Raw genomic sequence first — 56,520 nt, 5'->3', positions numbered from 1 at the left:
ATGACCGCGTCGCCCACCGACACCCTTCAGGAAATCGCGCTACGTCTGGCGAGCCGCAAGATCGGCGCGATCGTCATCCTCGAGAACAACAAACTCGCCGGCATCATCTCGGAACGCGACCTCATTCGCCTCATCGCCGAGCACGGGCCGAAGGCGCTCGCCATGACCGCGAACGACGGCATGACGCGCGACGTCATCTCATGCACGCGCGACTGCACGATCGACGGCGTCATGGAGACGATGACGAAAGGCCGTTTCCGCCATGTGCCTGTGATCGAAGACGGCGAGCTCGTCGGCATCATCTCGATCGGCGACGTCGTCAAACATCATATCGCTGAGGTCCAGCTCGAAGTCACCGCCATGCGCGATTACTTGGCGACGGGCTGAAGGTCCTGCTGGATGGCGACGCGCTTGTCCTCCGTACGCGTCCGCTTTGGTTCGCAGACCTCGATCTCGCGCATCAGGTCGTCGAGTTGACGTTCGACGGCCTGCATGCCGAGTTCAATGGCTTCTTCCGCTCGATGGAAATCGAATAGCCCGACATCCTGTAATCGCGGCGACAGCATCGCGTCGGGCGGATCGCCTGCGAGACGCGAACGTGCGATCCTGTCCTGCACGATATTGAGCGCGTCGACCATGACGGTCGAAATTCCCGGCGCGCCGTCGCCTTTTCCGAGGATCTGCCGCTGCAGGAGCCCGCGGACGCCTTTCTTGCCGACCGTTTCGGCTGCCGCGGCGTTCCGCAATTCTTCGTCAGCCTCCGAGAACATCGCTTCGGGTGAGGAGATGACACTGCCGCGGCCCAGGATGTCGAAATTCAGATTGACGGCGATGACATAGCGCGCGCCCAGCGCCCGGCAGACGGAAACGGGGATCGGGTTGACGAGCGCGCCGTCGAATAGCCACCGCCCGTTGACCTTCACCGGCTTGAACACGCCTGGCAGCGCATAAGAGGCGCGCACCGCGTCGACTAGCCGTCCGCGGGATAGCCAGTGCTCATGCCCGGTGCCGATCTCGGTCGCGACCGCAGTGAAGCGCGTCTCGAGATCTTCGATGTTGCGGTCGCCAAGCTGCTGCTCGAGCCGGCTGCACAGCCGCTGCCCGCTGATGAGGCCCGTGCCGGCGAAATTGAAATCCAGATATCCGAAGATGCGCTTCGGCGTCAGCTCGCGCGCCCAGCGCTCCAGTTGATCGAGATGGCCCGCAGCATAACAGCCGCCGACGACGGCTCCGATCGACGTTCCGGCAATGACGTCGGGCCGGATGCCATGGCGTTCGAGCGCCTTCAAAACGCCGATGTGCGCCCATCCGCGCGCGGCGCCCCCACCCAGTGCTAATCCGATCCTCACGCTCGTCCTGCCAAGCATGATTGGCACTCCCGATACGCACCCTCTGCCGGCGATGGTTTTTGCCGGCACATCCGCTGCGACGTTATCGCCAGCCGATTAAGGTCCCGCTACCAAGAGGTAAGCAAGTTATGAACGCGAGCATGGCAAACGGGATGCCGGACAGCCGATACGTGATGAGAGCGTCAGGTTCAGGCGGTCGGAGTTTTTGGTGCGGGGAGGGGGGCGAACTCCAGAGCGGCGGCGTCTGTGCCATCCGGCTTTACGACGCGCCGGTAGAAACACGACCGCTCGCCCGTATGGCAAGCAACCCCATCGCCCTGCACCTCGGCGGAAACCCAGACGACGTCCTGATCGCAATCCGTCCGCAGCTCTATGACTTTGAGAAGGTTGCCGCTTTCCTCGCCCTTCTTCCACAGCTTGCCGCGCGAGCGACTCCAGAAATGTGCGATGCCGCTGGCAATGGTCTCATTGAGAGCCATCTGATTCATGTAGGCGAACATTAGCACGTCGCCCGACCGGTGATCGGTTACGACCGCCGGAATGAGCCCCTCGGCGCTGAACTTCGGCTTGAATGAATGGGTCGTCTCTATCGTCTCGGTCATGCCGCTTTAGTTCTCCGGCGCCATCTCGTCATCACAATGCACCTGAGCGAAAAGCGCATATGTGATGACCGCGACGCCACATAGGGAAAGTCCGTTTTTCGCTCGACGGCCCACTGACGCAGCTGGCGAACGGCCGCATCTCGCATTCGATACCGGCTCGGCTTATATACGGCGACCGGAACGTTTGGACGAGGGCCGGTCGCGGCCTAAAGATCCGAAAGACGGATCCTGAGAACCGGAAGACGCGAAGATCGCTATGGCCAATCTCGATGAGATCTACAACACGCGCATCCTGGAGCTCGCGGGCGGGATCTCCCATACCGATCGCCTGACCGATCCTGACGGCAGCGCCACGGGACACTCCAAGCTCTGCGGCTCGACCGTGACGGTCGACGTCAAGCTCGAAGACGGGCATGTGAGCGAGTTCGGCCAGTCGGTGAAGGCTTGCCTGCTGGGTCAGGCCTCGGCTTCGGTCATGGGGCGGGAGATCGTCGGCTCGACGCCCGATGAGCTTCGCCGCATCGGCCGGGAAATGCGCGCAATGTTGAAGGAGGGTGGTCCGCCTCCCGCCGGGCGCTGGGCGGATCTCGCCGTTCTTGAGCCGGTCCGCAACTACAAGGCCCGACATGCATCGACACTCCTGGTGTTCGACGCGGTCGAAAAGGCGCTCGAGGACGCCGAGGTGCGAGCGAGCGCCGACGTCCGGGCAGAACGCTAACCTTGACCGCAATTTTTCCTCTAAATTTCTGACCGACGCCCGTACGCCCAATCGACGGACGCGAGCCGGCGTGCTGTATATTCTGCGACTGCACCCCGGATCGATGCGGCGAGCCATTTCGACAACTCGGCGGAATCTTTCTTCCCTCGGCTTGCTGGAAGGGCTTTCGGTTTGAGAAAAACTGGGAGTAGAAGACGCATCGAACGGTCGGTTCGTTAGTCACAAAAACGAAGAAAGAAACCGGCGCGTCTCCAAGCATGGGCTGGCGTGCAACGGCTGGAAAAAATAGACCTTAGAGCACAACGGGAGATCCAGATGTCAGCGCAGGATAACGATAGTGGCGCGCGCGCAGAGGGTGCTGCCTCATCGACCAGCGCACTGAAATGGATCGTTATCGCGATCCTGGCGTTGGTGGCGATCTATGGCTGGCAACAGAAGACGTCGGCTGAGGCTCAGGTGTCGGCGCTCCAGGGCGAAGTAGCCTCGCTGCAAAAGGCTGTCGACGACGCCGCCGATGTCAGAAAGTCGTCGCAGGACGAGATCGACCGCCTGAAGGCCGCCGTCAGCGATGCCCAGCGCCAGGCCGACGAAAGCAAGGCTGACGTTTCAACGGCAATGGGCAAGGTTTCCGAACTCGACAACAAGGTCACGGCTGTGACCAAGGAAAACGACGACCTGAAGGCCAAGCTCCAGGGCGCCGCCGAGGAAATGAAAGCCAAGCTCGCCACGGCCGACGACGCGACGAACAAGGTCAAGGCCGAGCTGGAAGCCGCAAATAAGGCGAAAGCCGACGCCGAATCCGCAGCCGCTGCGCTTCGCGGCGAGATCGACAGCCTTAAGGGTCAGATCGCAACGCTTCAGAAGGATCTTGAGACCGCCAAGGCTGCTGCCCAACCGGCGACGCCTACCGCACCGGCCCCCGCGGCTCCTGCAACCCCGACGCCGTAAGGCGAGGCGCGGGCCATCAGAGCGTCGCACTTGCATAGCGCTGTGGAAACGCGCTCTGCTTCGGGCATGAGTTCGAGGCTTGCCAAAACGCTGCTGAAAGCGCCGATCCACATCTACCGCTACACCTTCAAATGGCTGGTTGGCGGCCAGTGCCGCCATTGGCCGACATGCTCGGAATACGGGCTGCAGGCGATCGAGCTGAACGGCGCCTGGCGCGGCTTCTGGCTGACGCTGTCGCGGTTCGTCCGCTGCGGACCGGCTGGCACCCACGGTGTCGACCCCGTGCCGGACATCCGCGACGTCAAACACACCTTCCAGCCCTGGCGCTATGGTCGCTGGCGGTAGACTTCGCTTTCGATCATGCCGCAGCAGCTTGACTTGGACGCGCCCACACCCCATTAGCGCAATCGAAAATCGTCTTACGCCGCGTCCGTATGCGGCGAGTGAGCAAAGGAGGCCACGATGACAGACGTCACCATTACGTTCCCGGACGGCAAACAGCGCCAGGTAGCAGCGGGAACCACGGGCCTCGAAATCGCCAAGTCGATCTCTCCCTCGCTCGCGAAACGTACCGTCGCCATGCAGCTCAATGGCGCGCTGGCCGACCTTGCCGATCCGATCAATCAGGATGCGTCGATCAACTTCGTCTCGCGCACCGATCCGGCAGCCTTGGAGCTGATCCGGCACGACGCCGCGCACGTTCTCGCTGAAGCCGTGCAGTCGATCTGGCCCGGCACTCAGGTGACCATCGGCCCGGTGATCGACAACGGCTTCTATTACGACTTCGCCAAGCAGCAGCCGTTCGAGCCGGAAGACATTCCGAAGATCGAAAAGCGCATGGGCGAGATCATCGCCAAGAACGCGCCTTTCACCAAGGAAGTCTGGTCGCGCAACAAGGCGAAGGAGTTCTTCAAGGACAAGGGCGAGTACTTCAAGGTCGAGCTTGTCGACGCGATCCCGGAAGACCAGGACGTCAAGATCTACAAGCAGGGCGAGTGGCTCGATCTCTGCCGCGGCCCGCATATGACCTCGACGGGCCAAGTCGGCAAGGCATTCAAGCTGATGAAGTTCGCTGGTGCCTATTGGCGTGGCGATTCAACCAAGCCGGTCCTTCAGCGCATCTACGGCACCGCGTTCGCGACCGAGGATGAACTGAAGGCCTATCTGCATCAGCTCGAAGAAGCCGAGAAGCGCGATCACCGCAAGCTCGGCCGCGAGATGGATCTCTTCCACTTCCAGGAAGAAGCGCCGGGCTCCGTCTTCTGGCATCCGAAAGGCTGGACCCTGTTCCAGACCTTGATCGCCTACATGCGTCGTCAGCAGGCGCGCGCAGGCTATACCGAGGTCAACACTCCGGACATGATGGAGAAGCACTTCTGGGAGCTTTCGGGGCACTGGGAGAACTACGGCGAGAACATGTTTACGACCGTGCTTCCCGATGAGCGCGTGTTCTGCTGCAAGCCGATGAACTGTCCCGGCCACGTACAGATCTACAAGAACGGTCTGAAGAGCTATCGCGATCTGCCGTTGCGCATCGCCGAGTTCGGCAAGGTACATCGCTACGAGCCGTCTGGCGCGTTGCACGGCATGCTGCGCGTGCGCCACTTCACGCAGGACGACGCCCACATCTTCCTGACTGAGCATCAGATCATGGAGGAATGCCTCAAAATCAACGATCTGCTGCTCTCGATCTACAAGGACTTCGGCTTCGAGAACATCGTCATTAAGCTGTCGCTGCGCCCCGACAAACGCGTCGGCTCCGATGAGCTTTGGGATAAAGCCGAGAAGGCGCTGAGCGACGTGCTAGATGAAGTGAAGCGCCGCTCGAACGATCAGATCAAGACAGAGATCCAGCCGGGCGAGGGCGCGTTCTACGGACCGAAGCTCGAATACGTGCTGCGTGACGCCATCGGCCGCGACTGGCAGTGTGGCACCACGCAGGTCGACTTCAACCTCGCGGGCCGCCTCGGCGCGTTCTACATCGACGAGAAGTCGGAGAAGAAAACGCCGGTGATGATCCACCGCGCGATCTTCGGCTCGCTCGAACGCTTCACTGGCATCTTGATCGAGAACTTCGCCGGACATTTCCCGCTATGGCTCGCGCCGCTGCAGGTCGTCGTCGCGCCGATTGTTTCCGACGCGAATGATTACGCGGTCGAAGTCGCAGAGAAGGCGAAGGCGCTGGGCCTGCGCGTCGAAACGGACCTTCGCAATGAGAAGATCAACCTCAAAGTCCGCGAGCATTCGCTGACCAAGGTTCCGGTCATCCTCGTCGTCGGCAAACGCGAGGCGGAAGAGAAGAAGGTTTCCGTACGCCGCCTCGGTTCGCAAGATCAGACCGTGCTTGGCCTCGATGAGGCGCTAACGGCGTTGGCAAAGGAAGCGGTTCCACCGGATATGCGGTAACGGAATAATTCGCATCGCCATTCGGACATAAGTCGGAATGGCGATGCGTTGACTCGGTTGCCCTAACGTCGTGGCCGCGGAACCCGCCATCCTGGCCACTCACTATTCGGGCAAAGCGCCAGCTTAGTTGGAATACAGCGTTCGGACATTGCTCACCGAATTGCCATGAAACCATCCGCTCTCCGTTCGCGTTGCACGGTCGATGTTGCAACAAACGGAGTACCCCCAAAATGGCTACGTCATCCGCATCTCAGTACGGATCAGGCAGCGTTGAAGATCTAAAGAGCAAAGCGAAACAAGCTTACGATGACGCGTCCGATCGTGCTCAGGAAATGGCCGGTCAGGCCAAGCAGCAAGCCAGCGAAGTCGCCGGCAACGTGAAGGGTGCAATCGACAAGTCGGTCAAGGAACAGCCTGTGACGACGTTGTTGGCGGCTGCAGCAGTCGGTTTTGTCATCGGCGCGCTGTGGAAGTCGTAACGACGAACACCGTCGTCAAACAACCGACAGCTAAGCAATTCATCCGCCGAGAGATCAATTTAAAAGCGATCGCTCGGCGGATTTATTTGCGCGGGGCGATCGGCTGCGATCGCAAATCCGCTTTTCGTGCTTGAGCTTCTTTTCGCAACTCGCCGCTGTAAAGATCGATCGCCGCCGCGCCGACCTCATGAATATAGGCGCGCACGAGCCGCCCGGAGATCGTGCCCTTCAGCCATTGAAACAGCGATTTCGATAAACGCTCGCGCATTTCATATGTTGCGGCTGTCGCCGGATTGACCATGCGCGCCACGCGCCACACCGACCAGGCGCGCCCGGCAACGTCATAAATTCCGCGCCAGCGATAGACTTGCGCGAACTGCGCCACAGTCAGTCGATTGCCGAGCGGGATCGTTCCCTCGAACACAGGCCGCAACCTTGCGCTCACCTGTTCGACGAGAGTCAACGCTTCCGGCACCGTAAAGTGCAGCATAGGGTCTTTGTCGGCTGGGTGATAAACCTTAGCAACGATCTCGACCGTCTCTAGGCCGGTATTCAGAAGGTCGTTCCAGGTCGAGATTGTTCGCGAGTTAGAGTCGTTCGCAAACACTTCGACCGCCGACATTGCGTCACTACGAAGATCCGAGGCGACATCCGCAGTCTCAGGCGGCAACACCTCTTGAAACTCAGAAACGTCCGCGGTGCGGGCCGGCGGCCGACCCAGCGTTCGGCGCTCGAATACGAAGGCCAGCGCCGTGCAGATGAGCGTCGCAACGGCCCAGTGAATAAGATAGCCGTGCTGCCAAAGCCAAAGACTGCCCAGCGGAATCAAGGCGATCGTCGGCAGCAGAAGCCCCATGGCAACGACAAAGAGGCGTAATGGCGTTAGGGCGTCGTTCATTCCGCGCTCCGTTGAGGCACAACCTCAAAAAACGCTCTCGTCGCCCATGCAGTTCCGAAAAGCCGTGGTGAGCCAGCGCGGTTAATTCCAGCGGCGGTTGGACCACATCCATTGCTCAGGCAGTTCGCGCACCCATTCCTCGAACTGGCGCGTCATCTCGGCGGTTGCCCATTTGACGTCATCGCTATGATTGGACGTTCGCGGAATGCGCAGCTCTTTCAGCTCGATCTCGAAGCGGCTGTCGTTGCCGACGCGCATGCAGCGAGACATCCAGATGCGAGCGCCGACGCGCCGGGCGATCATCGCCGGAATGGTGACGGTCCGGGCGTCGTGCCCGAAGAAGGGAACCGGCAGACCGGTCCGGTCCCAAAGATCGCACACGACCCCGAGCCGCCCGCCGTTGCGGACGTAATCCATGATCACCCGCGCCGTCTTCTGGCTCTCGCCGTGATCGCCTTCGACTTTGCCGCGGCCGAATAGTCCGCCCGGATAGAGGTCGCGCCGCTGATAGCGGATGTAGCGGTCGATATAAGGATTGTTTACGGAGCGATAGACGCATGCCGGATTGGCGCCTGCGAGCGTCAGTGGCCAAATCGCCAGCTCCCAGTTGCCCATGTGCAGCGATGCGCCGACGATCGGCCCGAGCTTGCTCGCATAGCGATTGAAAACATCTGGGTTCTTGATCGTCAGGCGCGACGGTTCGGCGATGATCTGGTCGATCCGCATCGTCTCGGCCATGACGCGGCCGAGATTTTCCCAGTGACGCAGGGCGATCGTCAGTCGCTCTTCGTCCGACTTTTCGGGAAAGGCGATCTTCAGATTATCGAGGGCGCGCTTGTGCCGTTTTGGATTGATCTTCGGCGCCAGCCGCCGCCAACACCACGCCGAAATATGCGTCGCCGTGTCGAGCGGCACCGAGCGGACAATGCCGACGATGAAGCGAAGCAGGCCGTATTCCAGCCTGAACTGTAGATCGCGCAGTGGCGAAATTTCCGTCGAGGACAGTTCCCGGTTCCTTATCCTGATGGCGAATGCCGCAGCGAAATGCCCCTGCGCTCCGCTGGCCGTCAAGCCTCGGTGGTCACATTTCCCCGCCGCTCATCAGAGCAGGCCGCGAAGCGGCCGGGAGGATGCCTTCGCGCATCACCTGCGTCCGCAGGGTCGAACTTGAAGCCAGCGCAAAGAGACCGAGCCCACGGGCAAGGTTCACGCCCGGAATGTGGCTGCTTAGCAGCGAGCGATTCAACAGGTCGATCGCGAAGATCCGGGTTCCGATGTCAGCTTTCCGCGCACTGTCGTACCGGCTGAGCGCGGCGTCGCTGCCGATATCCTCGCCCCGGGTTTTAGCCTCTCCCGCAATCTCGGCGAGAGTTGCCGCGTCTCGGCAGCTGAGGTTGAGGCCCTGGGCGCCGATCGGCGGAATGACGTGGGCGGCTTCGCCCGCGACCACGACCCGGTTTTTCGCCAGTATCCGTGCGTTCTGGCCGGAAAGCGGAAAAGCTTGTCTTGGCGTCAAGCCGGAGATGGAGCCCAGCAGCCCTTTAAGCGCCTGTCCCAGTTCGTGCTCAAATGCCGAATCATCAAGCGCCAGCAAGCGCTTCGCTTCTTCCGGTTCCTCGATCCAGACGAGGTTCGATGTTTTGCCCGGCCCCGGCACGACCGTGAGAGGGCCGACAGGTCGATGCAACTCGGTTGAGATGCCGTAATGGTCACGCTGGTGATGGAATGTCGCTACAATTGCAGATTGCGGGTACGTCCATGACGCAACGTCAATGCCCGCCGCTGTGCGGGCTGCCGACCGGCGGCCGTCGGCGGCGACGACCAACCGCGCCGTGACGGTCGCGTCATCGCCATACGTCAGCGTGACGTTCTCAGCACCGATGTCGATCCGGCTGACGGCTACTGGAAGGCGCGTTGTCGACCCTTGGCAGACCGCCTCCAGCCCCTCCGTCAGCGGCACGTTGGGGATGTTGTAGCCAAAGGCTTCAAATCCGGCCTCGCGCGCCTCGAAAAGCACCTCCGGCGCCCGCAGGAGGTTCTTGCTTCCATCTACAATCCGGATGCCGGTGATAGGCTCGGACTGAGCCTGCAGCCGCGCCCAAATATCGAGCTTTTTCAGAAGCTCGACAGATCCGCCAAATAGCGCCGATGTCCGCCGGTCGAGCGGGTTGGATGGTGGCCCGATAACCACCGTACGGAGGCCGGATATCGCACATGCTGCGCCTGCGACCAGTCCAGCAGGGCCCGCTCCGATGACAGCAATGTCAAAAATGTCTTTTCCAGCCATGCTTTAGGTCCCAAAAGTGTGGTTATTGAAGCACAGAAACGGTGCAAAGGGCCAGATGTTGCAGCAAAGCAACGTTTGTGACGGCCAACTGTCACGCAACTGTTAAATTGACCGGTTAGCAGACACTTAAGTTGTCCACATGGCTTAGACGCACTGTAGGCAAAACTGGCGAAAACGCCCGGCGCGCTAGGGGATTGCGTGCCGACAATTATCTGGGGTCTGTAAAAATAGAGGGGCACCGATGAATTCGGTATTCAAATTATCAAGCAGCCGTTGGGCTTTGCTGGCGGCCTTCGGGTTCGTCGCCGCAGGCATCACGCCGGCCGCTGCTGCCGACTTGGGTGGCGACTGCTGCGCCGATCTTGAAGAACGTGTGGCCGAACTCGAAGCCACGACCGCTCGCAAAGGTAACCGTAAAGTTTCGCTAACGGTTTCGGGCTGGGTCAACGAAGCCGTCATGTACTGGAACGACGGCACCGAGAGCAACTCCTACGTCGGCACGAACAAGCTTGAACAGTCGCGCGTCCGCTTTGTTGGCGAAGCTCAAATCATTCCGGGCTGGTCGGCTGGTTACACGCTGGAACTCGGCATCACCGGCGGCAGCTCGAATACATGGGACCAGAGCAATCCTGACGGCAGCGGCAACAACTCCGTCACGGTTCGTAAGAGCAGCTGGTTCATCAAGAGCAAAGACCTCGGCAAGGTCACGGTCGGCCAGGACGGCACGGCTCTCTACCACACGCTCGACGACGCCGATGGCGTGAATACGCGTAACTTCTCGGACGCGCAGGCCGCCGCTGTCTACCAGGGCTCCTTTAAGCTCCGTAGCAACGGCGCTTTCGTCAACGGCCTCGGCTGGAACAACATTCTGCAGGGCGTCGACAACGGCACGGTTGGTCAGGATGGCCGCCGCAACGTCGTTCGTTACGACTCGCCGACGATCGCCGGCTTCACGCTGACGGCCTCATGGGGCGAAGACGATGATTGGGGCATGTCGCTGAACTACACGAACAAGTGGGGTGATTTCCAGGTCCTCGCCAAGGCCGGCTACGGCGAAAACTCCGACGAAAACATCGGCTGCGCCGACAAAGGTTCGAGTTCGCCGTTCGCTCAAGGCACGCATTGCGAAATCTTCGGCACCGCGGCGACCATCCAGCACGTCCCGACGGGTCTCTATGTCTACGGCGGCTACGCTCAGAACGTCGATGACAACATCCGCAACTTCGATCCAGCCGCTGAGAACAAGAGTACCATGTACTTCATTCAAGGCGGTATCGAGCAGAAGTGGATCCCGCTCGGCAAGACGACGATCTTCGGCGAATACCGTCACGATGACGGCGGCAGCAAGATGTCGGCTTCGTTCGACGGTTCTCACCTGCAGTCGACCAGCCTGAACTTTGTCGGTGCTGGTGTTGTTCAGAACATCGAACCTGCCGCGATGGACCTCTACGTCATGTACCGTCACGCCGACGGCGACATTACCAACGCAGCCAATACCAATGTTGACCTCGATGCTTTCGACTCGGTCATCATGGGTGGCTTGATCCGGTTCTGATCGCTCTCTCCCGTTTGCGAACAGATGCTTGGGGCTGCCTTCGGGTGGCCCCTTTTTGTTCTCCTAGGAAATGCTTAAATACATTACCGGAATTTCCCCTCGACCTGTGACAAACAGGCGATATGGCGACCTTACAACAGGATTGCCGAGAAACGATGGGAAGCCAGACAACCTGGGATATTGCCATTGAGTTTCTGCTATCTACCGCGCATCAGTAGCTCATGTGCATGCTTGCGAGGCATCGCGGGGTATTTGTGAAAAGGCTAGGACTGGTGCTCTTGGTGCTTGCGGCTCTTGCCGCCGTGCACAGCACTAATGTGATCGCCATGGAAGAACAGCGGGGCGCAATCCCCGGTGGCGTCCCTGTGCCTGATGCACCCAAGGCGCAGGAGCAGGAAGACTCGGCACCCGCCAAAGCCGACACGGGCACCGAAATCCGCATTCCCGGCCTCGGTAAGATCGGCACGCTTCCGAAAATGGACTTTGGCCTCGATCTCCTTTACGGCGCCGTCGAGGAAGAAAACAACCGCTCGACGCCCGACTTTCCCAACTCGCCCGATGACGACGAGAAGCGGGATCTGATGATCCACGGCACCGTGAAGCACCGCTTCTGACAATTCGCGACGAGCGCCTGCAGCGCCTCGATTCGGCGGGCTGTCCGGCCGGCGGAGTGCGACACTCGCCCAGCGGTTTACCCTGCCTTAATCGGCATCTCTCTATAAAAACGAGATCCGTTCTCACTCAGGGAAATGCGCGTGCATTACGCGAGTCCACCGCGCCGCCGCGGAGCCATCTGGCTCCTCAAACAGCTTTCGGTGACGCTCGCATGCGTCGGGCTCACGGCCTATTTTTCGTATCATATTCGCTACGGCCAGCACGGCCTTGAGGCGCGCGCCGAGCTGAAAGATCGCTCCGCACTGCTGGACTTCGAAATCAAGGGTCTCGAAACAGTCCGGACGCGGCTTCGCCACGACGTCGCGTTGTTGTCGCCGGAAATTCCGAACGCCGATATCGTCGAAGAGACCGCGCGTGACGTGCTTGGTTATGTCCGCCCCGACGACAAAATAGTTGTCGCCCGATAAAGACCGTAGTTCACTACTAACTTGCAATATCGTTGTGGCTCACAAGTGTGAGTAATAGCGATAGTCAGCCGTGACGTGTGTGGTGGCTAAATTTGCCGACGCGATCGTAATCAAGGAGTCCGTCGACGATGTCTGACTTTAACGATTCGGATCCGCTCCTTGAGCTGGATGTGCCCGACGGGGTTCCCGAAGCCGAACAGGCGGTCGAATTGATTCGGGCCTGGGTCGCCGACGGTGCCTTGGCGGTGGCTCTCAACGGCGAGGCCTTCGGTCCCCAGTTGGAAGAGTGGGGGCGCGTCCTTGCGCAGATCGGCCATCACATCGCTCATGCGGCGTCGCTGAGCGGAGAACTCGGTGAGGAACACTCCATCGAAGCCCTCCGCAAAGGCTTCAACGCCTCGTTCCCGCAGAGCGAGCTTGCGAGCTACGGCAAGATGCGCCGCCGCGTCACGCACTGACGCATTCCACCAAGCGATACCACTCCCTCTCGGTTCGACGTGAATCGAGTGTTGCCGGGTTGCGCCAGAGCGCCGATGTCCACACCTTCGATCTGCCGGCAGAGTTTCGCTAGGGGATGACCGGCCTCACCCAGCTTGCGCACACTTCCGCCCAGCCGCTAAGCAAACGAGACGTGCGCGTTAAGTTGCCGGCGTGCAACTTCTGGGGGTGGGTCGATGACTGCGGTATCATTTGGCAAAGTCGGAATGATCGTCGTTGCAACAGCGTTGGTCGGCGGCTGCGCGAACGGGGGCTTTGATCTCTCGACGGGCTCGATCACACCCCAGCAGACCGCCGCAAAGACGGACCCTGTGTGCGTCTCGCTGGCAAGCCAGATCAACACGCTGAAAGCTGACGGCACCATCAATCGGCTCGAGCAGGCGGCAGACGGCAAGACGAGCAAGGTCTCGGTCAAGCGCACGGCGCTGCAGAAGCAGGCTGAACTCAACAAAGCCTACGAGCAATTTCAGACCCGGTGCGGCCCGTCAGTCCCGAACCAGGCTGCGGCGCAAGCACCCACGCAGCAGACGGCAGCGGCAAATAAATAAGTCTGCCTGAAAGCCGATGATCGCGCAGCGCCCGCGGCGGGCTCCGGAAAACGGGGCCTGCGCTGGCGCAGAGTGTATCCCCGGAGGCTATTTTCAAATTGGTGAGTGCTGCTGCGCCGCCACAGGAACGCCACGGGGGATTGCGAAGGCTATCGAGCTGTGGTCTTTGCGACCATTGCGGGGGCAGGGGCTCCTTCTCACTTCCAAAGAACTTACGCGAGCGAGACGGATAAATGCGGGGTAGTCTAGCGGTTGTTCTTGTGACCGTCCTGACGGGGGCGCTCCAAGGTTGCGGAGGCGCGGCCGGAGGAAACGGCGATCCGGGTGCGCGACCGCTGCCACCGGGTCAGTCGTGCGGATCCATCCGTAACGAACTCAATCGCCTGGACTCTCAGGGCGTGCCTGCGCAGGTGGAACGCGCGAGCAACGGCGGCAAGCTCAGCGCCGGCCAGCGTGCCAACGTTGACAAGTACAATGACCTGCTCAATCAATATTTAGGCGCGCGCTGCCACGTCTAAAGCACCACGTCGCAAGCCGGTCAGTTGATGATCGCTTGCGCTGGCACTGGAAATGTCGTCGGAGAGCCGGATGGACAGCCAAACCCGCGATTTGATCGTCTTTGCCCTGATCGGCATCGTTGCCGGCTTCCTAGCCTCGCTCGTGGTCGGCGGTGATGGCCTGATCCGGTATTTGATCACCGGCATCATTGGCGCGTTCGTCGGCGGCTATCTGTTCAAGGCGCTCGGTATCAATCTCGGCATCGGCAACGCCCTCGTCACCGAGATCATTACCGCGGCCATCGGCGCCATCATCGTCGTCCTTCTGGCCCGGCTGATCGCTTAAGTGATCGCCGGCTGCTGTGACGGGGCGGGAAGCGCCTCGCGCAGCTATGACGTCATGCGCATTTTCATCTTATCTGATCGTGTGCCATAAGCGCCGCCATGCCGTCTTTTTCATCCCAGCGCCACGTACGCTTCTCGGCCGCGCAAATGTATGCGCTCGTCGCCGACATCGAGAAATATCCCGAATTCTTGCCGCTCTGCACCGGCTTGACTGTCCTCTCACGCCTCCCGCAAGGGGAGGGGGAGGAACTGACGGCGCGCATGAGCGTCGGCTATAAATCAATCGCCGAGAACTTTACCACGCGCGTCGTAACCAACCCGGCAGAGCTGCGCATCGACGTCAGCTATCTCGACGGTCCCTTCAAACACCTCGACAATCGCTGGCGCTTCATGGACGACGCAACGGGCTCGGCGGTCGACTTCTTCATCGATTACGAGTTTCGCTCGAAGCTGCTCGGCGTGCTGATGGGCTCGATGTTCGATCAGGCTTTCCGCCGCTTCACGCAGGCATTCGAGGAACGGGCTGCCAAGATCTACGGCAACGCAGCCGCGAAGATCGCATCTAGCGAATGATCTTGTCCGAGTTTCTGGCGAGCGACAGCCCCTTGAGGCTTCCGAGCCCGATCGCGCCGTGAAGCCGCGTGCCGGACAGGTCGGCGCCGGTGATGTTGGCATCGGTCAAGTCCGCGTCCGTCAGGTCCGCTCCGGTGAGGTCGGCGCCGCTGAGATCGGCTCCTGAAAGATCGGCCCCTCGCAACTGGGTAGCGTGCAGGATCGCGCCTTTGAGCACGGCGAAGCTCAACTGAGAGCGGTCCATGTTGGCTCGCGTCAGGATTGCGCCAGAGAGGTTCGCGCTGACGAAAACCGAGCGCCAGAGATGTTCGATGAAACCGGTCCTGTTGATCGGCGCGCAGACCGAATCCGTCAGATCGGCGCCGGAAAAATCGGACCCCGAAAAATCGCCAAAGAACTTCACGCGTTTGAGCGAAGCGCCCTTCAGGCTCGGCGCCTCCCGCGGGATAGGCACGAGCGTTGACGTCGTCGCCGGCCGCATGAGGGACGCATCATCGAGAGTGGCGCCGTCGAAGCGTGCACCGATGATAACCGCCCGGTCGAGCCGCGCGCCGCTCAGATCGACGCCGGAGAGATTGGCGCCGGTCAGGTCCGTGCCGAACAGATTGGCCTGCCGAAGGTCGGCTTTCTTGAAATCGAGAGATGCCAGATCGAGCCGCATCAGATTGCGGTTGTTGAGCGCTGGGTGGCTACCGGGTGCGGCGCGGAACAGCAGGATCGAAATATCCCGTGCCGAAAGATCGGCCGCCGAAACCGGTGAGAAGACCGACGTTGTTCCGAGCAAGGCACCGAACATAGCCACGGCGATCGCGCCGATGGATCGGTTGCGCAAACCCAGACATCCGATCATTTGGCCGCCTCTTCGAGCAGTCTCAATGCCGCCCTGAGGCTGGCTAAGCGTACTTCGTCGCGGCCGGCTTCGCCGAACATGTGCCGTTCCACGCGCGGAGCATCAAATACCGACGCGACGGCGATGTAAACCAGCCCGACCGGCTTGTGCGGGCTTCCTCCACCGGGACCGGCGATGCCCGTAATCGAAACCGCGAGATCGGCGCCGGTTGTGCTGACCGCGCACTCTGCCATCGCGTGTGCGACTGCCTCGCTGACCGCGCCGTGGTGCTTGATGAGTTCGGCATCGACGCCGATCATGTGTTCCTTGGCGTCGTTCGAATAGGTCACGAACCCGCCGTAGAAGACATCGGAGGAGCCGGGAACGGCGGTGATGGCCGCAGCCACGAGCCCGCCCGTGCAGCTCTCGGCCGTCGTCAGCGTTCGATTCTGAGCGCGAAGGGTGTCGATGAGATGCTTGGCGCTGGTGAGGACGTCTGCCGGGAACACTGGGGGCCTCGTCGCTTATTCCAAAAAAGAAAATGGGGAGCGCTTCCGATGAAGCGCCCCCCTAAAGGCTAACTAGAGAGAGGAGAATGTGCAAACGGCCCAGCTGATCAGGCCGCCGCGAGTACCTCGGCATGCGAAAGCAGACTGTCGAGTACAGACCTGCTGTCAGTCCCCATGGCACCGACAGTACGCTTCTGGGCATCCTGCCAGATCGGATAGGCATCCTTCAGAACAGCCTGACCTTTGGGCGTAAGGTGCAGACCGCGTCCCCGCCGTCCGGCGGGCGGATCCATGACGATGTGGCCAAGCGCGAGCAGGCGCTTCAAGTTGCGGGACAGTGTCGACTTCTCGATGTCGAGTTCGTGGCCGATCTCGACGGCGGTGATGCCGTCACGAGACGCGAGCTGGGCAAGCAGCGTGTATTGGCTTGCGGTGATGCCAAGTGGGCGCAAGGCATCATCGTAGACCCTCGTGACGATACGCGAGAGCTGACGAACACGGGTCGCTAAGCACATCTCGGCTTGAGCCTCGGCAATAGTGCTGATGGCTGCGTCGACGTGCTGGCGGTCGAGATTTTGGGGCATGATGTTCATATCGGCTCCCGTATGGGCACTCTCGTGTGGATCGTGGCAATACAACCACGTGTTCATTTGATGCCGCGATTCTGCCTTGAGGGTCAATGGCGAAAGCCGTTGCAAAGCAGCATCTGAGGCTGTGGTGTTGCCCATGTGCGCAGCTGCAACTCGACGCACCTGCGCTTGTGGATATCTACCGCTGTCAGGAGCGTGACTGCGCGTGCTCTTCGCGAGCCGCTTCATAGACTTCGTGCGCTGCACCAGCATTGATCGCGGCGATGCCGAGGCCGACGATCAGATCGGGCCAGTGCGAGTGCGTGACGCTCGTCAGCAGGCCTGCCGCAATAATCGCAATGTTGGCCGCCACGTCGTTGCGCGCCGACAGGAACGCAGCGCGCGTCAGACTGCCGCCGGCGGCCCGGAACGGCGCCAGCATCCACGCGCATATTGAGTTGACGATGAGCGCGCCGATGCCCGTCACCGTGATCGGTATAGCCTCCGGCACCAAGCCGCTTGAAAAATTCTGCCACGCTGTCCAGAGCGTCGCGAGGCCCGGCACCAGGATAATGACAGCCAGAACCATTCCGAGCTTGGCCCGTTGCGCCATCGTGAACCCGAGCCCGGCGAGGATCAGCAGGTTGACCGCGCCGTCTTCGAGAAAATCGACGCTGTCGGCAAACAACGCGACCGAGCCGATCGCCAGCGCGACCGCAAACTCGATACCGAAATAGGTGAGGTTCAAGACGGCCACGTTTCGGACCGTCAACCGCAGCGCGGTGTTCGTCGCGATGTCTGAAGAAGACTGCTGCGGCTTGTCGCTCATGTTGTCTCCGCGGGTAAGAAGACCATCGCTGTCGCCATGGCGGCGATGCCTTCGCGTCGTCCGGTGAAGCCCATCTGCTCCGTCGTCGTTGCTTTGATGCCGACGCGATGTGCGGGAAGTCCGAGCACGCCACCGATCAGCTCTTGCATGGCCGGGCGATGCGGACCGACGCGCGGCGCTTCGGCGAGCACCGTAATATCGACATTGCCCACCCGGCCGCCAAGATCGCGCACGCGCCGAACAGCGTCTTCAAGAAAGAGCTTCGATGCCGCGCCTTTCCACTTCGGATCGGACGGCGGGAAGTGCTGACCGATATCGCCGTCGCCGATGGCGCCGAGCAAAGCGTCGGTCAATGCGTGCAATACGACGTCGGCGTCCGAATGGCCTTCGAGCTTGTGTGTATGCGGGATCTTGATACCGCCGAGCCAGACGTGATCGCCCTCGCAAAAGCGATGCACGTCAAAGCCGCTCCCGATCCGCGGTTCTAATGTGCTCGTCAATTGCCGGTCCGCCACGTCGAGATCCTCTGCTGTCGTGATTTTGATGTTGCTGCTTAAGTCTTCGACGATAGCTACGTCGAGCCCGGCCCATTCCGCAATTGCCGCGTCGTCGGTGAATGTGTCGATGCCTTGCTCGGCCGCTTTGCGGTGCGCGCTCAGGATCGGTGCAAAGTGAAATCCCTGCGGCGTCTGTGCCCGCCAGAGACCATCGCGTGCGATTGTGTCGGTCACAATACCGTCGGCCGCGCGCTTCAAGGTATCGGTGACGGCAAGAGCTGCTAGCGCGCCTGGCCGTTCGCCGAGGGCGCCAATGACCTTCGAAATCGTCTTACCTGAAACGAACGGCCGCGCTGCGTCGTGGATCAGGACGAGGTCGGGCGGCGACGAGGAGGCGAGAGCTTCAAGACCCCGAAGGACCGAAGCCTGACGCGTCGGCCCGCCGATCGCGGGCGCGGAAAGCTTCGCCCAACCGCCAGCGGAGGTCGCAAGCTGATACAACTCGCGGTCGTCCGCGTGAATGACAACTTTGACCTCGTCGATCTCGGCGTGGCCCGCGAAGATGGCTATCGCCCGCTCGAGCACGGATTTGCCGCCGATCTGAGCATATTGTTTCGGACCCGCGCCCTGGTTGGCCGCGCGCGTTCCCCGTCCGGCCGCGACGATTAAAGCGGCGATGCGCAACACAAACCTCCCCCAAGAACAGGATGCTGCCCGAAAGTCAGGCTGCAACTCCCTGCCTGTTGGCGAGCACTTTCGCAACACTCGCCTTGCAACCGCGACGTTGACGGCGGACGTGCTATGCCCAATTTCATAGCCGAACAGGGTGAGACCGCGTCAAATGGGCAAATTGTAAATGTATTGTTCGCCCTTGCGAAATCATTCCTCCTTGCCTAGTCTGCCCAAACTCACGGCAGACGATCGTTCTGCTCAATGAATAGGCAGTCGATGGGGCCGTCTCTCTAGGACCGTATGCTGGAAAACATCGTAAACGGCGCGCCACCTGCAGTGCTGGCGCCCATGTCCGGAGTAACTGATTTACCGTTTCGCCGCCTTGCTCACCGCCTTGGAGCGACGCTGGTCGTATCTGAAATGGTTGCGAGCGAGGAACTGGCGAAGGCGCGCCGCGACGTGCTGCGGCGGGTCGAAGGTCGTGATTTAACGCCGTTCGTCATTCAGCTCGCCGGACGCGACGAACATTGGATGGCCGAAGGCGCGAAGATCGCCGAAGCCAAAGGCGCCCACATGATCGACATCAATATGGGCTGCCCGGCGCGCGAAGTGACAGGCAAGCTGTCCGGCTCCGCGCTGATGCGCAATCTCGATCATGCCCAGTCGCTCATTCGCTCCGTCGTCAATGCCGTCAGGGTGCCGGTGACGTTGAAAATGCGCCTCGGCTGGGACGACAAGACCCGCAACGCTGGCGAGCTTGCGCGCCGCGCCGAGGCCGAAGGCATCAAGCTCATTACCGTGCACGGGCGCACACGCTGCCAGTTCTTCACCGGCGCTGCCGATTGGCGCGCGGTGCGCGCCGTCGTCGACGCCACCTCGCTTCCCGTCCTAGTCAACGGCGACATTCTCTCGCCCGACCACGCTCGCGCGGCGCTGGAAGCTTCCGGCGCAAAGGGTGTGATGGTCGGACGCGGCGCTTACGGCGCGCCGTGGATGCTGGGACGGATCGCCAAGTCTCTCGCATCGGGCCGCGACCCTGGCGATCCGGTGCTCAACGAACAGCGCGATATTGCGATCGAGCATTTCGAAATGATGCTCGGTCATTACGGCAGGGAACTGGGCCTGCGCAACGCGCGCAAGCACATCGGTTGGTATCTGGCGTCGAGTGGGGCCAGCGACGCAGTCGTCAAGTCCTGGCGGGGAAAGCTTTGTGTGATGCTTGAACCGCAGCGCGTGATTGATGGCCTTAAAGCCTTTTACTCTGGTACGGAGTCTCTCGCGGCATGAGCAGCAAGTCGGCGTCGATACGCCAATCCGAACGCGCCTCCGCGGCGCCACCACCGGGACCGATCGTCGATTGCGAAGATCTCTTGAGTGCGCTTCCGCACCCGATCCTCGTCATCGCCAACGATCAGTCGATCGTGTTTGCGAACTCGGCAGCGGAATCCTTCTTCTCGATGAGCGCGACCACGCTCACGCGCAGCCGGATTTCGGAGATCGTCGCGTTCGGCTGTCCGCTGCTCGGTCTTATCGAGCAGGTGCAGGCGACCGGCGCAACCGTGAACGAATACGGTATCGAAGTCGCGACACCGCGCTTCTCGGGCGCTAAGCTCGTCGACATCTACGGCGGCCCGCTCCCTGAAGAGCCGCGCAACATGTTCCTCATGCTGCAGCAGCGCTCGATGGCGCAAATGATCGAGCGGCAGTTGACGCATCGCGCAGCGGCCCGCTCCGTTTCCGGCATGGCCGGCGTGCTGGCGCACGAAATCAAGAACCCGCTGTCCGGCATTCGCGGCGCGGCGCAGCTGCTGGAGCCGGGACTGTCCGATGAGGACCGCGCTTTGACGCAGCTCATCTGTTCCGAGACCGATCGCATTCGCAATCTCGTCGATCGCATGGAAGTGTTCGGCGACGAACGTCCGATCAGCAAGGATGCCGTCAACATCCATGATGTTCTCAACCATGTGCGCCGCATCGCCGAGCATGGCTTCGGCCGCAACGTTCGTTATGTCGAAGACTACGATCCGTCGCTGCCCTTTGTTCTTGGCAATCGCGACAAGCTCGTTCAGGTCTTCCTCAATCTTCTGAAGAACGCCGCCGAAGCTATTGGCGAAAAGACAGATGGCGGTCGCATCATCCTGACGACGGCGTTTCGACCGGGCGTAAGACTGTCGCTTCCGGGCTCCGATACGCGCGTCAGCCTGCCGTTGATGATCCAGATCGAAGACAACGGCTGCGGCATCCCTGAGCACCTGAAGCCGCATCTCTTCGATCCGTTCGTCACGACGAAGGCATCCGGCAGCGGACTGGGCCTCGCCCTTGTCGCGAAGATCATCGCCGATCACGGCGGTATCATCGAATGTGAAAGCGAACCAAAACGCACGGTATTCCGCGTGCTGCTTCCGATGCAGCGTACACGTCCCGCGGCCGTGCCGACCACGAGAGAGACTTGATGGCCAGAGGCACCATACTGATCGCCGACGACGATACCGCCATTCGAACGGTGTTGAACCAGGCACTGGCGCGCGCCGGCTTCGCCCCCCGCGCAACGGGGAACGCGGCGACGCTCTGGCGTTGGGTGAGTCAGGGCGAGGGCGATGTTGTCATCACTGACGTCGTGATGCCCGATGAAAATGCGTTCGACCTGATCCCGCGCATGAAAAAATTGCGTCCGGATCTGCCCATCATCGTCATGAGCGCGCAAAACACGCTGATGACGGCGCTGACTGCGGCGGAGAAGGGGGCATTCGAATATCTGCCCAAGCCGTTCGATCTGAACGAGGTCGTTGCTGTCGTCTCGCGGGCGCTGTCGGAACCGGGCCGCAAACGCCAGACGACGGCGACCGAGCGCGAATCTGACGAGCTGCCTCTGATCGGTCGTTCGCTGCCGATGCAAGACATCTACCGCGTTCTCGCCCGCCTGACGCAGAGCGATCTGACGGTCATGATCAACGGCGAGAGCGGTACGGGCAAGGAACTCGTCGCCCGCGTACTGCACGACTACGGCAAGCGCCGGCATGGTCCGTTCGTTGCGATCAACATGGCGGCAATCCCGCGCGAGTTGATCGAGAGCGAACTGTTCGGTCACGAGAAGGGCGCCTTTACCGGCGCTCAGACGCGCACGCCCGGCCGCTTCGAGCAGGCGGAAGGCGGCACGCTCTTCCTCGACGAGATCGGTGACATGCCGCTTGAAGCTCAGACGCGTCTTCTGCGCGTTCTGCAGCAGGGCGAATATACGACGGTCGGCGGCCGCACGCCGATCAAGACCAACGTCCGCATCATCGCCGCGACCCACCGCGATCTCAAAACGCAGATCCAGCAGGGCCTCTTCCGCGAAGACCTGTTCTATCGCCTGAACGTGGTGCCGATCCGTCTGCCGCCGCTGCGCGAGCGCCTGGAAGACGTCGGCGATCTTGTCCGCCACTTTCTGCGCCAGGCCGCCCGCGAAGGCCTCGGCCAGAAGTCGATCGAGAGCGCGGCCATCGAACGCCTGAAGGCCCATCCGTGGCCCGGCAACGTTCGAGAGCTTGAAAACGTCGTCCGTCGTCTCGTCGCGCTCTATACGCAGGACACGCTGACAGCACAGATCGTTGAGCAGGAGCTTGCAGGCTCTGCCGTTGCGCCGCCTATCGGTGGCCAGCCGGAGAGCGGCGACCTCGGCGAGGCGGTCGAGCGCTACCTGTCGCGCTACTTCTCGTCCTTCGGCAACGACCTGCCGCCGCCGGGCCTCTACGATCGCGTCATCCGCGACGTCGAGAAGCCGCTGCTAAGTGCCGCGCTGGCGGCGACGCGCGGCAATCAGATCCGGGCCGCCGAGCTTCTTGGGCTCAACCGGAACACGCTCCGCGCCCGCATTCGCGACCTCAACATCAGGGTATTCCGCACGGTCGAGGGCTGACGTCCTCGGCCGGAAACGGCGTCGAAGTTATCCACAGGCAGCCGGTAACGGAAAATTTGGCGCTTGAACTGCGCCACACCCGTCGCGAAAATGTCACAGTTACGTTGTTGTTTCTCCCGACGTGATGCGGGATCGCCGCTTCATGCGCGCCAGCGGGCGACGCACAGCGTTGGGCAACGTCGCGCAGGAACTCTATCGAACGAAAAATAGAAAACGAATTCATAGCGATAGTAGACTTGGTCGTAATCTGATGAGCGCCGGCAACAGCAATGGCAAAGCTGACACGATCGCTCGCGGCGATCGCGATGCCGTGCGCGATCCCGACGCTATGGGCGACCGCGAGGCTATGGCTGCGCTCATGGATGAGGGGACGACCCCACTCAATCCGTCCGACCGTGCGTTTTGGTTTGGATTGGGCGTCGTCCTGCTGTCGCTGACGTCCGCGCTCGTCAGCTACATGATTTTGACCGGGCTGACGGCGATTGCTCCCCGCAACGAATACGTCTGGGGTGCGCTCGCCATCAACGCCGTTCTGATCCTGACGATGTTCGGCACCATCGCGTGGCAGGCTCTCGGGCTCAGGCGCGCGTGGAAGCAGAGGATACCCGGCGCCCGCTTGCACACCCGCATCGTGGCGCTCTTCAGTTTGATCGCCGCATTGCCCGCGGTGCTGCTTGCCGTCGCCGCCACGACGACGTTCTCTCGTTCGCTCGACGGCTGGTTCTCGGGCCGCACCAGCGCCATCGTCGAAAACTCTTATGACGTTGCCCGCGCCTACGTCGACGAGCACAGCCAGATCATCCGGACCGATATCGTCAACATGGTCCGTGACATCAACGGCGAGGCCGCGACGCTCAAGGACGACCCTGACGCCTTCCAGAAATTCCTCATCGGTCAGGCCGGCCTGCGCGATCTGACGTCGGCCTACGTCATCGATTCCGACGGCGTGCCGATCGTGCTCGCGCTCGACGACCCGAAGCTGCCGTATGTCGTGCCACCGCCATCGGCCATCCAGCAGGCGGAAGCCGGTCAGGTGGCACTCTCGCGACCGTCGAGCGATTATCGGATCTCGGCCATCGCCAAGATCGACTCGATGCCCGGCCGCTATCTCTACGTCGCCCGCGGTGTCAGCCCGAAGGTGATCCAACATCTCAAAAGTACCGAGCAGAACGTCTACGAATATTCCCGCCTGCGCCAAGCCAAGAGCGGTCTCAAAGTCGCGCACGGGCTGATCTATTTCATGATCTCGTTGACGTCGCTACTGGCGGCGATCTGGGTTGGCATGTGGTTCGCAGGCCGCTTCGTCGCTCCGATCCGCAGGCTGATCGCCGGCGCCCAGGAGGTCTCGCGCGGCAATCTCGAAATCGAGCTGCCTGAGAAGCGCGGGGAGGGGGACCTTCGCCGTCTCTCGCACACCTTCAACCTGATGACGCGCGAGTTGAAAACCCAGCAGGACGCGCTTGTCACGACCAACGCGCAGCTCACCGAGCGGCGGAATTTCATCCAGGCGGTGCTGTCGGGCGTTTCAGCCGGCGTCATCGGCCTCGACAGCAACGATCGCATCACGCTTCTGAGCCGCGCCGCCGAGCGCCTGCTCGGAACGCAAAGCGTCGAGGCCGTCGGCAAACTTCTGACCGACGTCGTTCCTGAATTCGCACCCGTCCTCGCACCTGTCGATGAGCAAGGGTTGAAAAATAAAGGTCAGCACGAAATCAAGAAGCAGATCGGCGATGAGGAACGGACGTTCGCCGTCCGCATTACCCACGAGCGGGAAGAAGATGAGGGCGACGTCGGCTCTGTCGTGACGTTCGACGATATCTCCGAGCTTGTGCAGGCACAGCGGACGAGTGCGTGGGCCGATGTCGCGCGCCGCATTGCGCACGAGATCAAGAACCCGCTCACGCCGATACAACTTGCAGCCGAACGCCTGCGCCGCAAGTTCGGGACGCAGATCGACGACAACCGCGACCTGTTCGAAACGCTGACGCAGACGATCGAACGCCAGACCGGTCAGATCAAAAGCATGGTCGACGAGTTCGCGTCGTTCGCGCGCATGCCGCAACCCGTCATGGCCGACCAGGATTTGCGCCTCGCCGTACAGGAGCCCGCCGTGCTCTTCCGCGAAGGCAACAAGGATATCGACTTCAAGCTGGAGCTTCCCGAGGGCCCCGTCACCACGCGCTTCGATCTGCGGCTCATTTCGCAGGCCGTCACCAATCTCATCAAGAACGGTGCGGAAGCAATCGAGTCCTATGGCGAAGCCCAAGGCCGCCCCGCGAATTACAAGGGCAGTATCGAGGTCCGGCTTGTTCCGTCGGCGGATCGTGTAGCGATCGAGGTTATCGACAACGGCATCGGCCTGCCAAAGCAAAACCGCGCCAAGCTTCTCGAACCGTATGTTACGACGCGTGCGAAGGGGACTGGCCTCGGTCTCGCAATCGTGCAAAAGGTCGTCGAACAGCACGGCGGCACGCTAGCACTTGAGGATGCACCCTTGACCGAGACGCGCACGCGCGGTGCCTTGGTCCGTCTAACATTGCCTCTGAAAACCAAACCTTCTGAAGTGACTTCAGCCGAGCCCATGCGCTCTCCAGCACATGCCGTTGGCGGAGCATGATATGAAACGCTTTAACCCCCCAGGAGCGCAGCAATGTCAGCTGATATTTTGATCGTCGATGACGAGGCCGATATCCGGGATCTGGTCGCGGGCATCCTGCAGGACGAGGGCCATCGCACACGCCTTGCGCGCGACAGCGACGAGGCCCTGCGCGCCATCGAAGACCGCAAGCCGCATCTGGTGATCCTCGACATCTGGCTGCAGGGCAGCCGCCTTGACGGCCTCGAGGTTCTGACGGTGATGAAGCGGACGTATCCCGATCTTCCCGTCGTCATCATCTCCGGACACGGCAACATCGAAACGGCCGTGACCGCGATCAAGCGCGGCGCGTATGACTACATCGAGAAGCCCTTCAAGTCCGACCGCCTCGTGCTTGTGGCTTTGCGCGCTCTCGAGGCCTCGCAGTTGAAGCGCGAAGTGAAAGAGCTGAAAGAGCGCTCGGTCGTCTCGGCCGAGATGATCGGCAAGTCGCCCGCGATCAATCAGCTCAAGAACAACATCGACAAGGCCGGGCCGACGAACAGTCGCATCATGCTGCGCGGCGCGTCGGGCTCCGGCAAGGAACTCGCGGCCCGCGTTCTGCACCAGAAGTCGCTCCGCGCCGACGGCCCGTTCGTCGTGCTGAACGCAGCCGCCATGGTGCCAGATCGCGTCGAGGAGGAGCTGTTTGGAACCGAGGACCGCACCGGTGGCCCACGCAAGGTCGGCGCGCTCGAAGAAGCCCACACCGGCACACTCTACATCGACGAAGTCGCCGACATGCCGATGGAAACGCAGGGCAAGATCCTGCGCGTTCTGGTCGAGCAGAAGTTCTTGCGTCTTGGCGGCTCGCAGAAGGTGTCGGTCGATGTCCGCATCATCTCGTCGACCTCGCGCGATTTGGAGCAGGACATTCGCGAAGGCCGCTTCCGCGAAGATCTCTATCATCGTCTCAACGTCGTGACGCTTCGCGTGCCGAGCCTTGCCGAGCGCCGGGAAGATATTCCCGAACTGATCCAGTACTTCATCGGGCAGGTCGCGCAGACATCGGGCCTCGCGCCGCGCCGTATCGGCGAAGACGCTATCGCGGTGCTGCAGGCGCACGACTGGCCGGGCAACGTCCGCGAGTTGCGCAATAACGTCGAGCGCCTGCTGATCCTTGCGGGCGGCGAAGCGGGCGCGGCGATCACGGCCGACATGCTGCCTGAAGAAATCGGTTCGAACGTGCCGCTGCCCGTGAACGGCGGGGCCGAGCATCTGATGTCGCTGCCGTTGCGCGAAGCCCGTGAAATCTTCGAGCGCGAATATCTGCTGGCGCAGATTAACCGTTTCGGCGGGAATATTTCCCGCACTGCGGAGTTCGTCGGCATGGAGCGTTCTGCACTTCACCGCAAGCTTCGGGCGCTGGGCGTCTCGTCCGAGCAGCGAAGCGGCGATCTGCGTTCCGCCTCCTAGGAGCCGCGCTTGACCCGCATCGTCTACGTCAATGGCGCCTACCAGCGCTATGCGGAAGCCGCAGTTCACACCGAGGACCGCGGCTTTCAATTTGCCGATTCCATCTATGAGGTCATCGAGGTGCTCGATGGCCATCTGGTTGATGCAACCCGCCATCTCGCCCGACTGGCCCGGTCTCTGTGGGAGCTTCGCATCGCACCGCCAATGTCGGACGCTGCTCTGATGCAAGTGATCGGACAGGTAATCCGCCGTAACCGCATCCGCGACGGCATCGTCTATATGCAGGTGACACGCGGCGCCGGCCCGAGGGATTTTGCCCTGCCGTCGGCCGGAACTGCTCCGACCCTCGTCATTCTGGCGCGCGCCCAACGCAAGGGCTGGTCGGCCGAGCTCGCCAAGACGGGGATCGCCGTTAAAACCATTCCAGACAATCGCTGGGGCCGCTGCGATATCAAGACCGTGATGTTGCTTCCCGCCGTTCTCGCCAAGGATGAGGCGCGCAGAAACGGGGCCAAGGAAGCCTGGTTCGTCGATGCCGAAGGAAATGTGACAGAGGGCGCGTCAAGTAACGCCTGGATCGTATCGTCTGATGGAGCGCTGATTACGCGCCCGCTCGGCCCCCATATTCTTCCCGGCGTCACCCGCGCTACCGTCATGGACGTCGCCAAGGCTGAGGGATTGAAAATCGAAGAACGCGCCTTCGGGAAAGAGGAAGCCTTGCGCGCCCGGGAAGCGTTTGTGACGTCCGCTACGAATATCGTCATGCCGGTGGTCAATATTGACGGCAGTCCAGTAGCCGACGGCCGTCCGGGCCCACTGGCGCGCCAGCTACGCTTGAGATTTCATCATGTTGCTGAAATTTCAGAGGGGTAGTGCGAACGTTGCCGCATTGTGCGAAGCATCAATGGATGTAGAGTGCCGTCGCTTCGATCGTCATCGCACCCCCGGTGAAATCGAAACCGTTGCGGCGCTTCGTTGCTTTCCAAACGTGACAGCGCCCCACGTTTCAGACAAGACGCCTATCAAGACGTCGAGATAAAAACGGACAACAACAATGGCGGCCGAAAAACCTCAGAACCTGCAGGACACATTTTTAAATTATGTCCGCAAGAATAAAACGCCCCTGACGATCTTCCTCATCAATGGCGTGAAACTCCAAGGCATCGTGAGCTGGTTCGACAATTTCTGCGTCCTGCTCCGCCGCGACGGCCATTCCCAGCTTGTCTACAAGCACGCGATCTCGACGATCATGCCGGGCGGTCCGGTCAATCTCAACGATCAGGATGAGAGCGGAGCCGGTTGATCGCGCGCCCTGAAAACGGCGAAGACGAACGGCGCGAGGGCGAGGGAAAGCGCAAACGTCGAAAAGCCTCCGAAGAAACGCGGGCACCGAGAACGCGAACACTTGTCCTTGTGCCCGCGCTGAAGCGTCCGTTGAAGGCGCGCGGGGTCGCGAATGCCGATGCGCCGATCCACAGTCCTGAAAATCGACTGGCGGAAGCTGTCGGTCTCGCGAAGGCGATCGACCTCGACATCATCGACTCGGCCGTCGTGCCGATCGCCGAGCCGCGTCCGTCCACGCTTCTAGGCTCGGGCAAAGTCGAGGAAATAAAGGACCGCGTTGCCGAGCTTGAAATCGGCCTCGTCGTCGTCGACTACAACATCACGCCGGTGCAGCAGCGCAATCTCGAGAAGGCGTGGAACGCCAAAGTTCTCGACCGCACCGGACTCATTCTCGAAATCTTCGGCGAGCGGGCGCGAACGCGCGAAGGCGTGCTGCAGGTTGAGCTTGCACATCTGACGTATCAGAAGGGCCGACTGGTTCGCGCCTGGACGCACTTGGAGCGTCAGCGCGGCGGCGGCGGCTTTCTCGGCGGCCCCGGTGAAGCTCAGATCGAACTCGACCGCCGCATGCTTCAGGATCGCATCGATGCGATCAAGAAGGACCTCGCCGATGTCGTCAAAACCCGCGACCTGCATCGCAAGGGACGACGCAAGGTGCCGTATCCAATCGTCGCCATCGTCGGCTACACGAACGCGGGCAAGTCGACGCTCTTCAACAAGATCACTGGCGCCGGCGTTGTTGCGATGGATCAGGTATTCGCGACGCTCGATCCGACCATGCGCGAAGTGAAGCTGCCGAGCGCGCGCCGCATCATCCTATCGGATACCGTCGGCTTCATCTCCGATTTGCCGACCATGCTCGTCGCCGCGTTTCGCGCCACGCTAGAAGAGGTTGTCGAAGCCGATCTCATTCTCCACGTTCGCGACATTGCGCATGAGGAAACGGAAGCGCAGGCGCAGGATGTCGAAAAGGTGCTGTCTGAGCTTGGCATCGACACGCTGCCGATCGAAAGCAACATCCTCGAAGTCTGGAACAAAATCGATCTGCTTTCGAGCGATCGCCGCTCCGAGCTACAACACGAAGTCCAACGCAATGCCCGCCCGCCGGTCCTCGTCTCGGCCGAGACAGGGGAGGGGATGGCGCCGCTGCTCGAAACCATCGACACGCACCTTGGCGCTTCCGATGAGATCATCGACGTCATCGTTCCCGGAAGCGCCGGGGCGTTGCTCAATTGGCTGCATGAGACGACAGACGTGCTTGCTCGCGAAGCCCGCAAAGATGGCAGTCTTGAACTTCGACTCCGAATTCCGAGCGAAAAGAAAAATCGCGTGATCGGGCAGCTTCGCAAGAACGGAATATCCGTATAAGCTCGATCCTCATGGATCAGCGCGTGACCTGTTGCGTGACGGGCGGCGGCCCGGCGGGCATGATGCTCGGGGTACTCCTGGCGCGTGCCGGAGTGAAGGTCTGCGTTCTCGAAAAGCACGCCGATTTCTTCCGCGATTTCCGTGGCGATACGATCCATCCCTCGACGTTGCGCATGATGGAAGAGCTGGGCTGGCTCGACGAATTCCTCAAGCTCCCGCATCAGGAAGTGCAGCGCCTTTCCATGCAGTTCGGCGATACGTGCGTCGAGATGGCGGACTTCAGCCACCTGCCGATCACGACGAAATTCATAGCGTTGATGCCGCAATGGGATTTTCTGAACTTTCTCGCCGAAAAGGGCCGGACTTATCCGGGCTTCGATCTGAAGATGAGCACGGAGGCGACTGGCCTCATCTACGACGGCGACCGCGTTACGGGCGTCACGGCGAATTCGCCCTCCGGTCCGCTCACGATCAAAGCCGATCTCGTCATCGCCGCTGACGGCCGTAACAGCACGCTGCGTGCAGCCGCTGGGTTTGTGCCGGAAAACTTTGGCGCGCCGATGGATGTGATGTGGTTTCGCCTGCCGCGGCTTCCGATCGACGCGGGGGATGTGGCAGGGCGCTTCGAGGGGGGCCACATCTTCATCATGATCCCGCGCGGCGACTATTGGCAGTGTGCGTATATCATTCCGAAAGGCGGCGACGCGGCGACACGAACCGCCGGTCTTGAAGCGTTTCGCAAATCGGTCGGCGCACTTCTTCCATTCGACCCGGCGCGTGCGAACGACATTCCCGATTGGGATCACGTCAAGCTGCTGACGGTTGCCGTCGATCGCCTGAAGACTTGGTCGAAACCAGGCTTCCTCTGCATCGGCGACGCGGCGCACGCCATGAGCCCGATTGGCGGCGTCGGCGTCAATCTGGCGGTACAGGATGCGGTCGCCGCCGCCAACAGGCTCTGGCAGCCGCTGAAAGAGGGCGATCTGCAGATGAGCGATTTGAGAGTGATCCAATCGCGCCGGACATTTCCGACGGTCGCAACTCAACGCCTGCAGCTTGCCATTCAGAACAGCGTGATTTCGAAAGCCCTCAAAGCAACAGGGCCGCTCAAGCCGCCGGGGTTTGTCCGGCTCGTGGAGACGTTTCCGTTTCTGTCACGCTTTACTGCTCGTGTCTTGGGTCTGGGTTTCCGCCCTGAACACATCGCGCAACACATCCGCGCGTCGAACGGACGTTAGCTTTTCTCCAGCGCCTTCGCTTCGTCCCAGAGCGCGTCCATCTCCTCGAGTGTCGATTGCGACGGTGTCTTGCCGCGTTCCGCCAGCACCTTTTCGATGTGGGCGAAACGGCGAATGAATTTCCGGTTCGCCCCGCGCAACGCATCCTCCGGATTGATATCGAGATGCCGCGCGATGTTCGCCATCACGAATAGGATGTCGCCAAACTCTTCTTTGATCGCGGAGTCTTTGTTGGCGCCCGGCGACTCTCCTCCGGAGAGCCGGCCGCCGGACGCTGCGCCTTCCGGCCGGCTCGCGGAACGCGAGTCGGAAGGCGCCGACAAAAACCCCCCGCGAGGATCGTGGGGAAGGGCGACCTCTTCAAATTCCTGAATCTCTTCCTTCAGCTTGTCGAACACCGGCAGCAGGTTCGGCCAGTCGAAGCCGACCTTCGCGGCTTTGTGCTGCAACTTGGTTGCGCGCGTCAAAGCAGGGAGGGTAGGGGGGACGTCGGCCAGCGTAACGGGTCCGTCCGCAGAGGTTGTATTGCCGCCAGAGAGACGCGCCCGTTCCGCAGCTTTCTCGGCGCGTTCCTCCGCCTTGAGCTGATCCCAAGTCGCCTTGATGGCAGACGGATCGCGCGCTGTGCCGTCGCCGAAAACGTGCGGATGCCGGCGGATCATCTTCTTCGTCACGGCCTCAACGACATCGCCGAAAGCAAACGCGCCTTGCTCTTCCGCAAGCCGGGAATGATAGACAATCTGAAGCAGGAGATCGCCAAGCTCATCCTTGAGGTCGGCAAGGTCACGTCGCTCGATGGCGTCTGCAACTTCGTAAGCTTCCTCGATCGTGTATGGTGCAATCGTCTCGAACGTCTGTTCGAGATCCCAGGGGCAGCCTGTGACGGGCGTCCGCAGCGCCGCCATGATCTCGATAAGCCGCGCAATATCGCGCGAAGGTTTCATGGTGTTCGCCATGTCCGTCCTCTATGTGGTCGGGCCGGACACTAATCGACCACACGCCATCGGGCTACCGACGCCGTCTGCGACCAGAAGACGAGGGGCACAGACTTTGCCGCCGGAGCTTGCTGAGGCCACGGCGTCTGCTAGTCTTTGTACGGGGATGAGGGACGGCCATGCACATTCTCTTCAATGGCCTGACGATGGTGCTGGAGCTGGCGGCGATCTGCGCCGTCGCTTGGGCAGGTTTCACCGCGCCCTTGATCTTTGCGGCCGGAACGGCGCTGATTGCCTTGGCCGTCGGTGCCGCGCTCGAAATCGCGCGCCTCAAGTATGAGTTCCCGTTTTACTTCGACCGCACGCCGGGCCGCTCGATCATCTTCATCGTCGCGGTCGGCGTCATCGAGTCCGTCACCAAGGCGATCCTGGCGGGCGTCGTCGGCCTGCTGACGTTTCTCGGCACCGATCAGGAGCGCCTGAAACTCGTCGCAATCATCTTCGCCGTTTCACTCTTTCTCGGCGTCCAGGTCGTCCGCTTCCTGATGGACCGCCTGAAGGCCCGGCCGCTGCGTTGGGGCTACTTCCGTCTCGCCGCGCCGCTCGGGCTGGTCTTCTCCGCGGGGCTGACGTTCATTCCCGCGCCGGGCATCACCGAACTCGCAACGCGCGCCACGTTCGATCTGCCAGCGAAGCCGACCATGGAGCAGGCGAGCGAGTTCCTGTTCCTCTTGAAACAGAGCTTCGACGATATCGTCGTCAGAATGCTGTCCTGGGTGTTCGATCCGTCTCTGGCACAAGCCATCGGCGCCGTCGTATCGGTCAACATGCTGTCGGGCTTCGTGCTGGCGCTTTATGCGGTCTTGATCGCCGAAGGCATTCGAACGCTCGAACGAAGGGAACCTTAGCCGCGAGAGACAACGATGCCGATTCGGATCGCGCATACCACGCTGATGCTGCCGGAGGCGATTGTCATCGAGAGCTTGCTCGATGCCCACGGCATTCGCTTCGTCCTTGCAGGGAAGGACATCGTTTGCCAAGCACCGCAGTTCGCGATCCTCTACGGCGGCGTATCTTTCCTCGTCAACGAGGATGACCTTGCCGATGCCCAGCGCCTCATTGCGAGCGGCGAAACTGTGCCGGGTTACACCTCGATTGAGAGCACCGCTTTTGAAAGGCGTCCGCTGCGCAACGCAATCCTGGCGTTCGTCATGCTCATCATCGGAGCGCCATTTCCGTTCTGGTATCGGAAGTCGACAATTCTCAGCGCCGATTGAAATCGAGCCGCGGCCAGCAATCGACCATTCCAGCATTCCGCATCAATTTCGCATAATATGTATTATGGAAACAAAGCACAGGAGAGGTATGTGTTTCAAAATGATACAAAGTGTCGAGCCAACTCAGATGAACCGAATTGGCTCGGCCGCTGAAATTACTTCTCGCCCTTTTCGTGATGCTCCGCGACGAACGCGTTGAGCAGCCGCACGCCCCAGCCGGCGCCCCAACTCTGGTTGATGTCGTTACGGCTGCCGTCCATCGCCGTGCCGGCAAGGTCGATGTGGCTCCAGGGCGTATCCTTCTGGATGAAGCGCTGCAGGAAGGCCGCGGCCGTTGCTGCACCAGCCCAGCGGCCGCCCGCATTCTTCATATCGGCGTTTTTCGAATCCATCGCCTTGTCGAAGGCTTTATCGAGCGGCATCCGCCACAGCTTCTCGCCGGTCGCGCGTGACGCCGCCAGGAGTTCATCGGCGAGCTTGTCCTCATTGGAGAACAGACCCGCATACTCCTTGCCGAGCGCAACCATGATCGCGCCCGTCAGCGTCGCGAGGTCGATGACGAGCTTCGGCTTGAATTGCTCCTGCGCGTACCAGAGCACATCGGCGAGCACGAGGCGGCCTTCGGCGTCCGTGTTGATGACTTCGATCGTCTGGCCCGACATCGAGGTGACGATATCGCCCGGACGGGTCGCGTTGCCGGACGGCATGTTCTCCACGCAGCCGACGAGACCGACGGCATTGACGTTGGCCTTGCGTTCGGCAAGCGCGTGCATCGTCCCGATCACGGCTGCTGCGCCACCCATGTCGCCCTTCATGTCTTCCATGCCGGCTGCAGGCTTGATCGAGATGCCTCCTGTGTCGAACACAACGCCCTTGCCCACGAAGCAGATCGGCTTCTGCTTCTTCGATCCCTTGGCGCCGTTCCACACCATGACGGCAAGCCGCGACGGCCGCACGCTACCTTGGCCGACCGACAGCAGCGAGCCCATGCCGAGCTTCTCCATGTCTTTCACATCGAGAATTTCGACGTCAACACCGAGCTTTTCGAGCGCTTTCGTTTTCTCTGCGAGTTCGACCGGACCAAGGATGTTGGCCGGCTCGTTGACGAGATCGCGCGCCAGGTTGACGCCGTTGGCGACGGCCTTGAGCGGTTGGAAGGCAGCTTTCGCCTTGTCCGGATGCGGCACCTGGATGACGAGCTTCTTCAGCCCATCCTTGTCCGCATTCTCATCGCCGGACTTCTTCGTCATGTACTTTTTGAAGTTGTAGTGGCGCAGCATGGCGCCCTGGGCAATGAGCGCCGCGATCTCATCCGCCGACAGCGTCTCGGTCCCTTCGACGTCGACGATCACACATGCCGTGTTGCCCTTGCGCGCCTGGATCGCCGCCAGCACCGCGCCGCCAAGATCGATGGCCTGCTGCTCGGTCAGTGCACCCGCCTTGCCGACGCCGCTTAGAATAAGCCGGTCAATTCCGAGCTTTGCGGGCGCCAGAATTTCGATTGACGACTTGTATTTGCCTTTGAAGTCGGCGGCTGCAGCGGCCTTGCTGATCGCGCTTGCGGACTTCGTATCAAACTCGCGCGCCCGCGTGCCGAGCACCAGTCCATCGCCCGCGAATACGACGGTCACCGTCTCCGGTTCGGCACTGAGAGGCGCAAAGGCAATTTCGAAGCGATCGGACATTTTCAAGACGACTCCAAGTTAAGATGAGATCCCGATCCGGGATGAGAAAAGCAGGGGCTGGACGCGGACGCCGATCCACGGGACGACTCGCGGGCCTGGTCAAGGCGGGCGGGACGGGGCAGCATGGCCGCGCACAACTTAGTCGTTCGCAAAGGCGTGGCAAGCAAGCCGTTGTGCAGGCAATTCCGGCTAAGGCCCTCAAACGGCCTAACTATCTGCGATGCAAGTAGGTTTTTTGTAATATATCGCACGGCGGGACAACTCTGAACAGCCGAAATTCTGCCACTGTGGTATGGGAGCCGGAAGGGATCACTGCGGAAGCCGGCGGTGACAGCGGGGGGGAGCTTCTGTCGGGTGACGGAAGCGGGGACGGCTAAGGCATGCGAATTTTCTCAAGATATGTGTTCCGGCAGGCGGCGAGTTCGTTCCTGCTGATACTCATATCTTTGACCGGTATCGTTTGGATCGCGCTGGCTCTGCGCCAGTTCAACGTCGTGACCAGCCAGGGTCAGGACACCTGGATGCTCGTCCGCGTCACGTCTCTCGCGGTACCGAACCTCATGGCGATCATCGCGCCGTTCTCGCTGCTGATCGGCGCCCTTCAGACCCTCAACCGGCTGAACACCGACAGCGAGCTGATCGTCCTTTCTGCTGCCGGTTCGACGGTATGGACGGTGGCCCGCCCCCTCCTCCTCCTGGCATTCCTCGTCAGCATTTTCTTGGCCCTGGTCAGCCACTTCGCGCAGCCGTGGAGCATGCGCTTGCTGCGCGAGTACATGGTCCAGGTGCGCAGCGATCTACTGACACAAGTCATTCAGCCCGGCCGCTTTTCAAGCCCCGAGCAAGATTTGATGTTTCATATCCGCGACCGGTCCGCAGACGGCGAGCTTTTGGGTCTGGTCATGAACGACACGCGCAACAAGGCGCAATCGCAGACCTACCTCGCCGAGCACGGCACTATCGTGAAGCAGGACGGCACCGCCTACCTCGTCATGACGACCGGCCACATCATTCGCCGCTCCGATGCCGAAGGCCCGCCGCAGATCATCGCCTTTGACAAATACATCGTCGATCTCGATCAGTTCGAGCCCCAGAGTGATGGCTCGGGCGAGCTGAAGCCGCGTGAGCGCTATTGGAATGAACTGGTGCATCCCGACCCGGACAGCAAGCTCTATAAAAACCAAGCCGGACAGTTCCGCGCCGAGATCAACGAGCGTCTCGTCAGTCCGCTTTACCCGATCGCATTCGCGTTCCTTATCATTGCTTTTGTCGGCCAGGCGCGCTCAACCCGTTCGAGCCGAATGCAAAGCCTCGTTCTCACCTTCTTGCTCGGCGCGGCATGCCGGATGGCAGGCTTGGCGTTGAACAGCGCCGTCGCGCGCAATCCGACGATGCTGTTTTTCCTCTACGGGACGCCGATTTCAGCAATCATCCTGTCTCTGCTCATCATCAAGCGCGCCGATCGGCAACGCCGTACATCCCGCATCGTTGGACTGTTCCTTGATACCGGCGCGGCCATCTGGGCCAACATCATTCGCCTTGTCATGCCGCGCCGGAAATTCGCGTCATGAGGAACTCGTTCATACTCTGGCGTTACATTGCCAAGATGTTTTTGGTCGCGATCACCTCGACGCTCGCGGTCTGTGCAATGCTCATCTTCATGATCGACTTTGTCGAGTTGCTCCGCCAATCGAGCAAGTTCGGCAACGTCCCGGCACACACGCTCGTCCTGATCGCCATGCTGCGTCTCGGAGCCTATGTCGAGTTCCTGCTCGGGTTCGCCGTGCTCGTCGGCGCGCTGGCCGCCCTCCTCCACCTCAATCGCAAAAGCGAACTCGCCGTCATGCGCGCGGGCGGCATGTCCGTCTGGCAATTTCTGGTGCCCGGACTGATCGTCGGCCTCGTCGTCGGCGTGCTGGGCGTTACGGTCTACAACCCGCTGGCCGCCAAAGGCCGCGCCAAGTCCGAAAAGGTGTTTGCCAAAGCGTTCGGCAACGACAACAACCTATTACGTGCCCAAGGCGGTGGCTCGTGGATCCGACAGGATGGCGTCGATGGGGAATCGGTTCTCGGCGCCGCGGCGGCGTCGAACCGAGGCCTGACGCTGACGGGCGTGATGATCCTCGCTTATGATCGTCAGGGGCACTTCTCAGAGCGTGTCGACGCCAGCGAAGCCGAGCTCAAAGACGGCTACTGGGACCTCAAGGATGCATGGGTTTCACGCCTCGGCCAGCAGCCCGAAAAATTCAAATCGTACCTTGTATCCACTTACCTGACGCCGGACCGTGTACAAGAGGCCCTCGGCACCGTTTTTTCGGTCTCGTTCTGGGACCTGCCAGAACTCATAGAAGCTGCTGATAAAGCTGGACTTTCGACGGAGCGACTGCGCGTTCAGTATCAGTCGCTACTGGTTCGTCCGCTCCTGTGCATGGCGATGGTCCTTTTGGCGGCCACTGTGTCATTGCGGTCATTCCGCTCTGGTGGCATCCAGACTATGGTTACGACAGGGATGATCGGTGGGGTTAGTTTCTTCTTGTTCTCGGAAATTGCGAGACAAATTGGGATCGCGGGGCTTGCGCCGGCGTGGGTTGCTGCGTGGGTGCCTGTGATCCTTATTCTGATCATCTCGACTACGGTGCTGTTGCACCAGGAGGATGGCTGAGTGATGCGTGAAGCGCGGACACCGCATGAGGGTTGCGGGTCGTCACGCGAGGGTTCTCGCCACCGGAAGGTGGGCGGGATCGCTCGTGCGCTTCTGTGCGTCCTGACGCTCGTCAGCGCAGCCACCGAATTCGCCCCACGTGCGGGCGCTCAAACCTACGACGCCCAGGTCACCGATCCCGGCGGCACACTGGGTGGCAGCAAAAAGAAATCATCCGCCAATTCATCGTTCGGCGCGGCCAACTCGCCGAGTGCGATTTTCGGCAAGATCAATACCAATCTCGACCGCGCTCAGCCGATGCGTCTCCAGGGCGATCAGCTGATCTACGACAAGTCCGGCGACCGCGTCATTTCACGCGGCAACGTCGAGATTTTCTACAACAACTACATCCTGACCGCCGACGAAGTCGTTTACGATCAAAGCGCCGGCACGCTGACGGCCATCGGCAACGTTACGCTGAAAGAGCCTCAGGGCAACATCGTCCACGCTGACCGCTACACCCTGACCGACGACTTCCGTGACGGCTTCGTGTCTGCGCTTTCGATCACGTCGAAGGACAAATCGCACATCTCCGCTGACCGCGCGACCCGGCGCGAAGGCAACATCACGGAGTTCCACAACGGCCGCTTCACGCCGTGCCAAAGCGACGGTGGCACGCCGCCGCTCTGGTGTATCAGCGCGACGCGCATCATCCACGATCAGTCGGCCGCAACGCTCACCTACCAGGACGCCTACTTCGAGATCTACGGCCAGCCGATCTTTTACCTGCCCTACTTCCAGAGCCCTGATCCGACCGTGAAGCGGAAATCGGGTTTCCTGACGCCTGACTACGGCCACTCCTCGACGCTCGGCTACATCACCGGCATCCCTTATTTCTTCAACCTCGCGCCGAACTACGACGCGACGCTTGAGCCCATCTATTTCAGCGATCAGGGCTTGATGATGAAGGCCGAGTGGCGGCAACGGCTGGCCAACGGCCAGTTCAATGTTCGTCTCGCGGGCATCGACCAAAATTATCGCGATCTCCCAGGCGCGCCGGCCGACAACAAAGATCTCGATGGCCTGCGCGGCAGCGTCGAGACGCATGGTCAGTTCTCGTTGTCGAGCTGGTGGAAGTTCGGCTGGGACGCGATCGTGGAAAGCGACGACCAGTTCCGCCGCTTCTATAAGCTTGACAGCATCCTCGTCACTGACCGCGTCAACCAGATCTATTTGACCGGCCAGTCCGACCGCAATTACTTCAGCGCCAAGCTTTATCAGTTCGGCGGCCTGCTCACGAATGACACGCAGCAGACCGAGAGCTACACGCACCCGATCATCGACTACAATTATGTCTTCAAGGACCCCGTGGTCGGCGGTGAGCTCAGGTGGAACACCAATATCCTGAGCTTCACGCGCGCGGATGGCGCCCTCGTCGATCCAATGACCGGCCGCCAGACAGATGAGAACGTCAACCGCATCGTCAGCGAACTCAAATGGCGACGCCGCCTGACGGACGCCATCGGCATCAGCTACACGCCATTCGCGGATATCCGCGGCGACGTCTATCAGTATGACAACGCGACGAACCCTCAAAGCGTTGTGCTGAACCAAGCCGGTACCGCAGTCGAGTCGTCCCAGGTCTTCTCCGACACCGTCACGCGCGGTATCGTCGACGGCGGCATGACCGTGTCTTATCCCTGGGCCGCGACGAACGCCGCCGGCACGCACATCATCGAGCCGATCGGCCAGATCGTGGCGCACCAGGAGAGCATTCCGCAGCGCCGTCTACCCGACGAAGACGCGCAGAGCCTCGTGTTTGACGACACCAACCTGTTCTCGACCTCGAAATTCTCGGGCTATGACCGCATCGAGACGGGCACGCGCGTCAATGCCGGTCTGCAGTACACGTTCCAGTCCAATGACGGCGGCTATGCCCGCTTCCTCGCCGGTCAGAGCTATCATCTGTCGGGCGACAACATTTATCTCAACCCCGGCCGCAACGCCGACGGCAACTACGTCTTCAATCCCTATAATGGCCTCGAGACCGATCGCTCGGACTACGTGATCGGTGCTTACATCGCGCCGCTGAGCAACTTCCGCATCATCTCACAGAGCCGGTTCGACCAATCGACGTTCGCTTTGAAGCGGATGGACTCGTCCATGATCACGAGCTGGGGTCCGTTATCGGTTCAGGCTGGCTACTCCTACGATGCCGACGCGCTGTTCACCGATCCCGAGAACCCCTACACCATCGCCACGCTCTCGCGTGAAGAAGAAGTCTTGGCGGCAGCCACCCTGCAGCTCACCAACCGCTGGAGCATCGGCGGATCGTCTCGCTACAACCTCCAGGAAGGCAACTTCCGCTATGACAGTGTCAATTTGAAGTATGTCGACGACTGCTTCGCCCTGACCGCGTCCTACATCCAGTCGAACTACTCGGATGAATCGATCGAGCCTGATCAGACGATCATGCTGCGCTTCGAGTTCAAGCACCTCGGTGACTTCGCGACCTCGACGGGAACCGACTTCAATCTGGGTGGCGACCAGCGCACCAACTGATCCCTGTTCGTGCTGGTCCTGAACCTTGAGTTCGAAAACAGCGCGAAAACCGGATTTTGGCCACTCTTGATGTGGATAAGGCCGGTTGAACAGGTGGGGCCGGGCTATGCTCCACGTGGCCGAATCGAACGCTACAGGGTGTCGTTAACGCATGCCGCTGAGACGGAGCATGACTGCAGGATTGTCCGGAACCCTCGGATCCGGAAACATCAGGCGCTGTGCGCTGGCCGCTGCCGCCTGCATCGCCTTTTCGATCTCGGCCGCGGCTCAGAACGGAACGGTCGCCGTCACCGGCGACGGCACCCCTGCGGCAGCGCAGAAGCCGTCGATCGGCGATACCTTGCCCGACACCGGCAAGGGCCAGAAACGGCATGGCAAGAAATCCATCGATCCCGGCAGCGCTGCTACGGCGAGCCGCGACATGTCCGGCCCGCCCACGGCTGAGCAGCGCTCGATCGTCGCCCTCGTCAACGACGAGCCGATCACCGGTTATGAAGTCGACCAGCGCGCCATGATGCTCAGCGGCACGAATATTCAGACCCAGGCGAAAGCCAACTTCCAAGCCATCATCAAGGACCCGAGAACGTCGGAGCATCTGAAGGAAATCCTGCAGCAGACGGCGCGCGACAACCAAGGCAAATCGCGTGAGCAGATCATCGCCATCTTCGAGCAACGCAAGAAGGAATACGGCATGAGCCTGCAGCGCCGGGCCTTCGAAAGCGCCCGCGCATCAGCCCTGCCGGCGATGAAAAAGCAAGCTCTGGAAGAATTGATCGACGACCGCCTCAAGACGCAGGAAGCAAAACGCCAAAGTGTGACGATCGAGGACTCTCAGATCGACATGATCGTCAAGAGCATCGCCGAACGCAACAAGATGACGATCGAGCAGTTCCAGAAGCAGATCGGCGGCAGCCTCGAACCCATCAAGACCCGCATCCGTGCGACGCTATCTTGGAACGAGGTCGTGAAGAAAAAATTCGCGCCTTTGATCAACGTGTCGAACCGGGACGTCGATAAGCTCGTCGCCTCGGCCACATCCGCCAACGACGATATCGAGTTGCAGCTTCAGCGCATCCGCATCGCCATGCCGGCTAAGATCGAGGAGCACGGCATCGCGGCGCGCATCCAGGACGCCGACAAGATCCGGCAGAAATTCACCGGCTGCCAGTCGACGGCGCAGGCGGCAATGGGAGTCACCGGCGCCCGCTTCGAAAACCTAGGCAAGCAGCGGCCCGCGACCATCCCTGAGCCGACCCGCACCCTGCTCCTTAACGCTGCCAACGGCGAAATGCTGCCGCCCGCCGTGAACAACGGCGCCATCGAGCTATGGGTCGTCTGCGGCCGCGATGCCGTCAAGGCGTCTGAGGTCCAGCGCAACCAGGCCGAAGGCGAGCTGAAGCAGAAAGAGTTCGAGCTGATGGCCAAGCGCTATCTCAAGGATTTGCGTGAGGACGCCCACATCGAGTACCGTATCGACGTCGGCTCCAAGTAGAGGGCCAGGCGCTCCCTCACTCGGATTTACACAAGCTGCCCCCTATCTTCATGCCTCCCCTTGCCCTGACGATGGGCGATCCTGCCGGTATCGGTCCCGAACTGGCGCTGCGCGCCTGGCAGGACCGTTCTGCCGACGCGATCCCGCCTTTTGCGATCTATGCCGATATCGAACTGATGCGCGCACTGGCCCGCGCCTCCGCGCTCGATCCTGAAACCGCGATCATGCCGGTTGCGAATGCCGGCGCGGCTGCGCTGGTCTTCCCCGATGCCCTGCCGGTCGTTCCGGTTCCGCTGTCGGCGCCTGCCATCGCGGGCAGCCCTGACGTCGCCAACGGCGAGGCGACGATCCAGGCGATCCGGCGGGCGGTGGCTGACGTTGCAGCAGGTCGCGCCGCAGCCGTCGTCACCAACCCGATCGCCAAGTCGGTTCTCTACGAAGCAGGCTTCGAGCATCCCGGCCATACCGAATTTCTCGGCGCGCTCGCAAACGAGTTCTGGCCGTCCGAGCCCGCCGAACCCGTGATGATGATCGCCGCGCCCGTGCTTCGCGTCGTGCCTGTGACGATCCACGTGCCTTTGAAGGACGTTCCTTCTCTTCTCACGACCGACAAGATCGTCAGCACGGCGCGCATCGTCCACGCGGCCTTGCAGCGCGACTTCGGCATCGAGAAACCACGCCTCTCCCTCGCCGGCCTTAATCCGCATGCGGGCGAAGACGGCGCCCTGGGCACGGAAGATCGCGACATCGTCCGCCCTACCGTCGAGCGACTGCGCGCCGAGGGCATCGACGCGACCGGTCCCACTGCCGCCGATACCATGTTTCACGAGGCCGCCCGCAAGACCTACGATGCGGCGCTCGCGATGTATCATGATCAGGGCCTCATCCCGATCAAGACGCTCGCCTTCGACGAGGGAGTCAACGTTACGCTCGGATTGCCTTTCGTGCGCACCTCGCCCGACCACGGCACGGCGTTTTCGATTGCGGGAAAAGGCGTCGCCTCCGCGTCGAGCCTCAAGGCTGCGCTGAAGCTCGCAGCCGACATGAGCGCCCGCCGCCGCGCTGCAGCAACACCATGAGCGCTGCCAATGGGCCAGATGACCTCCCGCCCCTACGCACTGTCATCGAGCGCTATGGTCTCAACGCCAAGAAGTCACTCGGCCAGAACTTCCTGCTCGATCTCAACCTCACCCGTAAGATCGCGCGCCTCGCCGGCGACCTGAGCGAACGAACAATTGTAGAGATTGGTCCCGGCCCCGGCGGACTGACGCGCGCTCTTCTAATGGAAGGTGCAAAGCATGTAATCGCCATCGAGCGTGATGATCGCTGCCTGCCGGCGCTGGCCGAAGTGTCCGCGCGCTATCCCGGCCGCCTCGATGTCCATCCCGCCGACGCGCTGGACGTCGATTGGCGGCCGTTGCTCGGCGATGCCCCGTCCGCTTCGATCGTTGCGAACCTGCCTTACGGCGTCGCCTCGCTGCTGCTCGTGAACTGGCTGGAAACGGAACCTTGGCCGCCGTGGTACGACCGCATGGTGCTGATGTTCCAACGCGAGGTCGCCGAGCGCATCGTTGCGCAACCGAAGTCAAAAGCCTACGGTCGCCTTTCGGTGCTGGCGCAGTGGCGCACGGAAGCTCGGATTGTGATGAACCTCCCGCCCGAAGCCTTCACGCCCCCGCCGAAAGTTTCCTCCGCCATTGTCGAGTTTTGCCCCATCGCATCGCCACAGCCCGCCTGCCGCGTGAAAACGCTGGCACGCGTCACCGCGGCCGCCTTCGGACAGCGCCGCAAGATGCTGCGTTCGAGCCTAAAACAGATCACCGCGTTTCCTGAATTGCTTCTGCAGCGTGCGCAATTGGCGCCCGAACGCCGCGCCGAAGAGCTGTCGGTTGCGGATTTCGCGCGATTGGCTCTGGTGCTCGACGAAAGCGAAGCTTCGACGGCTTAGAGCGCCACCTGCAAGGTCCGCACGAATTCCGAGAGCCCCAGCAGCCGCCCTCGTTTCAGCCGCTCGGCGGTTAGGATTGCGAGCGCCGACGCCACGCTCGCTTCAACGTGCGCATTCACAATCACGTAGTCGTATTCCGGCCAGTGACTGATCTCGGACGATGCAGCCGCCATGCGCTTCGCAACGATGTCCGGCGGATCCTGCGCCCGCGTCTTCAGCCGCTCTTCGAGCACATTGCCAGACGGCGGCAAGACGAACACGCGAACCACGTCGCCCGGCATCTTCTCGGAAAGCTGCTGCGCGCCCTGCCAGTCGATGTCGAACAGCACGTCCTTGCCGCTGCGAATGGCGGCTTCGACCGGCGCCCGCGGCGTGCCGTAATAGTTGTCGAACACCCGCGCCCATTCGAGCAGTTCGTCGCGCTCTTTCATCCGCTCGAAAGCAGCGTGGTCCACAAAGTGATAGTCGACGCCGTTTTGCTCGCCGGGCCGCGGGGCGCGCGTCGTCACCGAAACCGACATCTCGACGTTGGCGTCGGCCTCCAGCACCCGCCGCGCCAGCGTTGTCTTGCCCGCGCCTGATGGCGACGAGACGATGTAAAGCAGTCCCCGGCGCGCGATGTGCGGCTCGGCGACGGCGGTGCTGCTAGGTCTCTCTTCCGCGCTCTTGCTCATGTTATTCGACGTTTTGCACTTGTTCGCGGAACTGGTCGATAATCGTTTTGAGTTGTAGACCCAGCCGGGTGACGTCGACCGCATTGGCTTTCGAGCACAGCGTATTGGCTTCGCGATTAAATTCCTGCGCCAGGAAATCGAGCTTGCGGCCAACCGCGCCGTTTTCCGCCAGAATTTCCCGCGCACCCGACACATGCGCCGAAAGCCGCTGCAGTTCCTCCTCCACATCGGCGCGCGTTGCGAGCAGCATGGCTTCCTGATGCAGTCGTTCCACATCGAGCGGCGCCGTCGTATCGAACAGGCGGGTAATCGCATCCTTGAGACGCGCGACGATAGCCTCCGGTGTGCGCGACGGTGAGGCGCGCACATCGGACCCCAGCCGTTCGATCTGAATAAGCTGCTCAATGACAATGTCGTGCAAGCGCGTGCCCTCGGCGCGCCGTGCTTCAGCCAGTTTGTCGAGCGCAGCCTCCAGGCTCTTCAGGAGCGCTCTCTCCCGCGCCGCACGTACGTCGCTGGCTTCAGCCATCTGGTCGGCCGCTTCCAGAACGCCTTTGATCATCATCAGCTGGGCCGCATCGGGCGCCGATGCCCCCGACAGCGCCGTTACGCGCTCGGCGGCCTTGATAACATCCTGAAGCACCGCTTCGTTCAAGCGGACCGAGCCGTTCGTCTGCTGCTTTTCGAGGCTCAGCGAAATCGAGACATTCCCGCGCGCCAGCCGCTTGGCGACAGCTTCGCGCGCCGGCAGCTCCAGAGCTTCATAGCCCGGCGGCAAGCGCAAGCGGACATCAAGCCCGCGGCCGTTGACGCTGCGAGCCTCCCACGTCCAGGCGAGGCCATCGGTCATGCCGTCGACGCGGGCAAATCCCGTCATGCTGGATATGGTCATAGGGGAATGTCTCGCCGACGGGTGGGTTTACGCGGGCCGCAACTTAACGGCTCGGATCGCATCCGCCAACTATATCTGATGGCTCGTCCGGCTGAAGGTTACTGTCGCTTCGGTTTGCGGACAGGAAGCGGCATGCCCGAGGCGTCGTTAGCTGTATCTGACGGCGAAGAGTCGTCGCCATCGCCGTCGCTCGCCCCTGAGGCCGGCGTCGTTGCCTTCGCCGATTTCTGCCCTTTGGACGTGCTGGTTTTTGCGGTTTTGGCAGTTGGGATCGGCGCAGCATCGTCGTCCTGATCGGCTGCGTTCTGAGCTTTTTGCTTTTCGACCTGCCGCCATTTCTGGACGGCGTTGTTGTGTTCTTTGAGCGTCTCCGAGAACGTGTGACCGCCCGTGCCGTCGGCAACGAAATAAAGATCGCCCGTTTTCGCTGGATGCAGCGCAGCAAGAAGCGCCGATTTCCCGGGATTACAAATCGGCCCCGGCGGCAGTCCGTTGATCTGGTATGTGTTGTAGGGCGACTTGGTCTCGATATCCGCCTTGGTGATGCCGCGGCCGAGCGCGCCCTGGCCGCCGACAATGCCATAGATGATCGTCGGATCCGACTGCAACCGCATGCCCTTGCGCAGACGATTATAGAAAACGGCGGCGACCCGGTCGCGCTCATCGGCGCGCCCCGTTTCTTTTTCGACGATCGACGCGAACGTCACGAGTTCATCCGTCGATCGCACGGGAAGGTCGGGATCGCGCTCATCCCAGAGCTGCCCCAACGCCTTCTCCATGCCGACCCGCATGCGGTCGAGAATCTCGTTCCGCGAGGCACCCTTCGAGAAATAATAGGTATCGGGAAGCAGCGTCCCTTCCGGCGGCACGCTCGAGATCTCACCGCTGAGGTTCGGCTCGGCTTTCAGGCGTTCGACGATCTGCTCGCTCGTCAGCCCTTCAGGCATCGTCGTCTTGTAGAGGATCGACTTGCCCTCCGCGAGCGTATCGATCACGTCCCGCATCGAGGCGTGTTCTTTGATTTGGTACTCGCCGGCTTTCAGCTCGCCGCCCTTGTGGCCGCCGAGAAACCCTTGAAGCAGATAGCCGCCGACGAACGTCCAGCGGTTCGTGATAACGCCTTCGCGCTCCAGCCGTTCGGCAATCGCAATGCGCCCCTCGCCCTTGGGAATGATAACCGTGCGCTCCTGCGGCAGCGGACCAGGGCTTTCGAATTGATGGAAAATGAGGAACGACGTGCCGCCGATGAGCAGCATGAGTACGAGGGCGACGGTCAGCACGCTGCTGATGGCCCGCACGATACCGCCGAGCGCGCGCGATGGTTCGCGCGCTTGAACGCCGCGCGGACGGCTCGGTGCACGTCCCGGCTCCAGCCGTTCTGCAGGACTTCGCGCCCCGGCTGTTCGTGACGTTCTAATTCCGTCCGAACGCTTCCGATTTTGACTCATGTTACCGCGAGCACCGTCATTGAAGGAGCGCGGTGCACGAGGTCATTGCCTCAAATCCCAGCGCTCCATCCCCCACCCGCGCCGGACGCTCACCGTAAAATGTGGCGAAAACGCGTATTAGGACGCGGTTTTAAGCCACCCGGCGCAGAACCAGCGAAGCGTTCGTGCCGCCGAAGCCGAACGAATTCGACAGCGCGATATTGATATCACGCTTCTGTGCCTTGTGCGGCACAAGGTCGATCGCAGTTTCGACCGATGGGTTGTCGAGATTGAGCGTCGGCGGAACGATATTGTCGCGGATGGCGAGCGCCGAGAAAATCGCCTCGATCGCACCGGCTGCACCGAGCAAATGCCCCGTCGCCGACTTCGTCGAGGACATCGCAAGCTTGCCGCTGCTGTTGCCGAACAGACGTTCGACGGCTTTGAGTTCGATCTCGTCGCCCATTGGCGTCGAGGTGCCGTGGGCGTTGACGTAATCAATCTCGCTCGGATCGACGCCGGCGCGCTTCAAAGCGGCCTTCATGCAGCGATAGGCGCCGTCGCCATCCTCGGCCGGTGCCGTGATGTGGTAGGCATCCGCCGACATGCCGTAGCCGATGATCTCGGCGTAAATCTTCGCGCCGCGCGCCTTCGCATGCTCGTAGCTTTCGAGCACGACGACGCCAGCGCCCTCGCCCATCACGAACCCGTCGCGATCCCTGTCGTAAGGCCGCGAGGCTTTCGTCGGGTTGTCGTTGAACCCGGTCGACAGCGCCCGGCAAGCCGCGAAGCCCGCAAGCGCAATGCGGCAGATCGGGCTTTCCGTGCCGCCCGCAATCATTACGTCGGCATCGTCAAGTGCGATGATCCGCGCAGCATCGCCGATGGCGTGCGTGCCAGTCGCACACGCGGTGACGACGGCGTTGTTGGGACCTTTGAGCTGGTGCTTGATCGAGACGTAGCCGCCCGCGAGGTTGATGAGACGGCCTGGAATGAAGAACGGCGAAACGCGCCGCGGCCCCTTCTCCTTCAACAGGATCGACGTATCGGCGATGCCCGAAAGGCCGCCAATGCCCGATCCGATCAGCACGCCAGCGCGTTCCTGCGTTTCGGGCGTCTGGAACTTCAGGCCCGAATCCGTGATCGCCTGATCGGCAGCTGCAACGGCGTAAACGATGAAGTCATCGACCTTGCGCTGCTCCTTTGGCTCCATCCAATCGTCCGGATTGAACTTGCCCTCGGACTGCGCGCCGCGCGGCACGAAATTCGCGATCTGACAGGTGATATCGGAAACTTCGAATTCCTCGACACGCCTGGCTCCGCTTTGTCCTGCAAGCAGATTGGTCCACGACGCTTCGACGCCTGAACCGACCGGAGTGACGAGACCCATTCCTGTAATAACGACACGGCGCATCGATGTTGTTCTTGTTCGCTGTTGCTGTTTGAGATCCACACTGGGCACGTAAAGGGGGCCGGTTGGTGACCCAGCCCCCATTAAATTCTGCCCAGAAGGCGCAATTACGCCGGGGACAAATCTGAGACGCGCGAGGGCTGCTTAAGCCGCGCTCGCGTTCTTCTCGAGAAACTTGACGGCATCGCCGACCGTCAGAATGTGCTCGGCGGCATCGTCCGGAATTTCGCAGCCGAATTCCTCTTCGAACGCCATCACGAGTTCAACGGTATCCAAGCTATCTGCGCCAAGGTCGTCGATGAAGCTGGCATTGTCGGTGACCTTGTCGGCCTCGACCCCAAGATGCTCTACGACAATTTTCTTCACGCGCTCTGCGACATCGCTCATCGTTAATCCTCGTGTCTTTCTAATTTTTGGCGGCCTTTTCTGGCCCGCCTGTTCGCCCTGCAGAACCCGCTATAAACCGCATGACAGGATATCAACTTACGGGAAGTGTAGCCTGTTCGGATAGGGGTTCGCCCCGTTATAAAAGTCTTTTTCCTTAGTCGCCCTAGCGTGAGTCTTCCGCTTAGGCACCGTCCCCACGAAGCACTTCGCCGAGTTGTCCCCAGCTCTTCGTGCCGTCCCGATAACGTGTTTTTCACGTTTCAAAACCGTGGTGTCGTTAACACACTTCACCAGCATTGCAAAGCACGTGGTGACGCAGCCGACGACAGCCGAACCTTCAATCGTAAAGTCGCCGATAAATCAAGCATTCTCGGCGTTTACCATCATAGGCTGGAGTTGATTACACCATAGCCATGCCGCCGTTGATGTGCAGCGTCTGGCCGGTGATGTACCCGCCTTCGTTGGAAGCCAGATAGAGGCACCCGGCAGCCACGTCCACCGGATCGCCGAAGCGCTGCGCCGGGATCATCTGGGCGATCTCGCCCTTCTGCTTATCCGTCAGCACGTCCGTCATGTTGGTCTTGATGAAGCCCGGCGCGATGCAGTTCGCCGTAATCCCACGCGAAGCGACCTCGCGCGCGAGCGATTTGGTCATACCGATCATACCGGCCTTCGAGGCTGCGTAGTTGCCCTGCCCCGGATTGCCGAAAACGCCGGAAACAGACGCAATATTGATGATCCGCCCGTATCCCGTCTTCGAGCGCATCATGTGGCGCGATGCGGCCCGGCACAGCATGAACGTCGACGTCAGGTTGACCGCGATGACGTCATCCCACTGATCGTCCTTCATCACCATGAACAGGTTGTCCTTGGTAAGACCGGCGTTATTGACGAGAATGTCGAGACGACCGCCCAAAGCCTTCACGGCATCGTCGATCAACTTCGCGACGGCTGCGCGGTCCGCGAGATCGCACGGCAGCACATGCACGCGGTCGCCGAGTTCTTTCGCGAGCGCATCGAGCGCTTCGACTTTGCGGCCCGAGATTGCAACGGTCGCGCCAGCCTTGTGGAACACACGTGCGATCTCGGCACCAAGTCCGCCCGTCGCGCCCGTGACGAGGGCGGTCTTGCCGGTCAGGTCAAACATTCAAATCTCCTTATGAAGTGAGTGCGGCGAGCGCCGCATCGATATCGGAAGGGGTGCCGAGGCTCGAAGCGTTGACGCTCGGAGCCGTGCGCTTCACGAGGCCTGCGAGGACCTTGCCCGCGCCAATCTCATAGAAATCCGTGACGCCATCAGCCGCCATGAACGCCACGCATTCGCGCCAGCGGACCGTGCCTGTCACCTGCTCGACGAGCCGCTTCTTGATCTCATCCGGATCGGAAATCGGCTGCGCCAGCACGTTTGCGACGACTGGAACAACAGGTTTGTTGACCGTCACGGACGCGAGCGCTTCCGCCATCGCGTCGGCGGCGGGCTGCATCAGGGCGCAATGGAAGGGAGCGGACACGGGCAACGGTACCGCGCGCCGAACACCGAATTTCTTGCCGATTTCCGGCACGCGATCGAGCGCCGTCTTGTGCCCGGACAGGACGACCTGCGTCGGCTCGTTGTCGTTCGCGATCTGACAAACGTCGCCCTGGGCAGCTTCGGCAGCGACTTTCTCCGCCACGTCGATGCCGACGCCGAGCAGCGCTGCCATCGCGCCGACGCCGACCGGAACAGCCTTCTGCATGGCCTGTCCCCGCAGCCTCAAAAGGCGCGCCGCGTCCGACAAAGAAAATGCGCCGGCCGCGGCGAGCGCCGAATACTCTCCGAGCGAATGCCCGGCGACGAATTTCGCGCTGCTTGCGAGCGATACGCCTTTCTCTTTTTCGAGCACACGCATGACGGCCATCGATACCGCCATGAGCGCGGGCTGAGCATTCTGCGTCAGCGTCAGCGTTTCTTTCGGGCCTTCCCAGATCAACGCCGATAGCTTTTCGCCCAGCGCATCGTCGACTTCTTCGAATACGGCGCGAGCAACGGGAAAGGCATCGGCAAGCGCCTTGCCCATACCGACGTCCTGGCTGCCTTGACCTGGAAAAACGAAAGCGCGTGCCATCGTGGAGATAGTGCTCCCTGGGCTGGAATTGGGAATGACCTGCGTGCACGCAGATATTGGGCGGCCTTAGTCCACGCCCGCCCATCCGGTGTCAAGAGACGCTGCGCTCCGCCAACCGCCGCGCCAGCCCGTTGCCGGCGGCAAGCCATTACGCGTTGGGTGCCGGTTCCCGCAAAAGGGCTCTCAGATCCAAGGCGTTCGTGAACATGGAAATATTGCCGTCGGCGTCGCGCGGCCATTCGGCCTCCGGCCGGTCCCAGTAAAGTTCCACGCCGTTGCCGTCCGGGTCATCGAGGTAGAGCGCCTCGCTGACCCCGTGTTCGGAGGCTCCGGTCAACTGGACGTGAGCCGCCATCAGCCGCCGCAAGGCATCGGCCAGCGCTACCCGTGTCGGATAGAGCACAGCGAGATGGTAAAGCCCCGTCGTGCCCGGAGGCGGCGGCGTCCCTCCCCGGCTTTCCCAGGTGTTGAGGCCTATGTGGTGGTGATAGCCGCCAGCCGAAATGAAGGCCGCCTGGCTGCCGAAACGCTGCATAAGGGTAAAGCCGAGAACGCCACAATAGAAGTCCAGCGCCCTCTGGAGATCCGCGACCTTCAGATGAACGTGTCCGATCTTGACGCCTGGGTCGATTGGCCGGGCCTCGGTCGGCGTCGCGCCTCCATGCGGCGTTTCGCGAATATCATCCATCAAATCTGCCTCGGCTGGTTGTCATTCAAGATGACATGGGCCGACCGAAGCCGCCGGGCAAGCTCGACGAATGTGGCAGATTGCCAATGGCTTGCCGCCTGGACGAGTTGCCAAAAAAAAGCGCCGCGAAGCCGCGACGCTCAAATGCGCAATCGAAAAAACGCCGAAAATAGAACCAGAAGGCGCCGTTCGCTCCGGCGACGGGAGACGTGGCCTGCCGCGAGACGCCTGCTAAACGGTTAGCCTTCGACCGTCTCGACTTCGCAAAGTTCGCCGTCGATCAGATCGAATAGAACGTCGGCGCCGGATTCTTCGGCTTCCTCGAGCGCTTCGACGAGATTGTCGTCGATCGGCGCGACCTTAAGCGCTGACGTGTCCGTCACGCCATTCTCGGCCATGTTCTCTTCGCCCTCTTCACGGGCGGTCTCTTCATCGTCCGCGACCGCCCAGATCGTCTCTTCAGTGTAAGCTGCATACTTCATGTCGTTGGTCTCCCTCGACGCGCCGGATCGATCCCGGCAATCCCCTTTAGGACATGATTCCCGTGTTTGCGCCGTGACCGTCGATGATTGTTGACTGTCAAATTTCAAAGTTGCATGGACGCCACATTTTTGGGCAGGGCGGCACGGCATTGGCCTAGCTTTCCTGTCCGAGCTGGACGGCATCTGTCCTGACTTGCCCCGGCCTGAAAATGCTGTATAAGGCCGCCTTTCCGTTCGGCAGGAGGCTGAACGGGGGCTTGGGCTGCGCTGGCGTCTTAACCATCCGCATCTCGAGAGGGGCTTTCGAGCGCCGTCCCCCAGTGTCTTCTCCTATTTGGTGCCAGATCGGCCTTTCTCGGGTCTTTTGGGGCTTTGCGCCGACGGAAAGATAAGACGTCGCAAGACGTTATAACTCGAACCGAAAGGCCAATCGTATGCCGCTTTACGAGCATACCTTCCTGGCGCGCCAGGACGTGACCCAGGCCCAAGTCGAAGCTCTGATGAAGGAATTCCAGGGCGTCGTCGAAGAAGGCCAGGGCAAGATCACGAAACAGGAATACTGGGGTCTCAAGAACCTCGCCTTCAAGATCAAGAAGAACCGCAAGGCGCACTACGCCTTCTTCAACATCGAAGCCCCGCCGGCGGCCGTGACCGAAATGGAGCGCCGCATGGGCCTCCACACCGACGTCATCCGCTTCATGACGGTGCGCGTCGAAGAACTCGAAACCGAGCCGAGCGTCCAGATGCGCAAGCAGGACCGCGAGGAACGCGGTGATCGTGGTGATCGCGGCTTCGGTGGCCGTGGCGGTCCCCCGCGCGGCGACCGTGGCGGCTTCGGCGGCGGCCGTGAAGGCGGCTCGACGTTCCGTTCGCGCCCCCCGCGTGACGGCGATGGCCCGCGCGGCCCGCGTCCCCCGCGTGAAGGTGAGGCCCCCCGCGGCCCGCGTCAGTCCAACAATGGTTCGGAGGGCTAATCCATGGCTGAGATCGCTTCCACTGGCGGCGGCGCACGCCGTCCCTTCCAGCGTCGCCGCAAGACCTGCCCGTTCTCGGGCGCTGGCGCACCGAAGATCGACTACAAGGACGTCCGTACGCTCGGCCGTTATATTTCCGAGCGCGGCAAGATCGTACCGAGCCGCATCACGGCCGTTTCGGCAAAAAAGCAGCGTGAGCTGGCCCGCGCCATCAAGCGCGCCCGCTTCCTCGGCCTGCTGCCGTACGTGATTAAGTAATTTGCGTCTGGGTGCTGGCGCCATGCGTCGCAACCCCGGACAACATTAAAAGCGCCTTCCGGCCGGCTCCGCGGAGCGGAGTCGGAAGGCGCAAACCAAGTTGGGTCAGGACGGGCAACCGGATCTGGCTCTAACCGCTCCGATGCGGGACAGCAAAAGAAGATGCCGACGAACGCTTTCATACTTGCCCTCGCAGCGGGCCTGATTTCCGCAGTCGTATTCGCATCGGCGACGACGGGCGCGTTCTTGCTCCGCATCGTCCTCTTTCTGCTGACGCCGCTCTCGCTTTATCTGACCGGGCTTGGTCTCGGCCCGATCGCCGCGTCGATTGCCGCCATCACCGCGACGACCTGCGTGCTGCTTATGGCCAACCCGCTCGCCGCCGAAGTGTATGCCATCAGCACCGCGCTGCCGGCCGTCATCTGCACGCGTCTCGCGCTGCTGAGCCGCGAGAATGACGGCGAACGCGAATGGTATCCCGTCGGCCGCATCACCATCGCCGCCGCCATTTTCGCCGGTTGCTTCACGATCCTGGCGCTGATGCTGATGGGCGGGGACGTCGATACGTTGACGAAGTTGCTCCGCACCGTCGTCGAGAGCTTCGTCAAGACGGAGCTGTCGCAAATTCCCGGCGCTCCCGAAATCGGCGCGCCTGAAATCGACGAGATCACCCGCTCGACGCTTTACTCTCTGCCTTGGGCGCTGGGCATTCTCGCGATGGGAACGATCCTCATCAATCTTTGGCTCGCAGGCCGCATCACGCTGGCATCCGGACGGCTGCAGCGGCCGTGGCCCGATTTCGCGGCATTCGCCCTGCCGCCGGGAGCGACGTTCGCACTTTTGATCGCCATCGGACTGAGCTTTGTCGGCGGCATGCCAGGATTGTTCGCTGCCGGTTTTGCGGCGCCCTTCACGCTGGCGTTTGCGCTTGTTGGCTTGGCGCTCATCCATTCGCTGACGCGCGGCTCGCAGTGGCGAACGTTCATCCTGACGGCACTCTATATCGGTGTCCTTTTCATCCCTCACCTCGGCCTGCTGCTCGCCATCACGGGGCTCGCCGAAACCGTCTTCCGCTACCGGTCGGCACGAAAGCCGCCGGAAGCGCCGAACTGAAAATCGCATTTCCCCAATTTCAAACCAGGAGCTATGAAAGACATGCAAGTTATTCTTCTTCAGCGTATTGGCCGCCTCGGGCAGATGGGCGACATCGTCAACGTCAAGGACGGCTACGCCCGCAATTACCTGCTGCCGCAGAAGAAGGCGCTGCGCGCCACGGAAGACAACAAGAAGGTGTTCGAGGGCCGTCGCGCTCAGCTCGAAGCTGACAACCTCGCCCACAAGGCCGACGCCGAAGCCGTCGCCGCCAAGCTCAACGGCCAGTCCTTCGTCCTGATTCGCGCCGCCGGCGACACCGGCCAGCTTTATGGCTCCGTCTCGACGCGCGACATCGCAGCCGTCATCACCGAAGGCGGCTTCACCGTCGACCGCAACCAGATCATCCTCGACAAGCCGATCAAGACGCTGGGCGTCACGCCCGCGACCGTCCAGCTGCATCCGGAAGTCATCTGCTCGATCTCACTCAACATCGCCCGCTCGCAGGACGAAGCTGACAAGCAGGCCCGCGGCGAAGACGTTGCCGTCGTCAAGGAAGAGGCCCTCGAACTCGAGACCTTCAATCCGGACGCCGCGTTCGAAGAAGGCGCCGCGCCGCAGGACGAAGCCGAAGACTCGGCCTGAGGATCGCACGCTCCTGTGGACTGCTTGGCCGTTGCGAGTTTAACACGGCCAAGCACTTCTGCAGCGCCCTGTCGGGAGCGTGTTGATAGCGGGGATGCTTCACAGGTTGCATGAGCACAATTTCCCGGTCGCGACGTGGAATCGGTTAGCTTCCGGCGCATGGCAGATCCCGCAGTCCTCCCCACCGAGAAGCTCAAACAGGTTGTCTCGGCCAATGAGCCGCTGACCTTCCGTCAGCCGCCGCATAACATTGAAGCCGAGCAGGCGCTTCTCGGTGCGATCCTCGTCAACAACGAGGCGCTCGATCGCGTCTCCGGCTTCCTGTCGCCCGACCATTTCTTCGATCCGCTGCATGCCCGGATCTTCGAGACGCTCGGCACCCTTATCCATGCCGGCAAGACCGCGACGCCGATCACGGTGAAGACGTTCTTCGAGAACGTCGAACCGATCGACTCGAACCTGACCGTTCCGCAGTATCTCGGCCGTCTCGCAGCGAACGCCACGACCATCATCAACGCCGCCGAATACGGCCGCACGATCTACGATCTCGCGACCCGCCGCTCGCTGATCATCATCGGCGAAGACATGGTCAACACGGCTTACGACAGCGCCGTCGACCATGCGCCGCGCGCCCAGATCGAAGAAGCCGAAGGCCGTCTCTACTCGCTCGCCGAGCAGAACAAGTACGGCAAGGGCTTCGAGACCTTCAAATCGGCGCTGACCACCGCCATCGAAATGGCGAACAGCGCGTTCCAGCGTGCGGGGCATTTGTCGGGCGCATCGACCGGTCTCTCCGATCTCGACAACAAGCTCGGCGGTCTGCAGCGTTCCGACTTGATCATCCTGGCCGGTCGTCCGTCGATGGGTAAGACGGCGCTCGCAACAAACATCGCCTATAACGTCGCCAAGGCCTATCGTGGTGAACGTCAGTCCGACGGCACGATGCACACAGTCGATGGCGGCATCGTCGGCTTCTTCTCGCTCGAAATGTCGTCCGAGCAGTTGGCCACCCGTATTCTCGCCGAGCAGGCCGAGGTGTCGTCGGAAAAAATCCGCCGCGGCATGATCGACGAGGCCGAGTTCCGCAAGCTCTCGGAAGTTGCGACCGAGATGTCGCGCATTCCGCTCTTCATCGACCAGACCGGCGGCATCACTATCGCGCAGCTTTCATCTCGCGCGCGAAAGCTCAAGCGCCAGCACGGCCTCGATCTGCTCGTCGTCGACTACCTTCAGCTGCTCGCCGGCTCAAAAGCGAGCAGCAGCGCCAACCGCGTGCAGGAAATCACCGAGATCACCACCGGCCTCAAGGCACTCGCCAAGGAACTGGCGGTTCCGATCATCGCGCTGTCGCAGCTGTCCCGTCAGGTCGAACAGCGCGAAGACAAGCGCCCGCAGCTCTCCGACCTTCGCGAATCGGGCTCCATCGAGCAGGACGCCGACGTCGTCATGTTCGTGTACCGCGAGGAATATTACATCGAGCGCACGAAGCCCGCCGAAGGAACGCCCGAATTTGCCGATTGGATGACGAAGATGAGCGCAGCCTCCGGCAAGGCCGAGGTCATCATCGGCAAGCAGCGTCACGGTCCTGTCGGCACGGTCGAGTTGTCCTTCGAAGGACAATTCACGCGCTTTGGCAATCTGGCCCGAGACTATATGCTGCCCCAGCACTAGAGGGGCCCGGATCGCAGCCGGGGTGGGAACGTGAGATGACGGTCAATGCGCGAATGCCCGAGAGCGTAGCAAGGGCGACGGGAACGATCACCGTTGACCTCGGATGCATCGCTGCGAACTGGCGGGCACTGGCCGATAAGGTCGCGCCCGCACGTTGCGCTGCCGTCGTCAAAGCCGACGCGTATGGGCTTGGCGCTGAACGCGTCATCGCCACGCTTGCGCGGGCAGGCTGCACAGCTTTTTTCATTGCGACTCCGGGCGAAGCCGAAACGGCACGCCGTATCGCGCCGGATGCCGACATCTACGCGCTCGACGGTCTGGTCGGAAACACCGCCGCCGCGTTCGCGCATTTCGCCGTGAAGCCGGTGCTATCGACGCTCGATGACGTCGTCGCCTGGTCGGCGCTGTGCCGGGCGCGCGGCGAACGGCTTCCCGCAGCGTTTCACATCGACACCGGCCTGCATCGCCTCGGGCTTCCCGTGCGCGACGTTCGCCGCCTCGTCGCCGAACCGTCGATGATGGCGGGCATCGAACTCGACCTGGTGATGAGCCACCTCGCCTCGGCCGACAATCCGCGCGATCCGAAAAACCGCGAGCAACTGCTGACGTTCGAGACGCTATCGGCGCTGTTTCCCGGCGTGGCGCGAAGCCTCGCTGCTTCCGATGGATTGATGCTCGGACCGTC

Annotated in this window: 58 protein-coding genes (2 of these 58 running past the window's edge); 37 read left to right on the top strand and 21 right to left on the bottom strand. The window is 61.5% G+C overall.

Annotated elements, in window-relative coordinates:
- Positions 1-387, top strand: the 3' portion of a protein-coding gene (locus tag RLW41_RS20995) for a CBS domain-containing protein (protein ID WP_409559946.1). Its footprint begins 42 nt before the window's first position; only the last 387 of its 429 coding nucleotides appear in the window; the start codon falls outside the window, past its left edge; it ends in the stop codon at positions 385-387.
- On the opposite strand, the gene RLW41_RS20990 is transcribed toward RLW41_RS20995, so the two are convergent.
- Positions 369-1,367 carry a patatin-like phospholipase family protein gene (locus tag RLW41_RS20990; RefSeq protein ID WP_409559945.1) on the bottom strand — a complete coding sequence of 333 codons (999 nt, stop codon included), beginning with the start codon at positions 1,365-1,367 and terminating at the stop codon, positions 369-371. The two genes, RLW41_RS20995 and RLW41_RS20990, sit on opposite strands and share 19 nt — an antisense overlap.
- A 170-nt stretch (positions 1,368-1,537) precedes the next feature.
- Positions 1,538-1,951 (bottom strand): phosphoribosyl-AMP cyclohydrolase, encoded by a 414-nt coding sequence (gene hisI, locus RLW41_RS20985; RefSeq protein WP_013947724.1) that lies wholly within the window; start codon positions 1,949-1,951, stop codon positions 1,538-1,540.
- A 256-nt stretch (positions 1,952-2,207) separates the two neighbouring features.
- Here hisI and RLW41_RS20980 point away from each other — a divergent pair, with 256 nt between their 5' ends.
- From RLW41_RS20980 to RLW41_RS20960, 5 genes are all read left to right on the top strand, one after another.
- Positions 2,208-2,669 (top strand): iron-sulfur cluster assembly scaffold protein, encoded by a 462-nt coding sequence (locus RLW41_RS20980; protein WP_409559943.1) that lies wholly within the window; start codon positions 2,208-2,210, stop codon positions 2,667-2,669.
- 315 nt (positions 2,670-2,984) lie between these two features.
- Positions 2,985-3,617: a hypothetical protein gene (locus tag RLW41_RS20975; protein ID WP_409559942.1), complete on the top strand. Its 633-nt coding sequence runs from the start codon at positions 2,985-2,987 to the stop codon at positions 3,615-3,617.
- A gap of 66 nt (positions 3,618-3,683) precedes the next feature.
- Positions 3,684-3,962: a membrane protein insertion efficiency factor YidD gene (yidD, locus tag RLW41_RS20970; protein ID WP_409559941.1), complete on the top strand. Its 279-nt coding sequence runs from the start codon at positions 3,684-3,686 to the stop codon at positions 3,960-3,962.
- Between the two features lie 117 nt (positions 3,963-4,079).
- On the top strand, positions 4,080-6,023 hold the full coding sequence (gene thrS, locus RLW41_RS20965) for a threonine--tRNA ligase (RefSeq protein WP_414462742.1): 1,944 nt from the start codon (positions 4,080-4,082) through the stop codon (positions 6,021-6,023).
- Positions 6,024-6,253: 230 nt separating this feature from the next.
- Entirely contained in the window at positions 6,254-6,502 is a 249-nt protein-coding gene (locus tag RLW41_RS20960; protein ID WP_013947717.1) for a DUF883 family protein, read from the top strand.
- Between the two features lie 82 nt (positions 6,503-6,584).
- On the opposite strand, the gene RLW41_RS20955 is transcribed toward RLW41_RS20960, so the two are convergent.
- The 3 genes from RLW41_RS20955 to RLW41_RS20945 form a co-directional block, all read right to left on the bottom strand.
- Positions 6,585-7,400, bottom strand: a complete 816-nt coding sequence (locus tag RLW41_RS20955) for a GTP-binding protein HSR1 (RefSeq protein ID WP_409559939.1) — start codon at positions 7,398-7,400, stop codon at positions 6,585-6,587.
- An 81-nt stretch (positions 7,401-7,481) separates the two neighbouring features.
- Positions 7,482-8,471, bottom strand: a complete 990-nt coding sequence (locus RLW41_RS20950; RefSeq protein ID WP_414462741.1) for a lysophospholipid acyltransferase family protein — start codon at positions 8,469-8,471, stop codon at positions 7,482-7,484.
- 10 nt (positions 8,472-8,481) lie between these two features.
- On the bottom strand, positions 8,482-9,687 hold the full coding sequence (locus RLW41_RS20945) for an FAD-dependent monooxygenase (protein WP_414462740.1): 1,206 nt from the start codon (positions 9,685-9,687) through the stop codon (positions 8,482-8,484).
- Between the two features lie 241 nt (positions 9,688-9,928).
- Here RLW41_RS20945 and RLW41_RS20940 point away from each other — a divergent pair, with 241 nt between their 5' ends.
- The 8 genes from RLW41_RS20940 to RLW41_RS20905 all read left to right on the top strand — a co-directional run bounded on the left by RLW41_RS20940 (position 9,929) and on the right by RLW41_RS20905 (position 14,785).
- Positions 9,929-11,242 (top strand): porin, encoded by a 1,314-nt coding sequence (locus tag RLW41_RS20940; protein WP_409559936.1) that lies wholly within the window; start codon positions 9,929-9,931, stop codon positions 11,240-11,242.
- A 254-nt stretch (positions 11,243-11,496) separates the two neighbouring features.
- Positions 11,497-11,856 carry a hypothetical protein gene (locus tag RLW41_RS20935; protein WP_244421011.1) on the top strand — a complete coding sequence of 120 codons (360 nt, stop codon included), beginning with the start codon at positions 11,497-11,499 and terminating at the stop codon, positions 11,854-11,856.
- 141 nt (positions 11,857-11,997) lie between these two features.
- Entirely contained in the window at positions 11,998-12,324 is a 327-nt protein-coding gene (locus RLW41_RS20930) for an FtsB family cell division protein (RefSeq protein WP_409559934.1), read from the top strand.
- Positions 12,325-12,452: 128 nt separating this feature from the next.
- A complete protein-coding gene (locus tag RLW41_RS20925; protein WP_013947710.1) occupies positions 12,453-12,782 on the top strand; it encodes a DUF5076 domain-containing protein in 330 nt (109 codons plus the stop codon).
- A 216-nt stretch (positions 12,783-12,998) separates the two neighbouring features.
- Positions 12,999-13,370, top strand: coding sequence for a hypothetical protein (locus RLW41_RS20920; RefSeq protein ID WP_013947709.1), 372 nt, complete (start codon positions 12,999-13,001; stop codon positions 13,368-13,370).
- Positions 13,371-13,603: 233 nt separating this feature from the next.
- Positions 13,604-13,888 (top strand): hypothetical protein, encoded by a 285-nt coding sequence (locus RLW41_RS20915; RefSeq protein ID WP_013947708.1) that lies wholly within the window; start codon positions 13,604-13,606, stop codon positions 13,886-13,888.
- A gap of 70 nt (positions 13,889-13,958) precedes the next feature.
- Positions 13,959-14,213: a GlsB/YeaQ/YmgE family stress response membrane protein gene (locus RLW41_RS20910; RefSeq protein ID WP_013947707.1), complete on the top strand. Its 255-nt coding sequence runs from the start codon at positions 13,959-13,961 to the stop codon at positions 14,211-14,213.
- Between the two features lie 98 nt (positions 14,214-14,311).
- Positions 14,312-14,785, top strand: a complete 474-nt coding sequence (locus RLW41_RS20905) for a type II toxin-antitoxin system RatA family toxin (protein ID WP_414462739.1) — start codon at positions 14,312-14,314, stop codon at positions 14,783-14,785.
- On the opposite strand, the gene RLW41_RS20900 is transcribed toward RLW41_RS20905, so the two are convergent.
- From RLW41_RS20900 to RLW41_RS20880, 5 genes are all read right to left on the bottom strand, one after another.
- Complete coding sequence (locus RLW41_RS20900) at positions 14,775-15,635, bottom strand: pentapeptide repeat-containing protein (RefSeq protein WP_414462738.1); 861 nt, start codon at positions 15,633-15,635, stop codon at positions 14,775-14,777. The genes RLW41_RS20905 and RLW41_RS20900 overlap by 11 nt on opposite strands.
- Complete coding sequence (locus tag RLW41_RS20895) at positions 15,632-16,123, bottom strand: CinA family protein (protein ID WP_414462737.1); 492 nt, start codon at positions 16,121-16,123, stop codon at positions 15,632-15,634. The genes RLW41_RS20900 and RLW41_RS20895 overlap by 4 nt, the downstream gene beginning before the upstream one ends.
- A 107-nt stretch (positions 16,124-16,230) precedes the next feature.
- Positions 16,231-16,716 carry a MarR family winged helix-turn-helix transcriptional regulator gene (locus tag RLW41_RS20890; protein WP_024275875.1) on the bottom strand — a complete coding sequence of 162 codons (486 nt, stop codon included), beginning with the start codon at positions 16,714-16,716 and terminating at the stop codon, positions 16,231-16,233.
- A gap of 184 nt (positions 16,717-16,900) precedes the next feature.
- Positions 16,901-17,521 (bottom strand): cation transporter, encoded by a 621-nt coding sequence (locus RLW41_RS20885; RefSeq protein WP_409559930.1) that lies wholly within the window; start codon positions 17,519-17,521, stop codon positions 16,901-16,903.
- The gene (locus RLW41_RS20880; protein ID WP_414464626.1) at positions 17,518-18,702 is read right to left on the bottom strand and encodes a bifunctional 2-C-methyl-D-erythritol 4-phosphate cytidylyltransferase/2-C-methyl-D-erythritol 2,4-cyclodiphosphate synthase; all 1,185 of its coding nucleotides are present in this window, start codon (positions 18,700-18,702) and stop codon (positions 17,518-17,520) included. Before RLW41_RS20880 ends, RLW41_RS20885 begins: the two co-directional genes overlap by 4 nt.
- Before the next feature lie 288 nt (positions 18,703-18,990).
- Between RLW41_RS20880 and dusB the strand changes: the two genes are divergently transcribed.
- From dusB to RLW41_RS20835, 9 genes are all read left to right on the top strand, one after another.
- Positions 18,991-19,977, top strand: a complete 987-nt coding sequence (dusB, locus tag RLW41_RS20875; RefSeq protein WP_414462736.1) for a tRNA dihydrouridine synthase DusB — start codon at positions 18,991-18,993, stop codon at positions 19,975-19,977.
- Positions 19,974-21,143 (top strand): two-component system sensor histidine kinase NtrB, encoded by a 1,170-nt coding sequence (locus RLW41_RS20870; RefSeq protein ID WP_409559928.1) that lies wholly within the window; start codon positions 19,974-19,976, stop codon positions 21,141-21,143. The genes dusB and RLW41_RS20870 overlap by 4 nt, the downstream gene beginning before the upstream one ends.
- Positions 21,143-22,588 carry a nitrogen regulation protein NR(I) gene (ntrC, locus tag RLW41_RS20865; RefSeq protein ID WP_409559927.1) on the top strand — a complete coding sequence of 482 codons (1,446 nt, stop codon included), beginning with the start codon at positions 21,143-21,145 and terminating at the stop codon, positions 22,586-22,588. The genes RLW41_RS20870 and ntrC overlap by 1 nt, the downstream gene beginning before the upstream one ends.
- Positions 22,589-22,838: 250 nt before the next feature.
- Positions 22,839-25,205, top strand: coding sequence for an ATP-binding protein (locus tag RLW41_RS20860; RefSeq protein ID WP_409559926.1), 2,367 nt, complete (start codon positions 22,839-22,841; stop codon positions 25,203-25,205).
- A gap of 33 nt (positions 25,206-25,238) precedes the next feature.
- Entirely contained in the window at positions 25,239-26,639 is a 1,401-nt protein-coding gene (locus RLW41_RS20855; RefSeq protein WP_013947696.1) for a sigma-54-dependent transcriptional regulator, read from the top strand.
- Between the two features lie 9 nt (positions 26,640-26,648).
- The gene (locus tag RLW41_RS20850; protein WP_414462735.1) at positions 26,649-27,512 is read left to right on the top strand and encodes a D-amino-acid transaminase; all 864 of its coding nucleotides are present in this window, start codon (positions 26,649-26,651) and stop codon (positions 27,510-27,512) included.
- 181 nt (positions 27,513-27,693) lie between these two features.
- Positions 27,694-27,942, top strand: coding sequence for an RNA chaperone Hfq (gene hfq, locus RLW41_RS20845; protein ID WP_013947693.1), 249 nt, complete (start codon positions 27,694-27,696; stop codon positions 27,940-27,942).
- A gap of 110 nt (positions 27,943-28,052) precedes the next feature.
- On the top strand, positions 28,053-29,351 hold the full coding sequence (gene hflX / locus RLW41_RS20840) for a GTPase HflX (protein WP_414464625.1): 1,299 nt from the start codon (positions 28,053-28,055) through the stop codon (positions 29,349-29,351).
- Positions 29,352-29,362: 11 nt separating this feature from the next.
- Positions 29,363-30,589 carry an FAD-dependent oxidoreductase gene (locus RLW41_RS20835; RefSeq protein ID WP_414462734.1) on the top strand — a complete coding sequence of 409 codons (1,227 nt, stop codon included), beginning with the start codon at positions 29,363-29,365 and terminating at the stop codon, positions 30,587-30,589.
- On the opposite strand, the gene mazG is transcribed toward RLW41_RS20835, so the two are convergent.
- Positions 30,586-31,545 (bottom strand): nucleoside triphosphate pyrophosphohydrolase, encoded by a 960-nt coding sequence (gene mazG / locus RLW41_RS20830; RefSeq protein ID WP_414462733.1) that lies wholly within the window; start codon positions 31,543-31,545, stop codon positions 30,586-30,588. The genes RLW41_RS20835 and mazG overlap by 4 nt on opposite strands.
- 158 nt (positions 31,546-31,703) lie before the next feature.
- Here mazG and RLW41_RS20825 point away from each other — a divergent pair, with 158 nt between their 5' ends.
- A complete protein-coding gene (locus RLW41_RS20825; protein ID WP_013947689.1) occupies positions 31,704-32,432 on the top strand; it encodes a hypothetical protein in 729 nt (242 codons plus the stop codon).
- 15 nt (positions 32,433-32,447) lie between these two features.
- Positions 32,448-32,801 (top strand): hypothetical protein, encoded by a 354-nt coding sequence (locus RLW41_RS20820; protein ID WP_414462732.1) that lies wholly within the window; start codon positions 32,448-32,450, stop codon positions 32,799-32,801.
- A gap of 155 nt (positions 32,802-32,956) precedes the next feature.
- Here the strand turns inward: RLW41_RS20820 and RLW41_RS20815 are convergent, their stop codons facing one another.
- Positions 32,957-34,486: a leucyl aminopeptidase gene (locus tag RLW41_RS20815; protein ID WP_414462731.1), complete on the bottom strand. Its 1,530-nt coding sequence runs from the start codon at positions 34,484-34,486 to the stop codon at positions 32,957-32,959.
- Positions 34,487-34,866: 380 nt separating this feature from the next.
- Between RLW41_RS20815 and lptF the strand changes: the two genes are divergently transcribed.
- The 6 genes from lptF to rsmA all read left to right on the top strand — a co-directional run bounded on the left by lptF (position 34,867) and on the right by rsmA (position 43,129).
- Positions 34,867-36,057 carry an LPS export ABC transporter permease LptF gene (lptF, locus tag RLW41_RS20810; RefSeq protein WP_414462730.1) on the top strand — a complete coding sequence of 397 codons (1,191 nt, stop codon included), beginning with the start codon at positions 34,867-34,869 and terminating at the stop codon, positions 36,055-36,057.
- A complete protein-coding gene (lptG, locus tag RLW41_RS20805; RefSeq protein WP_013947684.1) occupies positions 36,054-37,148 on the top strand; it encodes an LPS export ABC transporter permease LptG in 1,095 nt (364 codons plus the stop codon). The genes lptF and lptG overlap by 4 nt, the downstream gene beginning before the upstream one ends.
- 3 nt (positions 37,149-37,151) lie before the next feature.
- Positions 37,152-39,689, top strand: coding sequence for an LPS-assembly protein LptD (locus tag RLW41_RS20800; RefSeq protein WP_409563261.1), 2,538 nt, complete (start codon positions 37,152-37,154; stop codon positions 39,687-39,689).
- A 169-nt stretch (positions 39,690-39,858) separates the two neighbouring features.
- Positions 39,859-41,181 carry a peptidylprolyl isomerase gene (locus tag RLW41_RS20795; protein WP_414462729.1) on the top strand — a complete coding sequence of 441 codons (1,323 nt, stop codon included), beginning with the start codon at positions 39,859-39,861 and terminating at the stop codon, positions 41,179-41,181.
- Between the two features lie 50 nt (positions 41,182-41,231).
- Positions 41,232-42,260, top strand: coding sequence for a 4-hydroxythreonine-4-phosphate dehydrogenase PdxA (pdxA, locus tag RLW41_RS20790; RefSeq protein WP_414462728.1), 1,029 nt, complete (start codon positions 41,232-41,234; stop codon positions 42,258-42,260).
- Positions 42,257-43,129, top strand: coding sequence for a 16S rRNA (adenine(1518)-N(6)/adenine(1519)-N(6))-dimethyltransferase RsmA (gene rsmA / locus RLW41_RS20785; RefSeq protein WP_414462727.1), 873 nt, complete (start codon positions 42,257-42,259; stop codon positions 43,127-43,129). Before pdxA ends, rsmA begins: the two co-directional genes overlap by 4 nt.
- On the opposite strand, the gene gmk is transcribed toward rsmA, so the two are convergent.
- The 9 genes from gmk to RLW41_RS20740 all read right to left on the bottom strand — a co-directional run bounded on the left by gmk (position 43,126) and on the right by RLW41_RS20740 (position 51,195).
- On the bottom strand, positions 43,126-43,803 hold the full coding sequence (gene gmk / locus RLW41_RS20780) for a guanylate kinase (protein WP_414462726.1): 678 nt from the start codon (positions 43,801-43,803) through the stop codon (positions 43,126-43,128). The genes rsmA and gmk overlap by 4 nt on opposite strands.
- 1 nt (position 43,804) lies before the next feature.
- Positions 43,805-44,695, bottom strand: a complete 891-nt coding sequence (locus RLW41_RS20775) for a YicC/YloC family endoribonuclease (RefSeq protein ID WP_409559915.1) — start codon at positions 44,693-44,695, stop codon at positions 43,805-43,807.
- A 98-nt stretch (positions 44,696-44,793) separates the two neighbouring features.
- Complete coding sequence (gene mltG / locus RLW41_RS20770; protein ID WP_409559914.1) at positions 44,794-46,143, bottom strand: endolytic transglycosylase MltG; 1,350 nt, start codon at positions 46,141-46,143, stop codon at positions 44,794-44,796.
- Between the two features lie 130 nt (positions 46,144-46,273).
- Complete coding sequence (gene fabF / locus RLW41_RS20765) at positions 46,274-47,536, bottom strand: beta-ketoacyl-ACP synthase II (protein WP_414462725.1); 1,263 nt, start codon at positions 47,534-47,536, stop codon at positions 46,274-46,276.
- Positions 47,537-47,677: 141 nt separating this feature from the next.
- Complete coding sequence (locus tag RLW41_RS20760; RefSeq protein ID WP_013215676.1) at positions 47,678-47,920, bottom strand: acyl carrier protein; 243 nt, start codon at positions 47,918-47,920, stop codon at positions 47,678-47,680.
- A 400-nt stretch (positions 47,921-48,320) separates the two neighbouring features.
- On the bottom strand, positions 48,321-49,067 hold the full coding sequence (gene fabG, locus RLW41_RS20755) for a 3-oxoacyl-[acyl-carrier-protein] reductase (protein WP_414462724.1): 747 nt from the start codon (positions 49,065-49,067) through the stop codon (positions 48,321-48,323).
- A 10-nt stretch (positions 49,068-49,077) separates the two neighbouring features.
- The gene (fabD, locus tag RLW41_RS20750; protein WP_414462723.1) at positions 49,078-50,025 is read right to left on the bottom strand and encodes an ACP S-malonyltransferase; all 948 of its coding nucleotides are present in this window, start codon (positions 50,023-50,025) and stop codon (positions 49,078-49,080) included.
- Positions 50,026-50,173: 148 nt separating this feature from the next.
- Complete coding sequence (locus RLW41_RS20745; RefSeq protein ID WP_414462722.1) at positions 50,174-50,713, bottom strand: VOC family protein; 540 nt, start codon at positions 50,711-50,713, stop codon at positions 50,174-50,176.
- Between the two features lie 239 nt (positions 50,714-50,952).
- Positions 50,953-51,195, bottom strand: coding sequence for a hypothetical protein (locus RLW41_RS20740; protein ID WP_013947671.1), 243 nt, complete (start codon positions 51,193-51,195; stop codon positions 50,953-50,955).
- 434 nt (positions 51,196-51,629) lie between these two features.
- Between RLW41_RS20740 and rpsF the strand changes: the two genes are divergently transcribed.
- From rpsF to alr, 6 genes are all read left to right on the top strand, one after another.
- Positions 51,630-52,169, top strand: coding sequence for a 30S ribosomal protein S6 (rpsF, locus tag RLW41_RS20735; protein ID WP_414462721.1), 540 nt, complete (start codon positions 51,630-51,632; stop codon positions 52,167-52,169).
- Positions 52,170-52,172: 3 nt separating this feature from the next.
- A complete protein-coding gene (gene rpsR, locus RLW41_RS20730; RefSeq protein ID WP_013947669.1) occupies positions 52,173-52,427 on the top strand; it encodes a 30S ribosomal protein S18 in 255 nt (84 codons plus the stop codon).
- 162 nt (positions 52,428-52,589) lie between these two features.
- Positions 52,590-53,540, top strand: coding sequence for a DUF2232 domain-containing protein (locus RLW41_RS20725; RefSeq protein ID WP_409559908.1), 951 nt, complete (start codon positions 52,590-52,592; stop codon positions 53,538-53,540).
- 42 nt (positions 53,541-53,582) lie between these two features.
- Positions 53,583-54,164 carry a 50S ribosomal protein L9 gene (rplI, locus tag RLW41_RS20720; protein WP_414462720.1) on the top strand — a complete coding sequence of 194 codons (582 nt, stop codon included), beginning with the start codon at positions 53,583-53,585 and terminating at the stop codon, positions 54,162-54,164.
- A gap of 159 nt (positions 54,165-54,323) precedes the next feature.
- The gene (locus RLW41_RS20715) at positions 54,324-55,835 is read left to right on the top strand and encodes a replicative DNA helicase (RefSeq protein WP_409559907.1); all 1,512 of its coding nucleotides are present in this window, start codon (positions 54,324-54,326) and stop codon (positions 55,833-55,835) included.
- Positions 55,836-55,870: 35 nt separating this feature from the next.
- Positions 55,871-56,520: the 5' portion of an alanine racemase gene (gene alr / locus RLW41_RS20710; RefSeq protein WP_409559906.1), read on the top strand. 493 nt of this gene lie beyond the right edge of the window; the window shows 650 of its 1,143 coding nt (coding positions 1-650); it begins with the start codon at positions 55,871-55,873; the stop codon falls past the right edge of the window.

Source organism: Hyphomicrobium sp. DY-1 (assembly GCF_047497105.1).
Classification (GTDB): Bacteria; Pseudomonadota; Alphaproteobacteria; order Rhizobiales; family Hyphomicrobiaceae; genus Hyphomicrobium_B.
This window is presented reverse-complemented; position numbering and strand designations above follow the sequence as displayed.

Coding starts and splice junctions, on each gene's coding strand:
- RLW41_RS20990 (WP_409559945.1), bottom strand. CDS start 1,367: ATGCTTGGCAGGACGAGCGTGAGGATCGGATTAGCACTGGGTGGGGGC.
- hisI (WP_013947724.1), bottom strand. CDS start 1,951: ATGACCGAGACGATAGAGACGACCCATTCATTCAAGCCGAAGTTCAGC.
- RLW41_RS20980 (WP_409559943.1), top strand. CDS start 2,208: ATGGCCAATCTCGATGAGATCTACAACACGCGCATCCTGGAGCTCGCG.
- RLW41_RS20975 (WP_409559942.1), top strand. CDS start 2,985: ATGTCAGCGCAGGATAACGATAGTGGCGCGCGCGCAGAGGGTGCTGCC.
- yidD (WP_409559941.1), top strand. CDS start 3,684: ATGAGTTCGAGGCTTGCCAAAACGCTGCTGAAAGCGCCGATCCACATC.
- thrS (WP_414462742.1), top strand. CDS start 4,080: ATGACAGACGTCACCATTACGTTCCCGGACGGCAAACAGCGCCAGGTA.
- RLW41_RS20960 (WP_013947717.1), top strand. CDS start 6,254: ATGGCTACGTCATCCGCATCTCAGTACGGATCAGGCAGCGTTGAAGAT.
- RLW41_RS20955 (WP_409559939.1), bottom strand. CDS start 7,400: ATGAACGACGCCCTAACGCCATTACGCCTCTTTGTCGTTGCCATGGGG.
- RLW41_RS20945 (WP_414462740.1), bottom strand. CDS start 9,687: ATGGCTGGAAAAGACATTTTTGACATTGCTGTCATCGGAGCGGGCCCT.
- RLW41_RS20940 (WP_409559936.1), top strand. CDS start 9,929: ATGAATTCGGTATTCAAATTATCAAGCAGCCGTTGGGCTTTGCTGGCG.
- RLW41_RS20925 (WP_013947710.1), top strand. CDS start 12,453: ATGTCTGACTTTAACGATTCGGATCCGCTCCTTGAGCTGGATGTGCCC.
- RLW41_RS20920 (WP_013947709.1), top strand. CDS start 12,999: ATGACTGCGGTATCATTTGGCAAAGTCGGAATGATCGTCGTTGCAACA.
- RLW41_RS20915 (WP_013947708.1), top strand. CDS start 13,604: ATGCGGGGTAGTCTAGCGGTTGTTCTTGTGACCGTCCTGACGGGGGCG.
- RLW41_RS20910 (WP_013947707.1), top strand. CDS start 13,959: ATGGACAGCCAAACCCGCGATTTGATCGTCTTTGCCCTGATCGGCATC.
- RLW41_RS20905 (WP_414462739.1), top strand. CDS start 14,312: ATGCCGTCTTTTTCATCCCAGCGCCACGTACGCTTCTCGGCCGCGCAA.
- RLW41_RS20900 (WP_414462738.1), bottom strand. CDS start 15,635: ATGATCGGATGTCTGGGTTTGCGCAACCGATCCATCGGCGCGATCGCC.
- RLW41_RS20890 (WP_024275875.1), bottom strand. CDS start 16,716: ATGAACATCATGCCCCAAAATCTCGACCGCCAGCACGTCGACGCAGCC.
- RLW41_RS20885 (WP_409559930.1), bottom strand. CDS start 17,521: ATGAGCGACAAGCCGCAGCAGTCTTCTTCAGACATCGCGACGAACACC.
- dusB (WP_414462736.1), top strand. CDS start 18,991: ATGCTGGAAAACATCGTAAACGGCGCGCCACCTGCAGTGCTGGCGCCC.
- RLW41_RS20870 (WP_409559928.1), top strand. CDS start 19,974: ATGAGCAGCAAGTCGGCGTCGATACGCCAATCCGAACGCGCCTCCGCG.
- ntrC (WP_409559927.1), top strand. CDS start 21,143: ATGGCCAGAGGCACCATACTGATCGCCGACGACGATACCGCCATTCGA.
- RLW41_RS20860 (WP_409559926.1), top strand. CDS start 22,839: ATGAGCGCCGGCAACAGCAATGGCAAAGCTGACACGATCGCTCGCGGC.
- RLW41_RS20855 (WP_013947696.1), top strand. CDS start 25,239: ATGTCAGCTGATATTTTGATCGTCGATGACGAGGCCGATATCCGGGAT.
- hfq (WP_013947693.1), top strand. CDS start 27,694: ATGGCGGCCGAAAAACCTCAGAACCTGCAGGACACATTTTTAAATTAT.
- RLW41_RS20835 (WP_414462734.1), top strand. CDS start 29,363: ATGGATCAGCGCGTGACCTGTTGCGTGACGGGCGGCGGCCCGGCGGGC.
- mazG (WP_414462733.1), bottom strand. CDS start 31,545: ATGGCGAACACCATGAAACCTTCGCGCGATATTGCGCGGCTTATCGAG.
- RLW41_RS20825 (WP_013947689.1), top strand. CDS start 31,704: ATGCACATTCTCTTCAATGGCCTGACGATGGTGCTGGAGCTGGCGGCG.
- RLW41_RS20820 (WP_414462732.1), top strand. CDS start 32,448: ATGCCGATTCGGATCGCGCATACCACGCTGATGCTGCCGGAGGCGATT.
- RLW41_RS20815 (WP_414462731.1), bottom strand. CDS start 34,486: ATGTCCGATCGCTTCGAAATTGCCTTTGCGCCTCTCAGTGCCGAACCG.
- lptF (WP_414462730.1), top strand. CDS start 34,867: ATGCGAATTTTCTCAAGATATGTGTTCCGGCAGGCGGCGAGTTCGTTC.
- lptG (WP_013947684.1), top strand. CDS start 36,054: ATGAGGAACTCGTTCATACTCTGGCGTTACATTGCCAAGATGTTTTTG.
- RLW41_RS20800 (WP_409563261.1), top strand. CDS start 37,152: ATGCGTGAAGCGCGGACACCGCATGAGGGTTGCGGGTCGTCACGCGAG.
- RLW41_RS20795 (WP_414462729.1), top strand. CDS start 39,859: ATGACTGCAGGATTGTCCGGAACCCTCGGATCCGGAAACATCAGGCGC.
- pdxA (WP_414462728.1), top strand. CDS start 41,232: ATGCCTCCCCTTGCCCTGACGATGGGCGATCCTGCCGGTATCGGTCCC.
- rsmA (WP_414462727.1), top strand. CDS start 42,257: ATGAGCGCTGCCAATGGGCCAGATGACCTCCCGCCCCTACGCACTGTC.
- gmk (WP_414462726.1), bottom strand. CDS start 43,803: ATGAGCAAGAGCGCGGAAGAGAGACCTAGCAGCACCGCCGTCGCCGAG.
- RLW41_RS20775 (WP_409559915.1), bottom strand. CDS start 44,695: ATGACCATATCCAGCATGACGGGATTTGCCCGCGTCGACGGCATGACC.
- mltG (WP_409559914.1), bottom strand. CDS start 46,143: ATGAGTCAAAATCGGAAGCGTTCGGACGGAATTAGAACGTCACGAACA.
- fabF (WP_414462725.1), bottom strand. CDS start 47,536: ATGCGCCGTGTCGTTATTACAGGAATGGGTCTCGTCACTCCGGTCGGT.
- RLW41_RS20760 (WP_013215676.1), bottom strand. CDS start 47,920: ATGAGCGATGTCGCAGAGCGCGTGAAGAAAATTGTCGTAGAGCATCTT.
- fabG (WP_414462724.1), bottom strand. CDS start 49,067: ATGTTTGACCTGACCGGCAAGACCGCCCTCGTCACGGGCGCGACGGGC.
- fabD (WP_414462723.1), bottom strand. CDS start 50,025: ATGGCACGCGCTTTCGTTTTTCCAGGTCAAGGCAGCCAGGACGTCGGT.
- RLW41_RS20745 (WP_414462722.1), bottom strand. CDS start 50,713: ATGGATGATATTCGCGAAACGCCGCATGGAGGCGCGACGCCGACCGAG.
- RLW41_RS20740 (WP_013947671.1), bottom strand. CDS start 51,195: ATGAAGTATGCAGCTTACACTGAAGAGACGATCTGGGCGGTCGCGGAC.
- rpsF (WP_414462721.1), top strand. CDS start 51,630: ATGCCGCTTTACGAGCATACCTTCCTGGCGCGCCAGGACGTGACCCAG.
- rpsR (WP_013947669.1), top strand. CDS start 52,173: ATGGCTGAGATCGCTTCCACTGGCGGCGGCGCACGCCGTCCCTTCCAG.
- RLW41_RS20725 (WP_409559908.1), top strand. CDS start 52,590: ATGCCGACGAACGCTTTCATACTTGCCCTCGCAGCGGGCCTGATTTCC.
- rplI (WP_414462720.1), top strand. CDS start 53,583: ATGCAAGTTATTCTTCTTCAGCGTATTGGCCGCCTCGGGCAGATGGGC.
- RLW41_RS20715 (WP_409559907.1), top strand. CDS start 54,324: ATGGCAGATCCCGCAGTCCTCCCCACCGAGAAGCTCAAACAGGTTGTC.